This window comes from Methylobacterium sp. BTF04, assembly GCF_010692745.1.
Classification (GTDB): Bacteria; Pseudomonadota; Alphaproteobacteria; order Rhizobiales; family Beijerinckiaceae; genus Methylobacterium.
This window is the reverse complement of record NZ_JAAHTB010000022.1, coordinates 1-54,449: the sequence shown is the minus strand read 5'-3', so window position 1 is coordinate 54,449 and position 54,449 is coordinate 1. Positions and strand designations below refer to the sequence as shown.

Here is a 54,449-nt window from a genome sequence, read left to right as displayed (position 1 = left end):
CGACGAGAAGCCCGAGATGTGGGCAGCCGGTCCGGTCGGCCCCGAGCGCGATGAGGCGCCCGAGCGACGCGTAGGGCACGCCCGTTGCGCTGCCGTCGAAGAGCCGGGGATCGAGTCCGACCTCGGCAATGAGGTCGTCCGGATTGGCGCCGAGTTCGACGAGGGTGATGTAGACCGCCTGCGCGACGCCCGGACGGGTCAACCCGATGGGGGAGAGGATCTCAGGGCCGCTGAAGGGTTCGGCCGGATTCTGCCAGCTCGAGGGTATGCCCCTACGCGATACAGCAGAAGAGGACATGGAAACCCTTACCCCCCTTGTTGACTTGGAGCATACGCTCCATCACTCAAGCTGTGCAATCACGGCTATCAGATTTGAATAGAAATCGCGAGAGATTAATCCTGACCGTAGCGAAGAACGGTTATAAAATGTCAATAATCATTCGCAGTCGTATGCGAAATGCCAGCTTGACATCTTCGTCGTCGATTGAGAATCAGGCACGAAAAATAGCACTTCTGGTCGACGGCTGGAGGTTTATCGGTCGTTGACCATGGGTCGTGCGTCATGCCATCGGCACAACCTCTGAGGCGTTCTTCCACCATCAAGACAAGAGCGATGGGCTGAAGCGTCATCATCCGCCTCACCGAATGTCCCGTCCGATCAAGCGGCGCGCCTGGATTGTCTTAGCATCGGCAGCGCCAGCGTCTTCAATCGAAGCCAAGCGTCGGTGGGATCAACCCGTTTCCGTTTGATCGTTTCGGTCTCTCGCAAGCTCGGGTCCCCTCTCCTGGAAGGAGAGGGACAGGGTGAGGTGTGCGACCTGTCCGGATGGTCCACGCCCCTCACCCCAACCCTCTCCCAAACAGGAGAGGGAGCCTGTCGCGTCCGTGCCTGATCAGGTCATCAGCCGGAAACCGTATCAGGCGGCTATGACCGCTTATCGGGATGCCCTGTGCGGTCAGCGGGTTCATGCACCTGAGTCGGAGAGGGGTGCGTCCAGGCTCTCGGGAAGCGCCGCGGACACGCCGCGCGTCTGCTACGGGACTGATGCGATGCGCCTGTCGAGCATCGTCCAGACTCGTGAGCCGCGATCCGAAACGCGCTTTATCGTCCGGGCAAGAGGCAGGCGAGAACGCGGAGGCCGCCGTTCTCGCCTGCTCAACCGGGGACCTGGAGCGTCTGGTCGGCCTTCACTCGGCCGGCACGGTCTCAACGACCTTCGTGTCTTCCGCTGCCCGTTTCTGGGCCTCGTAGGCATCCCGGTAGCCGCGCGCGACGGCACGGACGCCCCGGCCGATATCGTCGTAGACGTCGTCGGGCAGGTTGGCGAGGGAGACCCGCAGCGACCAGTTCGGCGCTTCGAAGCCGCCGCCGTTGAGCAGCACGATCCCATGGACCTCGGCCAGCCGGAAGGCGAGGTCGAGGGGATGGACGTTCTGTTTCAGGTACTCGACCGCCTCGTCGCCGATGTTCTTTCGCGCCCAGAATTCGAAATCGATCAGGCCGTAATAGGCATCGAAATTGACGTTCGGGGTGAGGGTGAGACCCAGGCCCTCGATCATCGACCGGGCGCGCCGATGGACGATCTCCCGGCAGGCGGCCTGGTAGGTCTTCTTGTGATCCATCAACTCGGCCAGCGAGAACAGGCTCATCATCACCTGCTGCGGCAGCGAGAGGCCGGCGGTGTGGTTGAGCGCGACGTCGCGGCTGTCGGCCACGATCCGGTCGATGAACTTGAGCTGTCTCGGCTCGAGCGTGAGCGGACCGTAGCGCCGGTCGAGGGCCGCGATTTCGGCGGCCGGCAATTCGGCGATCTTCTTATCGAAGAGATTGTCCTCGTGAAGGGCGATGACGCCGAGGCGCCACCCCGTGCAGCCGAAGTATTTCGAGTAGGAATACACCCCGATCGTGTTCTGCGGCAGCTCGCCCATCAACGACTGGAAGTCGTCGACGAAGGTCCCGTATACGTCGTCGGTGAGGATCATCAAATCGGGGCGTTTGGTCTTCACGAGTTTGGTGATCTTGGCGGTGGTCTCCTTGCTCAGAGCCATGCCGGTGGGGTTTCCCGGATTGACCACGAAGAAGGCCTTGATCTTCGGGTCGAGCAGCTTGTCGATCTCGTCGTCGGTGAACTGAAACTTGTTCTCCTGCGGCGCCTTGATGTGGACGACCTTCAGGTCGTAATCCTCGAGATGCGTCATCTCCAGATAAGGCGTGAAGATCGGCGTACCGAGGGCGATCGTGTCGCCTGCGTGCAGCAGGCGATTGGCCTTGAGCGACTTGAACAGGTAGCACATCGCCGCGGTTCCGCCCTCCACCGCGTAGAGATCGAACTTGCCGGCGGGCTTCTTCTTCCCGCACATCGCCCACATCAGGTATTCGTGCACGATCTGCTCGTTATGGACCAGCATGCGGTCCGGGACCGGGTAATTGTCGCCGATGATCGAATCGACGAGTTCATGCACGAACGCGTCCGGCTCGAATGTGAAGGTCTTCACCGCGAACGGGACCATGGCGGACAGGAAGTCGGCGCCCGGCATCTCGGCGTGGTCCGCGAGCCAGGTGGTGAAGCGGTCGGCGATCCCGGCGGCCTGGGGCATTCCGCCGAGGCCGGCCGGGTGGCTCATCGTGCGCCGGCTCTCGCTGACACCGAATTGACCGAGCAGGAAGAAGCCCTCGCGGGCAGTCGTGGCGATCCAGTTGGGATTGCCGCGCCCGGCATTGAGGAATGCCGACTGGCCGCGCTTCGACGTCGATTTCGCAAGCTTGATGAGCTCGTCCTTGATCTCGAACGGGCTGAGCGATTCAAAGGTTTTGAGGTGGAGAAATTCGGTCATGACGATGCTCCTGAGGGGTAGAGATCATGAATTGAGAAGCACGATGACCATTCCATAAATGGTCAGGACTGTATTTCCGATCGCGTAGGGCATGCCGTAACCGAGCGCGGGGATTTTACTCTTCGCCGCTTCCTGGATCATGCCGAGGGCTGCGGTGGTCGTCCGCGCACCCGCACAGGCTCCGAACAGGATCGCGGGGTGAAACTTGAAGACGTAGAAACCGATATAGACCGACAGGATCATCGGTACCGCGGTCGCGATCGCACCCCAGAGGAACAGGCTCAGGCCGACGGCTTTCAGCCCCGCGACGAATCCGGGCCCTGCCGTGATGCCGACGACCGCGATGAACACGTTCAACCCGAGGGTGTTCATCAGCCACAAGGCGGGCCCCGGGATGCGGCCGAAAACCGGGCGGATCGTTCGGAGCCAGCCGAGCACCAGGCCCGCCAGCAGCGCACCGCCCGACGTCGACAGGCTGATCGGAATGCCACCGATTGTGTAGCTCAAGGCGCCGACAAAGCCGCCGAGCACGATGCCGGCGCCGAGGAACGCGATATCGGTGGCCTCCACCGGCCGGTCGGCGTAGCCGAGATGCTGGATCGCCAGTTCCATGTGGCGCCGGCCGCCAACGAGGGTCAGGATGTCGCCGCGCAGAATCTGCGTTCCCGGCAGGGCAGGGATCTCGACCATGTTGCGGGTGATCTTGCGTAAGTAGACGCCGCGCGCCCAATCGGTTTCCGAAAGCTCCAAGAGGGTGAGGCCCCCGACCTTCCGGTTAGTCACGAAGATATCGATGGCTTCTGCGGGGACGTCGAGCAGTTCCCGGTCCTGCACCTCTTCGAGCATCGGCGTGATCGTCTCGACGATGTGTTCGCGGCGGCCCGATATCGCGACGATGTCGCCGGGCGCCAACACGGTGCTCGCGTCCGCGTCGATGATCGCCCCGCCCCGGCGCAGGCGCTCGACGAACACGCGCAGGCCGGGCCAGATCTGCTTGACCGGCTGCCCGACGATGCTGGGATCGTTGCCGACCCGGTAGGCGCGCAGCTCGATCTGGCGATAGGCGGAGGTGAGGCCCGCTTCCAGACCGTCGCCGCCGCCCATCTGCGCCTCGTAATCCTTGCAGGCCTTGGCGAGATCGACACCGATCAGCTTCGGGCCGAGCTGCGCCAGGATGATCGCCGAGCCGATCGTCCCGAAGATGTAGGTGACCGCATAGCCGATCGGGATCTGATCGTTGTAAGTCTTGACCTGCTCCGGAGACAGTCCGAGACGCGAGATCTGATCGGAAGCGACGCCGATCGATGCCGATATTGTCTGAGACCCCGCATAGAGCCCGGCCGTATAGCCGAGATCGAGCCCCGCGATGCGGGCGCACAAGATCGGCACGATCAGGCACAGGGCGAGCACGACGAGGGAGAAGCCGATCTGCTTCGGACCCTCCTTGGTCAGTCCGCTCATGAATTGCGGGCCGACGCCGTACCCGATGGCGAAGATGAACAGGATGAAGAACGCCGACTTGACGTTGGGTGAAATCGTGATGCCGAGCTGCCCGATGACGACGGCGGCCAGCAACGTCGCGGTCACGTTTCCGAGGCTGAAACCCGCGATCTTTCGAGATCCGATGGAGAAGCCAATGGCCAGCGATAGAAAAATCGCCAATTCCGGGTAGTTCCGCAACGTCCCGACGAACCATTCGCTCATGGGTAATCTCCCGCACGACGTCACGGTGACTTCAGGGATCGCGGCTGTTCTGTTCGTAGAACCGGATCGAAAGCGCGAGTGTGTTTCTGAAGGGAGGCGTCAATACGCGTGATACGCGCGACGGTAGGGGCTCGGCGGATCTCGTCCGTATCCCGCTGGCGCAGGCGCCGTGACGACGATTTCGGGCTCGCTCGGGTCGAACGGCAGCATTGCCGCGCCAGTGGCCATGAACGCCGCCAACGCCCGCAGGTCATCCGGCTGATCGGGGTCGCGGGCGATGCGGGCGGCCTCCCATTGGAGCCGAAGGTTGCAGCCGCGCGATGGCAGGCGGCCACTCGGGACGCAGGAATCGTGTCGGGCACAGGCGGCATCGAGCGCATCGATGGGCGGGAGCGGCGCGTTGTTACCCATCCCGCAATAATTGCCATGGATGAGCGCCGTCGGCGGGCGCACCGGGCCATCCGTCTGGGCGAGCGCCAACGCCGGCAGACACACGGTAAAGAGAAGCGGAGAGACCACCCTGAAGATCATGGCGTACGAACCTCGCCGTGAGGGGATGCCAGCCGCGTTGGCAGGCGCCCGCATGAGCCCTCAACGGCTCATGCGCGTCTGTCGGACACGCCGGGTCCGGCGGTCATCGGTGCAGCGGGAGTCCTGTCAGCGGACTCTCTGTCAGCGGACTCTCGGTCAGTAGGGACGGCAGACGCCCGCATAGGAATCGTATTGCGCGTAGGGTCCGCAACCGCCGTAGGTCGAGCCGTAATAGCCCACCGCCGCTGCGGCGCCGACGGCGCCGACACCGGCCGCGGCCAGGCCATATCCACGGCCGCGATATCCGTAGCGGCCATAGCCGGCGCGCCCGACCCGGCCGTAGCCACCGCGATAGACGCCCACCCGGCCACCATGGAAGCCGCCGCCGCGGATACCCGCGCCGTGAAAGCCGCCGCCGCCACCGCGGAACCCACCGCCACCGCCGCGGAAGCCGCGCGCATCGGCTGTAAAGCTCGTCACGATCAAGGCGGTGAAGGCCACGGATGCGATCAGCAGAGTTTTCATGACTGTGTCTCCTTGATGGAGGACTCTGGACACAGGCGAACTAGACACGATCGGTGCGCCCGCTCAGCTGAAATAACCAGCCATCCCGACTCATAATCACAGCCTTCGATCCCGGCTTGATCGGATGGGACAAATAACCATTGGCTAGAAGATTTTCGGTTCTCCGCGCGTTACAGAAAATACGCGTTCGAATTCTGCTGAAATCGGTACGTCAGAGATCATAAATCTTGACCACATGGCGGATGTCGATCTACGGATGAGCCGTCGACGAATCTCGTCAGGCGCGGGCATCGGCGAACGGGCGACGATGGGTTCGACAATCCGGTCGCCGCGCCGGAGCGGATGACCCCTTCGAAAAGGCCGACCTTCCGCGTTCGCGGCTTTCCGCGCATCGACCGCCCTGCATTGCGCCGAATCTTTGGAAGCACATCTCCGACGCGATCGTCTACGTTTCAGTCCTTGTACAAGCGGGCCGGCACGGCCGACCGAGCCTCGAGAGAACTGCAAGAAGACTGCGAGAAGACTGCATGACCTTCGTACACCGCATCCCCGAACGGACCATCGGATCGCCTCTCGTCTGTCGTCACCGCGACGGCAGGACGAGGACACAGGATCTGGCAGCGGAGGACTTGGGCAATGGGATTTCACGACACGACCTTTGACGCGGCGATCGCGGATCGCACGCTCCACGCCCTCGAAGGCGCGCGGTCCCGCCGCCGGACCTACGGACAGGCCGCCTTCAGCACGGCCACCGACGATGGCCTGATGCCCGACGAGATCCGACAGATCCTGGCCGGCCGCCGCATCGTCGATGCCTTCCCGGTCCAATCGGGCGAAAGCCCGCTGGCCTATGCCGCGCGGGCGGTCGCCGAGATGATGGTCGCGTATCTCCGGGACGAACTTTCGGACCCGTCCGATCACCGCCGAAACATTCGGCCGAGCCTCGGTGCCGCGGCGATCGCCTGACCTGGGCTCCCTGCAACAAACCATCGGAAACGTTGCAGTCTTGCGTCAAGCTCTGCACCGTCGTGGGACCGACGCCATCGTGCCCGGCCAGCACCCTTCACGCGACTGGATCACGCGACGGACCGCCTCCGTCGTGGTGCTTCCGTGAAAGACTTGAACCACAGCGCATCCCTCAAAGCACGGCACGCGATCGTATCGCCACACCGCCGGATCAAACCCATGGTCCACACTGGGCCGATTATTGTTGGCGGTCGCCCAGCGCCCGTCTTTCCGTCTCGAGGAAGCGGAAGAGTGGTGCCGCGTTGGTGTGAGCGACGTTGAAGCGGAGCCAGGGCGTCGGTTCCTGATGAGCGCGGAACAGGTGGCCGGGTGCCAGCATGATGCCCTCTGCCGCGGCCCGCTGGGCGAGGGCGCCGAGATCGAGATCGCCGCCAAATCCCGCCCAGAGAAACAATCCGTTCGTCGGGCGATAGAACAGAGACAAGCCGGCCGACAGGAGGGCGTCCGCAACCGTCTTCTGTTCCGTCGCCAGCTTTTCCCGAAGGCGTGCGATGTGGAGGCGATACTGGCCTTCGGTCAGGATCGAGTGAACCAGGCTCTCTGACAGTTCTGAACTGGTCAGGCTCGCGGCCATCTTCATGTGGAGCAGGCGTCGCGCGGTGTCGGGATTGCAGGCGAGGTAACCGACGCGGAGCGATGGCGAGATAGTCTTCGAGAAGCTGCCGATATGAATGACGCGTCCGAGCTGATCGAGGCTTGCGATGCTCGGCGCCGTCTCCTCGACGAAGCTCGAATAGATATCATCTTCGACAATCTGGAAGTCGTGCTTCTCCGCGATCCGCAGGATCTGGTAGGCGGTGGCCGGCGAGCACGCGGTGCCGGTCGGGTTGTGGAAATTGGTATTGGTGAAAAACAGCTTCGGCTTGTGGCGTTCGGCTAAAGTCTGAAGCGCGGCGATGGATGGACCCTGGAGCGTGCGCTCGACCCCGACGATCGTCACGCCCATGGCGTGGAGGGACGGATAGAGGTTGCAATAGCCGGGGTCGTCGACGAGGGCGACGTCGCCCGGTTGCAGGAAGCTCCGCATGGTCAGGTCGAGCGCTTGGCTGGCGCCGTGGGTGAGGATGATCTGATCCGGCTCGCAATCGATGTTGCGCTGAGCGAGGAGCAACTGGATGGCGCGGCGGAGCGGGGCGTAGCCCAGCGGATGGCCGTAGCGCGACACCAGTCGGTCGGGCCGTCGGGCCAGCGCCGATAAAGCCTGTTTGATGCCCTCCGCGAACAGGTGGCTGTCGGGAAGCCAGCCACATCCCGCCTTGATGGTGAGCGTGTCCTCCTCGTAGACCCGCCGCAGCAGCCAGCCGGAATCCACCGAGATCGCCATCGGCCGCACCGGCGTGGTTGTCGATGTCCGGTCGGGCAGTCTGGCCGACACGAAGTATCCGCTCGCCCGGCGCGCTTCGAGCAGACCGTCGGCGACCAGGCGGTTGTAGGCGTTCGAGACCGTCAGCGTGCTGACACCGCATTGCGCCGCGAGTTTCCGCACCGAAGGCAGGCGTGTGCCGCGCGTGACGCTGCCGCTGCGGATCTTGTCCGAGACCGCATCGACAAGTTGCGTCACGAGAGGCGCGGTGCTGTTCGGGTCCAGACTGATCATAGACAATCCATGATTGCGAAGTGGGCGTCACGCCTGTGTGTCGTCCCGAAGAGTGGACTCTGCTTTTTTCTGAGGAGCTGCGGCGAGAACAAGGGATCGGAGCATCGGCGCTTCTTCGAGAAGAGCCTCGGCAGCCTCTCCCGATCAATCCGATGGACGCCACCGCCGCCGCCACGGAACGGGCCATCGTGCGATCACAAGGCGCTGCCTCGCAAACTGTCTATATCGAATGACCGATACAGCTGCGCGTGCCGATCCCGCAACTGTCCATAGGCAGATCCGCGCCACGCGACGATAGTCTCCCCACAGCGGCGCGGATCTGCGGAGAGACACATGGATCATACGGTCGGCGACCACGACAGCGCCCGGCAGCTCAATGTCGATCCGTACTGGATGCCCTTCACGCCGAACCGGCACGTGAAGGCCGATCCGACGCCGCGCATCATCGTCTCGGCCAAGGGCGCCTATTACCGCACCGCCGAGGGGCGCGACCTGTTCGACAGCCTGTCCGGCCTGTGGTGCTGCCCGCTGGGCCACGCCCAGCCGCGGATCGTCGAGGCCCTGCGCCATCAGGCCGAGACACTCGACTATTGCACCGCGTTCCAGATGAGCAACCCGGTGACGCTGCGGCTGGCCGAGCGCATCGCCGATATGGCCCCGGAGGGGCTCGACCGGGTCTTCTTCACCAATTCCGGCTCCGAATCCGTCGACACCGCCCTCAAGATCGCGCTCGGCTACCACCGCCTGCGCGGCGAGGCCGGCCGCTTCCGGATGATCGGCCGCGAAAAGGGCTATCACGGTGTCGGCTTCGGCGGCATGTCGGTGGGCGGCATGGTCGCCAACCGCAAGATGTTCGCCACGGCGATGATCCAGGGCGTCGACCACCTGCGCCACACCCATGATTATGCCGAGATGGCGTTCTCGAAGGGGCAGCCGTCCTGGGGCGCGCACCTTGCCGACGACCTCGATCGCCTCGTCGCGCTCCATGACGCCTCGACCATCGCCGCGGTCATCGTCGAGCCGTTGCAGGGCTCGGCCGGTGTCATCGTACCACCGCTCGGCTACCTCCAGCGCCTGCGTGAAACCTGCACACGCCACGGCATCCTGTTGATCTTCGACGAGGTCATCACCGGCTTCGGCCGGATGGGGGCGGCCTTCGGCGCTCAGCGCTTCGGCGTGACACCGGACATGATCACCTTCGCCAAGGGCATCACCAACGGCATCGTGCCGATGGGTGGCGTGATCGTCCGCAAGGATATCTACGAGACGTTCATGACCGGCCCTGCGGCGGCGGTGGAATTGTTTCACGGCTACACCTATTCGGGCCATCCGCTGGCGGCGGCGGTAGCCCACGCGACCCTCGACCTGATGGAAGAGGGCGACCTGTTCGGCCGGGTGCGCGACCTGGCGCCCGTCCTCGAAGAGGCCGTCCACAGCCTGCGCGACGAGCCGGGCATCAAGGACATCCGCAACTTCGGTCTCACCGCGGCGGTCGATCTCGAGCCGACACCGGGCCAGCCCGGCGCGCGGGCCCTCCGCATCTTCGAACGCGGCCTGCGCGAGGGCATCCTGCTGCGCTTTACCGGTGACACCATCGCGATGGGGCCGCCCTTCATCTCTACCCCTGACGAGATCAGGGGCATGATCGAGATGCTGCGCGGCCTGATCCGCGCCGAAGCCTGATCAGCGGGGCACGTTCTTTCGAGAGGCGGTCGCACCCGCGGCCGCGTGACGATTTCGATTTTACCAGAGGGTTCAAACACCATGCCGTTGATGCGCTTCGACATCCTGGAAGGCCGGACGGATTCCGAATTGAAGAGCCTGCTCGACGCCGCCCACGAAGCGATGCTGGAGGCGTTCAATGTTCCGGCGGGCGACCGCTACCAGATCGTCACCGAGCATAAGCCGTCGCGGATGATCGTCGAGGATACCGGCCTCGACATCCCGCGTACCAAGGACGTCGTCGTGGTGCAGATGATCACCCGACCGCGCGGCAAGGAAAAGAAAGCGCTGTTCTACCGGCTGCTCACCGAGAAGCTGCAGGCGGCCTGCGGGATCGCGCCCGCCGACGTGATGGTCTCGACGGTGGAGAACACCGACGAGGATTGGTCGTTCGGCCACGGCCGGGCCCAGTTCCTCACCGGCGAGTTGTAGGACCGCCACGGAGTCCCTCTGCCATGCATGTTCTCGTTCTCGGCGGCGGTGTCGTCGGTGTCACCTCGGCCTACTACCTCGCCAAGTCAGGACATCGGGTCACCGTCCTGGAACGCCAGCCGGGCGCCGGGCTCGAGACGAGTTTTGCCAATGCGGGGCAGGTTTCGCCGGGATATTCGGCGCCCTGGGCCGCGCCCGGCATCCCGATCAAGGCGATGAAGTGGCTGATGATGCGCCACCGTCCGCTGGTGGTCTGGCCGAGCTTCGAGCCGCGCCTCTACGGCTGGTTGGCACGCATGCTGGCGAACTGCACCGAGGAGGCCTACCAGCGCAACAAGGGTCGCATGGTGCGCCTCGCCGAATACAGCCGCGACACCTTGCGTGACCTGCGCATCGAAACCGGCATCGCCTACGATCACCGCGCGCAGGGCACGCTCCAGATTTTCCGAACGCCCAAGCAGCTCGATCGCGTCGGCGACGACACCCGCGTCCTCGACCTCTACGGCGTGCCCTATTCCGTGCTCGATCCGGCCGGCTGCATCGCCGCGGAGCCGGCACTGGCGCGAGTCGCCGGCACCTTCGTCGGCGGACTCCGGCTGCCGGGCGACGAAACCGGCGATGCACATCTGTTCACGCGGCGGCTCGCCACGCTCTGTGAAGGTCTTGGCGTCGTCTTCCGCTACGGCACGGCCATCGCCGGGTTGCGGCAGGAGGGTGACCGGATCGTCGACGTCGCAGCGGCGCAGGGCGAACATATCGTGGCGGATGCCTATGTCGCCGCGATGGGCAGCTTTACCCCTGCTCTCCTGCGTCCCCTCGGCATCGACCTGCCGGTCTATCCGGTGAAGGGCTATTCGCTGACGCTGCCCATGACGGACCCCGAGGCCGCGCCGGTCTCGACGGTGATGGACGAGACCTACAAAGTCGCGATCACTCGGCTGGGCGATCGAATCCGAGTCGGCGGCACCGCCGAACTCGCCGGCTTCAGCCAGATCCTGCGGGCCCCGCGCCGCGAGACGCTGGCCCGCTCGGTCGGCGATCTCTTTCCGGAGGGCGGCGACCTGACCCAGGCCAAGTTCTGGACGGGCCTGCGCCCGATGACGCCGGACGGGACACCCATCGTCGGGGCGACCCACCTGTCCAACCTCTTCACCAATACCGGTCACGGCACGCTGGGCTGGACGATGGCCTGCGGCTCAGGCCGCGTACTGGCCGATCTCGTCTCCGGCCGTACCCCGGATATCGCGAGTGAAGACTTCGCGCTGAGCCGATACGGCAGCGGGGCGGTCGCGAGAGGTCGGCATCGCGTCGAATCACGAGTCTCATGAGCAAATCGCATCGCCCCGTGATCCCGTCGCCGACCGATCGCTTCGGATTCCGGGAGTGTGATATGCTGCTCGTTGGACGTCTGATCCCGAGACGATCAAACGCCATCGTATCGGAGGGAGAGCGGCCTTATCGGCGCGGCTTGACCAATTTCACGACGGTGTTTTTCGGACGGCCGAACGGCTTGAGCGGCGCTTTGGCGTCCAACGCAGCGCGGGCCAGATCCTGAGGCCGCGGCGCACCACTCGCGATCCGCTTCAAAGCGTCGACCATCTCTTCGATCATCTGGGCGGATTCCCCCTCCAGCGTCTCTTCGGCTCTGATGCCGTTGAGTTCCGGGGCAATCTCTTCCGCCGCTTCACGCAACTCCTCGATGAGTTCGGCTGCGGAATAACGCGGGGGTACAGAATGTGCCATGAAACAACCATGGCAGGCACACGCGTGCTCGACAACCGGCGCGAAGTGGCCCCCCTGCGCTACGCTTCGGCTCGCCGAACCGCCGGTCGAAAAGATCGACGCGAGCTTGCATTCCAAATGCGATTGAGGAGGTGAGATTCAACAAATCCGATCAGAAATACCGTTTCAAGCCGGTATTCTCTGCATCGATCAATTCGTTAAAGTATTTGGTGGGTGCACAAGGGTTCGAACCTTGGACCCGCTGATTAAGAGTCAGCTGCTCTACCAACTGAGCTATGCACCCATCGCCTTGTGGCGGTCGCTGCGGCCCACCAAGTCCGCTGCGACGAGGGGGCTGATAGCAAAGGCCCCCGGAGGTGTCCACCCCCGGGGCGTTATTTTCTCGGCTAAACCCCGGAGGGATGCTGGGCGTGCAGGCGCACGGCCGTGGCCGAGAGCTTGTTAAGGGCGGAGAGATAAGCGCGGGCCGAGGCCACCAGGGTGTCCGGGTCGGCGCCGCGGGCCGTCACGCTGCGCTCGCCGCTCTTGAGGCGTACGGAGACTTCGGCCTGCGCATCGGTGCCTTCGGTGACCGCGTCGACCTTGTAGAGTTCGAGTTCGGCTTCATGCGGTACCAGCGCCTTGATCGCGTTGAAGACCGCATCGACCGGGCCATTGCCATCAGCTTCCTCGGTGATCAGGCGGTCGTCGATGGCGAGCTTCATCGTAGCGCGCTGCGGGCCGCGCGTACCGGCGATCACCGACAGGGAGACCAGGCGAATGCGGTCATGCGCTGTCGCCAGGTTCTCATCGACGAGCGCCTCGATATCCTCGTCGTAGACGTGCTTCTTGCGGTCCGCGAGCGCTTTGAAGCGTTCGAAGGCGTCCTGGATCTGGTTGTCGCTCAAGATGAGGCCCATCTCCTCCAGCTTCGAGCGGAAGGCGGCCCGGCCCGAATGCTTGCCCATCACCAGAGAGGTCTTCGCGACGCCTACGGAGGCCGGAGTCATGATCTCGTAGGTCTCGGTGTGTTTGAGCATCCCGTCCTGGTGGATGCCGCTCTCGTGGGCGAAGGCGTTCCGGCCGACGATGGCTTTGTTGTACTGCACCGGGAAGTTTGTCGCGTGGCTGACGAGCTTCGAGGCGCGCGTCAGCATCGTGGTCTCGATGCCGGTCTCGTAGGGCATGACGTCGCCGCGCGTGCGGATCGCCATGACGATCTCCTCCAGGGCGGCATTGCCGGCGCGCTCACCGATCCCGTTGATCGTGCACTCGACCTGCCGGGCGCCGCCCTCGATGCCGGCCAGCGAGTTGGCAAGGGCGAGGCCGAGATCGTCGTGGCAATGCACCGAGAAGATCGCCTTGTCGGAATTCGGCACCCGCTCGCGAACGGAGCGGAACATGGCGCGGTACTCGTCGGGCGTGGCGTAGCCCACCGTGTCGGGCAGGTTGATGGTGGTGGCGCCCATACGGATTGCCGCCTCTACGCAGCGGCACAGGTAGTCGATCGGGGTGCGGGTCGCGTCCATGGCAGACCACTCCACATCCTCGACGAGGTCGCGGGCCTGGGCCACGGTCTTCAGGATGATCTCGACCACCTCGTCTTCGGTCTTGCGCATCTGGTGCGCGAGATGGATCGGCGAGGTCGAAACGAAGGTGTGGATGCGCCCGCGTCTGGCCTGTCGCACCGCCTCGCCGGCGCGCGCGATATCGGCCGGGATCGCGCGGGCGAGACCCGCGATGGTGGCGCGCTTGGCTCGCCGCGCGATCTCGGACACCGCCTCGAAATCGCCGTTGGAGGCGATCGGAAAGCCGGCCTCGATGATGTCGACGCCCATCGTGTCGAGGAATTCGGCCACCGCCAGCTTCTCGTCGAGAGTCATCGTCGCGCCGGGGCATTGCTCGCCGTCACGCAGGGTGGTGTCGAAGATCAGGACGCGGTCCTTGGTCGTGGGCATGCTCGGGGTGGTCATGGGGTTTGTCCTGTCGCGGCGTGCTGTCCCCGTCGATACGGGGACGCGGCGCCTGGAATCGGCTCCGGCCGACGGGCGGAGCGTGGCTGTTCTGGAAAAACCATCCCCTGAGAGCCCAGGCGCAGGCGCCCGGACGGCCCTCAGGGGCTGCTAAGGAGGAGCAGACCGGGAACGAGCGCGCACAGCCGCACAGCCGCGAAAGCGGCGTCGGCGGTGCTGCACGTGGAGCCGGCGCTGGCCAAGGCTCGTCTCTCCCGAAGAGCAACGGCGCGCCGAGACGGGCGTCGGCCAATTGCGAATGCTGGTTTTCTAGCCCTCGACGTCGGCGTTGACAAGCATTGGAAGGAGCGTGGCACTGCGCACAGGCTCCAGGGGCGGGCCCGACGGGAAACGCGCAAGCGCATGCGGGTCATTGTCTTACGCGGTTCCCGGCCTAGCTTGCATTATGGACCCTCAGGGCCGGCACCGGTTTAATCCGTTGCACGCAAGAAATATTCGGAAGGAAATCCCATGTCGCGTCACGTTCTGCGCACGCTCGCGCTGCCCGCTCTCGCCCTCCTCGCCGGCACCGTGCCGAGCTTCGCCATCGATGTCATGAAGTCCGTCGACGTCGCCGCGCCGCCGGCCAAGGTCTGGGCCACGATCGGCGATTTCTGTGGCATCGGCCAGTGGCACCCCGCCATCGAGAAGTGCGTGCTGTCCATGGATGGCGGCAAGAGTCTGCGGACGCTGAGCCTCAAGGGCGGCGGTACCATCGTCGAGTCGCAGACTGCCCGTGACGACAAGAAGATGGATTACACCTACGCTATCGTCTCCGGCCCGCTTCCCGTGACCGACTACAGCTCCACCATTGCGGTGATGCCGAAGGGCGCTGGCTCGACGGTCACCTGGAAGGGAAGCTTCAAGGCGAAGGGTGCGCCGGACGCTGTCGCCACCGACGCCATCACCGGGATCTACGATTCGGGCCTGAAGGCGATCGCCGACAAGTCCAAGTAAGGGCGCCACCGCGCCTCCAGGGTAAGGGCGCCTTCGCGTCCGAGAGGCGCCAAACCAAGCCACCGCGTCGTCGCGGGATAAACGCCCGCGACGACGATTGACCGGCCTTCCTGCGAAAGGCAAAACCCCTCGACCTTTAAGTTGCGCCGTTCGAACGACAGCGCCATGAGTCCAGGGGAAACCGTCGTGATATCGACTCGCGTGGGCCTCGCGCTCGCAGCCATCCTCACCGCCGTCCTGGTTACCGCCTGCAAACCGACTGCGTCGGCGCCGCCCGCGATTGCCGTGGCGCCCGTCGTCGCCGCGCCGCTGCCGCAGGGTTCGGGCTGCGGCCCGGCCATTGCCCGGACCCAGGCGGTGGTCGACAGCGACGTCTCCACCGAAAATCTCAACAGGGCGGTGGGCGACCGCTTCAGTGCGGACCTGCGCCGCGCCGGCGATGCCTGTCGCTCCGGGAACGACCGCGAGGCTCTCGGGCTGCTGGCCTCGGCCAAGGCGCGCTACGGTTACCCGTAAATCGGCGCGAAGGCGTTGGCGAGGTAAGTTCGGACCCAGCCCGGCATCCGGGCCGAATCGATATCCGCCGCTCCGCGCACGATGACGAAGCCGTCGAGCTCCGCGTCCGCCTCCGCGCGGCGGTGTCGCTCCATCCGGGCCAGTAGGGCATCGCCATCCTCGGGAAAGTGGACCGGGCGCAGGAAAGCCCGCTGTCCATCTCCCGAGAGAAGCAGCCACTCGTCCGGTGCATCCGGCGGCAGGGCGATGCCGGTCTCCTCCAACAGCTCGCGTTCGGCGCTGCCGACAAGGTCGACGCGGTCGCCTTCCCGGAGGTCGGCAAGGTCAGGGGTGCCGCACGGAAAGTAGATCTGACCCGCATTGGCGGTGTGGCCGCCCATCACGCCGAGCAGAGCGGCCCCGTCGCGCGCACGCGGCACGATCGCCGCGAAGACGTTGGCGACGTCGGGATCGGGCGAGCCGGCATCGCGGAAGGCCAGGAACTGCGAAAACGCGACCTCGAACAGATCGACCGTGCCGGCATCGTCCGCGATCCGGCACGCGCAGGCGAGCAGCACCCGCCCGTCGAACAAAGCCGGACGCTCGGCAATGCGGCGGGCCCAGTTCTCGGATACGAAGCCGGCATTGTCGCGGGCCCAGGCCCAGTCGTAGGGCACGCGACGCGCAGTGAGGGCCGTAATGCGCGTCACCGTGAAAGTGTCAGACACGCAAGGTCCCCTCGCTGACGACGATCGCCGCGCCGCCGACCTCCACCGAGCGCAGTGCACCGGAGGCGACGCAGACCTGCAGGAGGATCTCGCTCGGACGCCCCATGGCGATGCCCTGGCGGATGACGATATCGTGCTCGCCGTCCCCCATCGGCTCGAACTGCATCATCACGCCGGCGAAGGCGGCTGCCGCTGAGCCGGTGGCCGGGTCCTCCGGCACACCGAGATGCGGTGCGAACATCCGCGCCTGATAGCGGCGCCCGAGCCCTGTTGGTTCGTGCGCGTAGAGGTAGAGCGGGGCCGGCTCGCCCAAGGCACCGAAGGCGGCGGGGTCGAGCTTGGCCTGGTCGAGGGCGTCCAGATTTGCCACCGGCACGAAGACGAAGCCCTGACCCAAGGCGTGCCGGCTCGGGACGTGGCGGCCGAAGCCGATCTGGCCAGGCTCCAGGCTGAGAGCGGCGGAGAGAGCCGCCGGTGCGGAGCCGGCCCCGAGAAATTCCGGCAGAACCGGCATCTTGAAGCGGGCGCACCCGCGTGCCTCAGCCGTCTCGACCACGCAGGCCAGGGTGCCGATTCCCTCCTCAAGCCCGAAAGCCACCGCATCGGTACCCCCGGCGTGGGTATCCTGCAGCGCGAGGATCACGGCGGTGCCGATCGTCGGGTGCCCGGCAAAGGGCAGTTCCCGCGTCGGGGTGAAGATGCGCAAGGCGGCCCGGTGGCGGGGTGCCGCGGGGGGCAGCACGAACACCGTTTCGGAGAGGTTGAACTCGGCGGCGATCCGCTGCATCGCGGCGCCGTCGAGCCCGTCGCAATCCAGAACCACGGCGAGCGGATTGCCGGTGAGCACCGTGTCGGTGAACACGTCGAGGGTCACGAAGCGACGAGGCATGCACGCATTTCCCTGCAGCGGGTGGCGCAACCCTATACCGGCTCCACCGGAAAGGTCTCGCTCGGTGCGACGAACTCGTCTTGCGCCGCCACCGTGAGAATCTCGCGTGAGCCGGCCTCCGCCGTGCGCCGCAACAGCCCGTAGATCGAGGCTCCGGCCATGCCGAGCGCCTGCGCCGCCGATCCGGTGCGGGCGTAATGGACGAGGAACAGGGCCGCGATGGCATCGCCCGCCCCGTTGACGTCGAGGGTGAGCCGCGGCGTGCGCATGAGCCAGAACTGGCCGCCTTCCCCCGCCATCAGGTCGATCGAATCGGCCGGTGTCGCGTCGGTGATGAGCGAGGTGACGAGCACCACCCGTGGCCCGAGTGCCTGCACGGCGGCCACCGCCGCCTTGGTCTCCGACAGCGTTCCCGTGGGCAATCCGGAGAGATGGTTCAACTCGAACTGGTTCGGCGTGACGATGTCGGCCGCCGGCACCGCTTCGGTCCGCATGAATTCGGGGATACCGGGACGCACGTAGATGCCACGGCCGGTGTCGCCCATCACCGGGTCGCAGGCATAGAGCGCATTGGGGTTGGCGGCGCGCACTGCGGCCACCGCCCGGACGATGGCGGTGCCGATATCGGCCGAGCCCATGTAGCCCGACAACACGCCGTCACACCGAGCGAGGACACCGCGCTCGCCGATGCCCGCCACCAGGTCCTCGATGGCCGGCCCGTCGAATACCCGACCGCGCCAGGCGCCGTAGCCGGTATGGTTTGAGAACTGCACCGTGTGGATCGCCCAGACCTCGACGCCGAGGCGCTGCATCGGGAACACTGCGGACGCATTGCCGACATGGCCGTAGGCGACGTGCGACTGGATCGAGAGGATGTTCAAGCGGAGCTTCCCTGACGAATCGTGCCGCGCGCAGCGAACGGATCGACGCGCATCCCCATTATCCGGTTTGCTTCATGCTCGCACCCCGATCGGGGAGGCGCTTGCTCCCACCGCCCGCCTCCGCCAAAGCGGACTCACACTCACGACAGGCGACCCATGGACTTTGAAGCCCTCCGCACCTCCACGCTCGGATTCGTCGAGGCCAACCAGGGGTGGACGCCGCTGATCGCCGGGGTGCTGGCCTTCTGCGAATCCCTGGCCTTCTTGTCTCTGCTGGTTCCGGCCACGGTGCTGCTGCTCGGCATCGGCGCCTTGATGGGGACGGTGGGCATTCCGTTCGTGCCCGTGATGCTGGCCGCGGCTCTCGGCGCGGCGCTCGGGGACTGGATTTCCTACGAGTTCGGCCATCACTACAAGGAGGGCGCCAAGGCGATGTGGCCGATGAAACGCTATCCGGCCATGGTGGCGCGCGGCGAGGCGTTCTGCCGGAAATGGGGTGCGGGCGGCGTCGCCATCGGCCGGTTCTTTGGGCCGGCGCGAGCCGTGGTCCCGCTGATCGCCGGCATCTTCGGGGTCAAGCGTCTGCCGTTCCAGGTCGCCAACGTGCTTTCCGCGCTGGTCTGGGCTTTTGCCATGCTGGCGCCGGGTGCGGGGCTGCTCGCCTACTTCAAGACCTGACGGCGATGCGCGTCTTTCCCCCCGAGCGCGTCGTCTGCCTCACCGAAGAAACGGTGGAAACGCTGTATCTGCTCGGTGAGGAGGCCCGCATCGTCGGTGTGTCGGGCTATGCGGTCCGCCCGCCCCGCGTGCGGCGGGAGAAGCCGCGCGTGTCGGCCTTCACCAGCGCCGACCTGCCCAAGATCCTGGCGCTCACCCCCGATCTCGTCCTCGCCTTCTCGGATCTACAGGCCGACATCGCCGCCGACTTGGCGCGGGCCGGCATCGCGGTCCACCTCTTCAACCAGCGCGACGTAGCCGGCTGCCTCGCTATGATCCGCACCGTGGGTGCCCTCGTCGGCGTTTCCGCGCGAGCCGACGCCCTGGCGCGCGGCTTTTCCGAGAGGCTCGACGCGGCGGACCGGGACAATGCCGGGCGCCCACGGCCAAAGGTGTATTTCGAGGAATGGGACGCGCCGCTGATCTCGGGGATCGGCTGGGTCTCGGAACTGATCGGCCTCGCCGGGGGCGACGACATCTTTCCGCATTTAGGTCGGCAGGCAGCGGCCCGGGACCGGATCGTGACCTCCGAGGCGGTGATCGCGGCGCAGCCCGACATCATCCTGGCCTCCTGGTGCGGCAAGAGGGTAAACATCGCCCGTATCCGCGACCGGCCGGGCTGGGACGCGATTCCGGCGGTCGCTGCGGGCCAGATCTACGAGATCAAGTCGCCGCTGATCCTCCAGCCGGGACCGGCGGCTTTGGGCGATGGCTTCGACGCGATCCGGGCGGCGCTGCGGTCGGCGTGATCCGGTCGCAGGTGACAAGCGCCGTCGCGGCTGATTCTTATGGGGCGTTCCCGATTCGGGACGGCCACCACCGAGACGCATGTCAGCAGCCCTCGCCCACGCGATCCTGCCCCCCGACCGGCGCCAGTCGCCAACCGCGCTCCACGTCCAGCGCGGCGTCCGGCGGCTGTTTTCCGACCTCGGCCACGTGACGATCCCGGAATTCTCGCTCGCCAACGGCCGGCGGGCCGACGTCATCGCCCTGTGTCCGGCCGGGCGGCTGACCATCGTCGAGATCAAGTCGAGCGTGGCGGATTTTCGCGCCGACCGGAAATGGCCGGATTATCGCGATTTCTGCGATCGCTTCTATTTCGCGATCCCCGAGACGCTCTCGACCACGCTGACGCCGGAGGATGCTGGTCTCATCGTCGCCGATGCCTTCGGGGCCGCGATCCTGCGCGACCCCGCCGACCATTCCTTGAGCGGAGCGCGCCGCAAGGCCGTAACCCTGCGTTTTGCCCACAGCGCAGCCCGGCTGCTGCATGCGCTGGCCGATCCCGGCGCGATCCGCGAGGGTGTGCTGTGAGGGGCTCGCGTTCGTCGCTTTGCGAGCCAGAGCCCGTCGTGCTCGAAGCCGACTCCTAAACCTGCCCGCTCCTCCGGCGCGAAACCGTGGCGAGCGCCGCCAGGTCCTTGTCGCCGTCGCCATGGCTGATCGCCTCGATGAGGCCGTCGCGCAATACGCTGGCGAACGGCATCGGCACCCCGACCTGTCCGGCCGCCGCGAGGGCGAGGCCGATATCCTTGGCGCCGAGCCGGAGGCCGAAGCCCGGCGGCTCGTAGCGCTCGGCCGCAATGGAGGCACCGTAGCCTTTGTAGACCGGAGAGGCGAACAGGGTGTTGGTCAGGAGATCGAGAAGGTCGGCGCCCGCCACTCCATGCCCGTGCGCCAGGGCGACGGCTTCACCCATGGCCTCGATGGCGGAGACCAGCAAGAAGTTGCCGGCGAGTTTCACCGCGTTGGCTCGGTGCGGTGCCTCGCCGAAGCACCAGGTCTTGGTGCCCATCGCGTCGAGCAGCGGCTGCGCCCGAGCGATGGCGGCAGGATCACCCGCCGCGACGATGTTGAGTGCGCCCTTCTCGGCCATTTCGGGCCGGCCGAAGACCGGAGCGGCGACGTAAGGGATGCCAGCATCGGCATGCAGGGTGACGAGCTCCTGCGCGAGCGCCACCGAGATCGTGCTCATCGACAGGTGCAGCCCGGGCGGGCTGGCATGAGCGAGTAATCCACCTTCGAGGAGGACGGCGCGCAGGGCCGCATCGTCGGCCAGCATGGTGATCACCGCGTCACCGCTGAAGGCCTCGGCCGCGGTTGCCACCGGACGCACGCCCTCCAGGCCCTCGGCCGCCGCGGGAGTGCGGTTCCAGACCCGGACATGGTGCTCGGCCCGCACGAGGCTCGCCGCCATGCCACGGCCCATCCGGCCCAGTCCGATCACGCCGACATCCATGCTGGTCACTCCGTTGCTGCTCGCTCGCTCAGGCAAATACCGTCACTCAATGTCCGTTCAGGAACTCGAGCATCGTCGCGTTGAAGCGATCCGTCGCCTCCATGTGGACGAGGTGGCCGACGCCCGGAATCACCTCGGCCCGGCCATTCGGCATCCGGGCTGCAAGAGCCCGTGCATGGGCCGCGTTCTGGCCCATGCCGGCGCGGAGCTCCTGCGGTGCGAAGGGCTTGCCGGGCGCATTGTGATCGTTCTCGCCCATCACGAACAAGGTCGGTATTGGCAGCAACGGGATTTCGTGGACCACCGGCTGCCCCCAGATGATCTGGTAGGAGTTGATGAAGGACTGGAGCCAGCGCGGATACTCGCCTGAGCCCTTCACCCGCTCGCGGAGGGACACGAACGGCTCGATGGCGGAGGCTGGCAGCGACAGGGCATAGTTCGTCATCAGCTGGTTGCGGTAGGAATCCGCCGTGGCGTCGCCCTCCAGACGCAGCAGGGTCTCGTCGGACACCGGCGGCACCGAAAAGCGGTAATCCTCGAGACCGATCGGGGCCTCGAGCACGAGGCTGTTGACGCGGGCGGGCGCATTGCGGGCGATCCGGACCGCGAGCATTCCACCCATGGAGTGGGCCACCACATCGACGCGGGGCAGCCCCAGCGCGTCGAGGAGCGCCACGGTCTCTGCGGCCATCACGTCGAAGCTGAACGGCCGCACCGGCTTCGAGGACTTGCCGAAGCCGAGTTGGTCCGGGACGACGACGCGGTAGCCGGCCTTCGTCAGCGCCTGGATCACCGGCTGCCAATAGCTCGACGGAAAGTTGCGTCCATGCAGCAGCAGCGCCGTGCGACCGTTGGGCGTGCCCGCCGCCGGCACGTCCATGTAGGCGAGACGCTGGCGCTCACCATCGCGGGTCAGGCCGAGGAAGTACACCGGATACGGATAGGCGAAGCCCTCCAGACCGATCCCGATCGGGGTCGCCTCGTCGGCCCGCGCGACAGCCGGCGCGACGGCGAGACAGGTGGCGAACAACAGGGCCGCGATACGCATGAAGGCTTTCTCCGAAGATCGCATACCGCAAAGACAGCGCGCACGCGTCACCGACAGGTGACATAGGGCACTTGCGAAAGGCGGTGGAGACCGTCAACGGGTCGAGGCGATGACGAACGCGGCAGGAACGCCCGACCAAGCCACCTCCGACCAACCGACGGACGGCCTGCCGATCCGCGAACGGATGCTGGCACTCCTGGCAATCGGGCTCGCCATGACCATGGCGGTGCTCGACGGGGCCATCGTCAACGTCGCCCTGCCGGTGATGGCCAAGGACCTGGCCGTCGATCCGGCCGCAGCGATCTTCGTCACCAACAGCTTCCAGATCGCGGTGACTGCGGCTCTGCTGCCGCTGGCGTCCCTCGGCGACATCCTGGGATACCGCAAGGTTTACCTGGCGGGCCTCGCGCTGTTCACCGCGGCCTCGCTCGCCTGCGCCCTGTCGCCCTCGTTGAGCTGGCTCGTCGCCGCGCGTATCGCGCAGGGGCTGGGGGCGGCGGGAATCATGAGCGTGAACATCGCGCTCGTGCGCTTCATCTATCCCCACCGGCTGATCGGGCGGGGCGTCGGCAACGTCGCGCTCATCGTGGCGATGGCCTCGGCGGCCGGCCCCACGGTAGCGGCGGGCATCCTGTCGGTGGCGACGTGGCCGTGGCTGTTCCTCGTCAATCTGCCGGTGGGAATCCTGGCGCTCACCGTCGCCGCCCGGACTTTGCCGGTGACGCCGACGAGCGGGGCCCGCTTCGACGGTGTGAGCGCGCTCCTCAACGCGTTGACCTTCGGGCTGCTCATCATCGGCGTCGATGGCCTCGGCGAACCGGGCCAACGCGGCATCGCCCTGGCCGAGATCGCGGCGGCGCTCGCCATCGGCACCGTGTTCGTGCGCCGGCAATTGCGGATGACTGCGCCGCTCCTGCCGGTGGACCTCCTGCGGATCCCCGCCTTCGCCCTGTCGATGGCGACGTCTATCGCCTCGTTCGGGGCGCAGATGATGGCCTACGTGGCGCTGCCGTTCTACTTTCAGGACGTGCTGCATTTCTCCGAGACGCGCACCGGCTTCCTAATGACGCCGTGGCCCATCGCCATCGCGCTGGCGGCCCCCCTCTCGGGCCGGCTGTCGGACCGCTACGCGCCGGGATTGCTCAGCGGCTTCGGGCTCGCGGTGCTGTCGGCGGGTCTCGTGGCGATCGCACTACTGCCGGCCGGCGCCTCCACCGTCGACATCGGCTGGCGCCTCACCCTGTGCGGCCTCGGCTTCGGAATGTTTCAGTCACCCAACAACCGCATCATCGTGACGAGCGCGCCGCGCGCGCGCAGCGGCGGGGCGAGCGGTATGCAATCCACTGCCCGTCTCACCGGCCAGTCCCTTGGGGCGGCCCTGGTGGCGGTGATCTTCGGTTTTCATCACGGCAGCGATCCGGCTGGGCCGGTGGCCACGGCCCTGTGGTGCGCGGCCGGGCTCGCGGCCTTCGGCGCGGTGGCGAGCGTGATGCGGCGCGTGCCGGAGGGCTGAGCCCCTCGGTCGAACGCGCGGCGTGGCCTGCGTCGGATCGCGCCTTCGGGCGTTGGTTCGGCACAGGCACAACCACGGAGGTTCCCATGGATATCGACCTCACGGGCCGGCGCGCCCTCGTCACCGGCTCCACCGGCGGCATCGGCTACGCGATCGCCAAGGCCTTGGCCGCACTCGGCGCAACGGTGGCGATCAACGGGCGGACGCAGGAGCGTGTCCGCGATGCGATCACCAAACTGAAGGGCGAGACCAGCACCGGCGCCTTCATCGCGGCGCCCGGCGACGTGGCCCATGCGGCCGGCGCCGAGCGGGTCCGCACCGGGCTGCCGGACGTGGATATCCTCGTCAACAATGCCGGAATCTTCGAGCCGAAACCCTTCTTCGAAATTCCGGACGAGGATTGGCAGCGCTTCTTCGAGACCAACGTCATGAGCGGCGTGCGCCTGTCGCGGATCTATACCCCCGGCATGGTGGAGCGGGGCTGGGGCCGCGTGGTTTTCATCTCCAGTGAGTCCGGCCTCAACATTCCAGTGGAGATGGTCCATTACGGCATGACCAAGACGGCGCAGCTCGCGGTCTCGCGCGGACTCGCCGAGACCGTCTCGGGGACCGGTGTCACGGTCAACAGCGTGCTGCCCGGCCCGACCCTCTCGGAGGGCGTTGCCGAGTTCATGACCAAGATGGCCGCACAATCCGGCGAGACCGATCTCGACGCGATGGGCCGGGCGTTCGTCGCCGAACACCGCCCGACGTCGCTGATCGGGCGGCTCGCCACCGTGTCGGAGGTCGCCAACATGGTGGCCTATATCTGCAGCCCGGCGGCGAGCGCCACGAGTGGCGCGGCCCTGCGGGTGGATGGCGGCGTGGTCCGGAGCATCGCCTGATCCCGCCACGTCGGGTCGGCGTCTTGAAACCGTCTCCCGAGGGCGGTATCGCCGACCCGATGACGACGGCTGCGAGGGGACGGATGCCATGACCGAGATTCGTCCGCGCCGCAGCCTGCTCTCCATGCCCGGATCGAATCCGCGAGTGCTGGAGAAGGCGCAGGGTCTATCCGCCGACGCCGTGATGATCGACCTCGAGGATGCGGCGGCGCCGGAGGTGAAGGCGATGGCGCGGGACGCGGTGGCCCATGCTGTCGCCGCCCGCGCCTTCGGCCGGCGCGAGGTCGTTGTGCGGATCAACGCCCTCGACACGCCTTGGGGCGAGGCCGATCTCGCGGCCATCGCCCCGGCGGGACCGGACGCGATCCTGGTGCCCAAGGTCACCGGGCCGGACGCGCTAGTGGCCGTCGGCTCGCGCCTGCGCCGCCTCGGCGCGCCGGACCGCACCCGCGTCTGGGCGATGATCGAGAGCCCGATGGCGCTCCTGCACATCGCCGACATCGCCAGTTCGGCCCGCGACGTCGACACTCGGCTCGCCTGCCTCGTGCTCGGCCCCAACGATCTCGCTAAGGCGAGCCGGGTCCGCCTCGGAGTTCCGGGGCGCCCGGCTCTGATGCCCTGGCTGATGAGCGCGGTCGCGGCGGCGCGTGCCTACGAGATCGACGTGATCGATGGGATCTACAACGCATTTCGCGATGCCGACGGCTTTAGGGCGGAGTGCGAGCAGGGCCGCGATTGCGGCTTCGACGGCAAGATGCTGATCCATCCCGACCAGATCGCCACCGCCAATGCGGTGTTCGGCCCCACGCCGGAGGCCATCGCCGAGGCTCACGCGATCATCGCGGCGTTTCAGGCTCCGGAGAATGCCGGGCGCGGCGCCATCGCGTTCGAGGGCCGGATGATCGAGCGGCTGCATGCTGCAGAGGCCGCCCGCATCCTCGCCATGGCCGACGCCATCGCGGCGCGCAGCGCGTGAGCGCGAAACTCGCGGTCGCATTCCGGCTTCTCGATCCGCGCCTGCCCGGTTGGGGGTTCCCGCGCTGGGGCTCGGCCTCGGCCGCCGGGCTCGACCTGCATGCCTGCCTCGACGCGCCGCTCAGCCTGGAGCCGCAAGCGCCGGCCGTACTGATCCCAGCGGGTTTTTCCGTCGCGATCCACGATCCCGACTGGTGCGCGCTGATCTATCCGCGCTCCGGCCTCGGCCATCGCGACGGCCTCGTGATGGGCAATGGCGTCGGCGTGATCGATGCCGATTACGAGGGGCCGTTGATGATCTCGGCCTGGAACCGCAATCCGCCGCCGAGTCCCGGTGCGCCGCAGGCCGCGATCACGATCCTGCCCGGCGACCGCATCGCGCAGCTCGTCTTCACCCACGTGACCCGGCCGGACTTCACGGTGACGGATGCCGTGGCGGATTCTTCTTCTAATTCTTCGCCTACCGGCCGGGGGCAGGGCGGGTTCGGCTCCACGGGCGTGCGGTAAGGGCGCCGCTTCCAGGGCGCGGCGCTGCTCGAGTGCCTCTCTGATGTTGCCTGTTCACTGCGTTCCCCAGCGGCTTGATGGCTGGCGATCCGCACCCTCTTAAGCCCCCGGCAACCCATCGCGCTTAACCCGGCGCTTCCGTCGAGTCCGGCGTCGAGACAGGAGCCTGAGGGTTGCGCGATCCGTTCGTTCCCGATGTTCTCGCCGAACGCTTGCGGGCCAAGCGCCGCAAGGGCGTGGCTCTGGATGCGCTGGCCTACGAACCGGCCAAGCCGCTGTTTGCCGAACTCCTCGACACCCGCGGCCACGGGACCGGCCAGTTCGTCCGGCTGTCGCAGGGCATGGTCGAGCGTATCACGCGCTCGCTGAAGCAGGCGTGAGGATCAGCGGTCGCAGCCGATGCAGATATCGCGCACCACGCGCTCGTGTTTGGGGCCGGTATGCTGGTTGGGCAGTTCGCCGTCGAGAACCCGGGCCGTGGGGCGCGGAGGTGGCAGCGGCAGCGGCCCTGCCGGAGGGACGACTACCCGTGGCGCCTCCGCGGGTGCCGCGTGGTTCGTGAGGGCCATGTACTGGGCCAATCCGGGGCTCGACCACGCGAGGCCGAGGATGACAGCGCCCATGGCGAGACGTCGCGTGGCCATTCGGTAGCCTCCGGTCTTCGATGCCTGCGCCGGAGCGGCGACGCGACCGACACCTTGGCTGGAACGGGGCAGGGGGACGGATCGTTCCCCGAGCCTTTTGCCGCCAAGCCATGTGGGACCGTTTGACTCCAATGCGCCACGGGCCCGCGTCGGCTCATTGGGCGCGGCAGAGAGGCCTATCGCAGGCCGCGTTCGCCGGCGATCCGGTCGTAGGCGGCGTTGATGACGGCCAGCCGCCGCGTGGCGATGGTCACGGCCTCGGGCGGCAGACCACGGGCGATGGCCCGGTCGGGATGATTCTCGATCACCAGCGCCCGGTGACCGGCTTTCAACTCGGCATCGGTGACGTCGTGGTCGAGTCCGAGCACCAGATAGGGGTCGTCCGAGAGGCTGACATGGCGGGCGGCGATGCGGCGGAAGGCGGCCTCGTCGAAGCCGAAGGCTTCGGCCACCGCGCGCAGGTAGCGCTCCTCAGCCTCGTGGATCGCGCCATCGGCCTTGGCGATATGGAACAGACCGTCGAGCACGTCCTCGAGCAGGGCCGGCTCGTCGTGGAAGGTATTGGCCATCTGGCGCGCATAGGCTTCGAAGCCGTTGGCGGTGCCCTTGGCGAGGTCGAACAGGCGCTGGACGCCGGCGCGCTCGCGTTCGCCCACCTGCACGACTTGCGCGAACGCCTCGATTTCGGCCGGCGTCACTACCCCGTCGGACTTGGCCATCTTGGCCGCCAGCGCCACGAGTCCGGTGGTGAACACCACGTCGCGCGGGGTCGTGCCGAACAGCGCCCCTTCTCGATCGACCAGGAAGTGACCCGCGACCCCGCCGACGAGACCGCCGAGCGGGCCGCCCACCGCGAGGCCGATACCGGCCCCCCCGAGCTTGCCCCAGATGCCCGTGCTCATCGCAAGGCCCCGGCGGATGACGGACAAACCCTTGCGAGCGGCAGGCAGGCGGCAAGGGGGCCGGCAAAGGGGGGGGGGAGTGGGCGAAAGGTCATGGAGAGCCGGAATCGAAAGTCGTATCGCGCGTCCTTACACCCGGCACCACGGCTTGCGCGATGCCCTTCGCGCGTTCGATCACGGCCTCCGGTCGCGCGTTCGTCCTCGGTTCGTCTAAAATGGGCCGTTTTCGGCCTCAGGGCCGGCCGCAGATGCCGACCAGCCCCTGGCTCTCGGCGGGGCACGACACGCTCACCGCGGTGCCGGCCCCCGGCGTGATGAGGGCGGAGCCGCCCTTCAGGCAATAGGCCGAAATCAGAACCTCGGTGGTCTCGCATGACAGCGTGCAGCCGCCGGCCGGGCAGGTGTCGACACGGACGGTCCGGAACGGGGACGACGTCGCCGTGGCGGCAACGCCCACAGCGCCGGCTTCGCCCTTGGTGCCCGCCTGTCCGCGCTCGCCGGATTGTCCTGGCGTACCGATCTCGCCCTTCTGTCCCGTCTCACCCTTCGGACCGGTTTCGCCCTTGGGGCCGGCGGCGCCCTGAGGGCCGGGGAGACCCGCTACGCCCTGTGGTCCGGCAGGGCCGGTCTCGCCCTTCTGGCCGGCTTCGCCCTTGGCGCCGTCCTCGCCCTTGGGGCCGGGCTGACCGGCAGGGCCGCAATTGGCGATGACTGCCTCGCGCTCGTCGTCGCCCGCCTTCAGCGTGGCGATGCAGTTCGTCGGCACGTAGGGCAGGCGGAAGACGAAGCGGCCGCGGCTGTCGGCGATGATCGAGATATCCTCGTCGAGCACCACGACGGTGCCGGCCTTGCGCACGCTGCCGGAGATTCGCAGATCGCCGTTCTCGAAGCGTGCATCGTAGACCTGGATCGGCTGGGACGCGGCCTGTGGCTGGCGCGGCTGCGCGGTTTTGACCGCCGCACGAGGCTGTGCCGTCTGTGCGACGGCCTGACCGATTCCGGTGAGGGCGGCTAGGCCCGACAGGACCACGACGGCGCGATCGAGGCGCATGGACTTCTCCCGGCTGATCCGCGTCTGGTGCGCGGCAGGGTGAGAGTGCTGCCCTGCCGCCGCCGCAGGGTCAAGCCTGGCCGGACGTGCCGAGCACCAGCGCCGCGACGGCGTTGTCCACACTCATCCACAGTCCTCCACAGGCCAAGGCACTGGCCCGGCGAGAAAATTTCACCGGCCTCAAAAGTCGGTTGAGAATGTTCTTGTTTTGTTCCTATCGTGGTTGGAGCGGAACGGAGCCGATGACACAGGACCCGACAGATACACGGAATGACCCCGAGAGGCCGCCGTTTGCCTCTGCAACGATCGCCGCCTTGCGCGGGCTCGTGGCTGGCGGAGCCGCGGGTCCCGGCACGCGTGGTGTCATGCCGATGGGCATTCACGCCATCGATATGCGGCTCGCCCCTGGCGGTCTCGGGCTCGGGCAGTTGCACGAGATCGCGCCCGAGAATGCGGGCGACGAGCCGGCGGCACTGGGCTTTGCCCTTGCCCTCGTCGCGCGTCGGCTCGCACGGATCGAGGGCGAGGCGCTCCTCGTCACCGCGCGCGGGCATCCGAGGCCCTACGGCCAAGGACTTGCCGGCCTCGGCCTTGATCCGGGCCGGGTGTTGCTGTTCGAGGTCGACGGTGATCGGGACGCCTTTCGGGCGGTGGAGGAGGCCCTGCGCGCGACGGGGCTCGCGGCGGTGGCCGGCTTCCTCGATGCCGGCCTGCCGCTGGCGCAGAGCCGCCGGCTTCATCTGGCCGCCGAGCGCACCGACCTGCTGCTCCTCATGCTGCGGTCATCGGCTGTCGAAAGTCCCAACGTGGCGGCGACACGGTGGCGGATCGCCGCCGGCAAGGCCCTGCGGGACCGCTTCGGCTGCATCGAGCGCCCGTGCTGGCAGGTGCGGCTCGAGCGGAGCCGCAACGGGCGGATAGGAGACTGGCTCTTGGAGTGGGATCATGCCGCGCATCGTTTCGGTCTGGCTGGAGCATTGGCCGGTCACGCGGCTGAGGCGGATGCAGACCGCCGGCGTGCAGGGCGTTCCTGACACGGGTCCGATGGTCGTCGCGGCGATGGAGGCCAACGGCCTGCGCCTGACCTCTGTGGATGCCACCGCCAGTGCTTTGGGCCTGAGCCCCGGCGAGCCCCTGGCGCGTGCCCGCGCCCGGATCGGTACGCCCATCGCCGTCCATCCGTCGGACCCGGAGGCCGATGCGGCGGCGCTGGTGCGGCTCTGCCTGTGGGCCAAGCGCTACACGCCGACGATCGCCGCCTTCGGGCCGGCTGAGGGACGCGACGGGGTCTTCCTCGATGTCCAGGGCGCGAGCCATCTGTTCGGCACCGAGGCGGACCTCGTCGCCGACCTTTCGCTGCGCTTGGCGGTGGGCGGATTGCCGGCCCGCATCGCGCTTGCGGATACGCCGGGCTGCGCCTTCGCGCTCGCCCGCCACGGCGGGGGTGGAATCGTGACGCCAGGGTGCAACGCTGAGGCCCTGCGTTGCATAAGCGTCGCGGCCCTGCGCCTCGATCCGGCCCTGGCGCAATCCTTAGCCCGACTCGGGCTGCGCCGGATCGGCCACTTGATGGACGCGTCGCGCGCGGCCCTCGCCCGACGCTTCGGTGAGAGTCTGGTGCTGCGTCTCGATCAGGCGCTCGGTCTCCGGCCCGAACCGCTGGTTCCGCTGGACGAGCCCCACGACATCTGCGCCACGCGCGGTTTTCTCGAACCGATCGGCCGGCAGGAGACCATCGTCGCCACCGCGACCCGCCTGATGGAGGAGCTGACCCCCCAGCTCGAAGCCACCGGCCTCGGGGCGCGTGCGCTGCGATTGACCCTGACCCGCGTCGATGGCTGCGTGCGCACCCTCGATCTCGCCGTCAGCGTACCGACCCGTTGCGCGCGGCAGGTCGGACGCCTGCTCGACCTGCGCCTCGATCGGCTCGGCAGCGCGCTCGATGCCGGCTTCGGCTTCGAGACCGTCAGCCTTGCGGTGGTGTCGACGGGCCCGATGAGTGAGCGCCAGATCACCCTGGTGGAGGGACCGGCGGAGGTGGAAGGGCCGGGCTGCCTCGTCGATGCCCTGCGCCAGCGCATCGGGCCGCACCCGCTGCGCTCGCACGCCTTGGCGAGCCATCTCCCCGAACGGGCGGAGGCCGTCCTGCCCTGGAAGCCCGTGATCGGGCGTCACATCGGTGTTTCCACGCCCGAAGCAGGGCCCAGCGCGAAGTCCCTGTCTTCCGGGACAGGGAGCCCGCTCGATCCGATCCGTGTGACCGCAAGCCGGCTGCCGCCACGTCCCCTCGTGCTGCTGCGCCGGGGCGAAGCAGTGGAGGACGTGATCGCCCTCGTTCCCGACGGGCCGCCCCAGCGCTTCCGCTGGCGCCGCCGGCTCCACCGGATCATCCATGCGGACGGCCCCGAGCGCATCGCCGACGAGTGGTGGCGCGGATCGGCACCGGTCCGCGACTATTACGTGGTCGAAGACGAGGCTGGCCGCCGCCTCTGGGTCTATCGCGAGGGGCCTTTCACCCTGCAGAAGCCGGTGCAGTGGTTCGTGCATGGGTTGTTCGCGTGAGCAGGCATAATCCGCAAGGATCGGCGCGTCGTCATCCCATTTTCAACTCATGGTGGTATAAGGCGTCCTCGGTCCAAGAACGCAGGAGCCCAGAATGATCACCGCGCTGGCGCAGGCCCCGACCCGGCCGCTCGGGTCTGCGATACTCGCGGTCATCCTCGGTTCGGTACCCGGCGTCGCTTTGGCCGATCCCGCTCGGGACGGGTTCATCGCGACCCATCGCTGCGCCATCGTCGAGCGCTTGCGCAGTATTCACCTGCGCGGCCCACGCTCGACCTCCAAGGACCGTTTCATCGCCGTGAGCATCGCCAGTTCCGAGGAGAGCTACGTGCAGTGCATGTACTTCGATGAGGATACCAAGATGCACTGCGAGGCGTCGTCCGGCGCTTACGGCCCCAAAACGAAGGACGCTCGTTTCGTGCTGTCGCCGCTTTCGGTTTCGGCCCTCCATCGACTGGGCTTCCTCCAGGACGATCCCGACGGAAACTACGAGCGCACGCTCGAGATCGGCACCCCACCCGGTTTCGGTGTCGCGGCCGATCTGATGCTCGGCGCACTCCATGATGCCTATGGTGCACGGGTCGAGACCAGTCTCGAAGTCTATGCACCGATGGCGGTTCTTCCCCCCGATGCCTGCCCCCCGCCGGTCAGCTGAGACCGGCCGGGGGCGTCGCTGACGCCTACTCGGCCGCATCCACGTAGAGCTTGCCGCCCTCGGCCTGGAACTCGGCGGATTTCGCCGCCATCCCGGCTTCGCGCTCGGCCTGGCTCATCGGCATCGCCTCGCCCAGAACCTGACCGGCGGCCTCCATCGCCAGCACCTCGGCGCGCAGATCCTGCGTGATCTTCATCGAGCAGAATTTCGGCCCGCACATCGAGCAGAAATGCGCGACCTTGTGGGCGTCCTTGGGCATGGTCTCGTCGTGATAGGCGCGCGCCGTATCCGGATCGAGGGACAGGTTGAACTGGTCCTCCCAGCGGAAGTCGAACCGGGCGCGGCTGAGGGCGTCGTCGCGCAACTGCGCGGCGGGGTGGCCCTTGGCCAGATCCGCGGCGTGGGCGGCGATCTTGTAGGTGATGACGCCGGTCTTCACGTCGTCGCGGTTGGGCAGGCCGAGATGCTCCTTCGGCGTGACGTAGCAGAGCATCGCGCAACCGAACCAGCCGATCATCGCCGCACCGATGCCGGAGGTGATGTGGTCGTAGCCCGGTGCGATATCGGTGGTCAGCGGGCCGAGGGTGTAGAACGGCGCCTCGCCGCACTCCTCGAGCTGCTTTTCCATGTTCACCTTGATCTTGTGCATCGGCACGTGGCCGGGGCCCTCGATCATGGTCTGGCACCCCTTGTCCCAGGCGATCTTCGTCAACTCGCCGAGCGTCTCCAACTCGGCGAACTGCGCCGCATCGTTGGCATCCGCGATCGAACCCGGGCGCAGGCCGTCTCCGAGCGAGAACGACACGTCGTAGGCCCGCATGATGTCGCAGATCTCGTCGAAGCGCTCGTAGAGGAACGATTCGCGGTGCCCGGCGAGACACCAGCGCGCCATGATCGAGCCGCCGCGCGAGACGATGCCGGTGACGCGGCGCGCGGTGAGCGGCACGTGGGCGAGGCGCACGCCCGCATGGATGGTGAAGTAATCGATCCCCTGCTCGGCCTGTTCGATGAGCGTGTCCTTGAACACCTCCCAGTCGAGCTTGAGCGGATCGCCGCCGACCTTCTCCAGGGCCTGGTAGATCGGCACGGTACCGATCGGCACGGGCGAGTTGCGCACGATCCACGAGCGGATGTTGTGGATGTTGCGGCCCGTCGACAGGTCCATGACCGTATCGGCACCCCAGCGCGTCGCCCAGACCAGCTTCTCGACCTCTTCGGCCGCCGACGAGGTCACGGCCGAGTTGCCGATATTGGCGTTGATCTTGACGAGGAAGTTGCGCCCGATCGCCATCGGCTCGACTTCGGGGTGATTGATGTTGGCCGGGATGATGGCGCGGCCGCGCGCCACCTCCTCGCGCACGAATTCCGGGGAGATGAAGGACGGCAGCGCGGCGCCGAAGCTGTTGCCGTCGGCCAGGGCGGCCTCGGCCCCCTCCAGCATTTTTTCGCGGGCTAGGTTTTCACGGTGCGCGACGTAGATCATCTCCTCGGTGATGATCCCGGCTTTGGCGAACTCGTATTGCGTCACCATCTGGCCCGGCCCGGCCTTGCGGATCAGGCGCGTCGCCGGGCAGGGGGCCACGAGCTTGTCTTCCGGCACGAAGCCGTTGTCCTCGGGCTTGACCGCACGCGGCGTCACGGTGGCGTAGCCGCGCTTGGCGATCCACGGGTCGCGGATGCCGGGCAGGCCGGCATTCAGGTCGATCGCCGCATCGGTCTCGGTGTAGGGCCCCGACGGATCGTAGACCCGCACCGGGGCCTCCTTCGGATCGCTCAGGGTCACTTCGCGGAACGGCACCCGGATGTCGGCATGGCCCGCCACCGTGGCGTAGACCTTCCGCGAGCCGATGATCGGGCCGGTGGTCACCGCTTGGGGTGAACTCTTGCCGAGTTCCTTCTGGGGGAGGTCTTTCGGGAGGACGGGCTTGTTCATCGGGCGGGCTCCTGGCGTTGGAGGCGACCCGGACTCGTGACGACGACATCAGGTTGGGGCGAAGCGCAAAGCGCACCGCACGAATTCCCGTCCCTCCGCCGGTACGAACCGGATCAGGTTCAAGGGTCAGGGCGGCGCGCCCAATCTCAGCCCCCGGACTCGGAGCTCCCCTCGGAATGGTTCCAGGGTCGGGTCTCGAACCCGGTTTGTCAATTGCGCCGCGTCCGCCTGATCCGACGTCCGGTAACGAAATACGAACTTTATCGCCGGGTTGCGCGTTCACCCCAGTACAGCCTTTCCTCGAACCGGCAGGCATTTCCCATGAAGCGCATTCTTCTCGCATCGGCGGCCCTGATCGGTGCCGTTGCCCTCATCCCGGCCTCGGCCGATGCCCGGCCCGGCGGCGGGTTCCGCGGCGGTGGATTCCACGGTGGCGGCGGACATGTCGGCGGCGGCTTCCGACCCGGAACCCTGGGCGGCATGCGCGGCAACCTGCTCGGCGGCGGCTTGGGCGTCGGTGGCGGCAGGGGTGGCGCCGTCGGGTTCAATCGTGGCGGCTATCAGGGCGGCTTTGCCGGAAACCGCGGCGGCTTCGGCGGACGCGGCTACGGCTACGGCTACCGCCGCAACTATGGCGGGTTGGGCCTCGGCCTCGGGCTCGGCTTGGCCGGAGCGGGCATCGGCTACGGTCTCGGCAGCAGCTATTACGGCGACGATTATTACGGCGGTGGCTATGCGCCGGCCTATTACGGTGGCGGTTATGCGCCCTACGGTGGTGGATACGCCCCGGCCTATTACGGCGGCGAGACCCAGGTCGCCCCTCAGGGCGAGGACGTGGCCTACTGCGTCCAGCGTTTCCGGTCCTACGATCGCCGGTCCGGCACCTATCTCGGCAATGACGGACAGCGGCATTCCTGCCCGTAACGTCCCTGCGCTGATCGCCTACATGTGAACGAAGGCCCCGACGCTCCTGGCGTTCGGGGCCTTTCTCGTTCGAACGACACTGCGATCAGGAAGACCCTGGCATACCGTTTCCGTCTGATCGCTTCGGTCTCTTGTGAGCTCGGGTCTCCTCTCCCGAACGGGACAGGGAGCCCGTCGCGCCCGGGTCCACCGAGGTCATCGGCCGGAAACCGTATCAGGAGCCCTGCAGGCTGTCGGCGAAGTCGTCCGGCACCTCGCCGAAGGCGCCGAGAATCGTCGCGCTTTCGAGCTCCCCGGTCTCGTCGTCGGCCACGACCTTCAGCGCCGCCGTACCGGGAAAGCGCGCCGACATCGCCTCGGCCTTCTTCAGAGCGCCGCTCTCGGTCACCGCCACCTCCCGGTCGCCGGGCGAGAGCCGCTTGCGCTTGAGTACGAAGGTCTGCACCACAAACGTCGTCTTGAGCGCCATCGCGGTCTCCACCGGGCCGCGCGCCACCTTCGGCCGGGTCCGGACTTCGCGCGGCCTGTATCATGGAATTCGCGTGGCGCAGCAGCGCGACCGTTCAGCGTTCATATGCTCCAGGAGTGGTCCGCACTCCAGGGTGGATCGAGGCGCGCGAGAAGACGCGACCCTTCCCAGACCGTGATGGACCGTCCATCCAGGAGTTTTCGCGCATGCTCCAGGGCTTCGGCGTCGTCATCGGCCAGGATCGTCTTGGTTCGCAGAACATTGCCTTCCGGTCCGAGGTAATGTGCCCGATACGACGTCTGGCCCTGGGCTACGCCGCCAGTGGGATCAGGATGGGAATGGCCGGCAATCATCACGCAACCGATCTCTGCGAGCCCACGCGCATGACACTATCGGGCGATCACCCCGCTCGATAAGTGACCGCGATGCAGCATGACACGAGCGTGCACTATCGTACAAATTTCGAGCGCGGAAAATTCAAAACAGTATTGAAGAACCGTCACCAGAGTCTGATGAGCTGATATCCGGCAACGACGTCGTCGGGCGCGAAACCTAGCAGCGCCGTCATCGGCAAGCTGATACGAAGCAGGGGGCGGCCGACGACTTCGCATAGCAGGAACGAGGCCGTCAGGATAAGCCCCGCATGGCGAGCGATCCGGTCTCCGACACTGCGCCAAGCGTCGGGAAACCATGGGCTTATCATGCCGTAGCCGTCCAATCCCGGGATCGGTACGAGGTTGACGATGAGGGCGGTGCACTGGAACAGGGCCGAGACCGCCAGCACGGCGCTCAACGGCTTCGCGCCGGTGCCGGTCAGGCCGTAGAGCCCCGCAAGGACGGCGAGGATCGCCACGCTCATGGCGGGGCCGGCCGCCGCGACGATCGCCTGCCGCGCCTTGCCGGACACCCTGTCCCGATCGACCGGCGCGCTGCCACCGGGAAGACCGATGCCGCCCAGGATCGTGTACAGCACCGGCAGCACCAGCGTCGCGACCGGATCGGTGAAGTGCCGCGGGTCGATGGTGAGGTATCCGGTGGTGGGCATGCCGGTATCGCCCAGTCTCCGCGCGACGAAGGCGTGCCCGAACTCGTGCAGGCACAGTCCGAGTACGAAGCCCGTCACCACGAAGACGAAGCCGGCGCCGGTCCCTTCGAGCGCGCCGACACCGATGGCAAAGCCGATGCTCGCGAAGATCAGCGCAATGAGCAGGAAATTGGCGCTGGGCGTGACCGGGCCGGTGCGCGCCTGCGAGGTCACTGGCGGCATGCGTGGTCCGGTCGCTCGATCCTGGTCACTGCGCTCGCCTCGCCCCCATGATCCGGCACGGTCGGCTGACGCCGTGGCGCACCATGGCCGGTATTTGCCTCCACTCCAATCCCGAGGTGGCCGGGGCCTCGATGATCAGGGTGCGCGTGTCTCGATGGCGACGACATCCGCCTCCGGTGCCGTGGATCGCCCGATGGCGGCGACCCGGATGCGCAAGCGTGCGGCGATCCGCATGACCGCAAGCACGCCGGTGGCGATGCGGATGTGGCGCGGCAAATGTGCGGGTCCGAGCGGAGCGTAGCCGAGACGGGGGCTGACGCGCTCGGCCTCCGCCACCGCGAGACCCGGCAGGGGCAGGGCCGCGATCCGGGCTGCGTCCACCGGGCCGATCGACAGCAGTCGCGCCCAGGTCTTCGTGGTGCCGAGCCGGCCCTCGCCATGCAGGCGGCGCAGGCGGCGGCGCCACGCATAGCGGAACAACGCGTGCGGCACCGCTTCGAGCCGGGCATCGCACAGGCTGTCGGGTTTCTCGCAGCGGGCCCGTATGGTGTCGGCGACTCCGCCGGGCGCCCGCCCCGTCAACCGGCCCGAGACGGTAACGACCACGTCGGGGGCGTGCCGGACGTGAAATCCCTGGGCCAAGAGAGCCGCCACGAACGCGCCGTCCTCGCCGAGGGCGATCGCCGGCATGCCGCCGACCTGCCGGTAGGCGGACAGGCGCACGGATAGGGTGGCACCGATGGTGGTGCGATGGCACGGCCACGGATCATACGGATCGGGGTCGATGCGCGCCTCCGCCTCCGTCAACAAGGCTCCGTAGGCGTCCTCCAACCGGCCCCTGGCGTGCAGGGACGGGGGCAGAAGGGCGGCCTCGTCCGGATCGAGCTCGATCCGCCCGGCGACGGCATCGGCGCCGGCCTCGAGCGCGGCGAGGTTGCGCGCCACCCAATCGGGGGGAACCCGGCTGTCGGCATCCGTGGAGAGGATCGTGCCCGCGCCCGATTCGGCACCGATCCAGTCGACGGCGGCATCCATCGCCGCGCGGCGGGCCCACCCCGCATTGGCGCCGGCGAAGGTGACGACGCTGACCTGAAGCGGGACCGACAGGCTCGGCCTGAGGTCTTCGACGATCCGGTCGGTGCCGTCGGTACAATTGTTGAGGAACAGAACCACCCCGAGGCTTCCAGGCACGAGCCCCGCCTGGGCGTCGATGGCCCGGAGACAGGCGGTGATGCGCTCGGCCTCGTTGCGGACCGGGATGGCGATCACGGTGTCGGGGCGACGGGACGGGGCGTCGGTGGCGAGGGAAGGGTGGGCGGACGGCACGGGCGACTCCGGTGGGCCGGCCCTCAAAGGCCGAGCGACGCCCTACACCGTTAGCGTGGCCAAGCTGAACGGGGCCCGACGCTTGTCGGACCCGATCGGATCAGGCCCGCTCCGCCGCCCGTTGATCACGCGCTTTGCCGGACGCCCGATTAGCGGTCGTTCTCGGTGTTGAGGGCTCCGAGCCGGGTTCCCTCGTCGCCGATCCGCCCACCGAGGCGCACGCCCGCCGAATCACCGTTGGTGAAGACCACGCCGGCCGCCATCAAGGCGCTGCGCAGAGCCTCGACCTGGCCCGATGCCGGATCGCTGCCGCCCGATTCGAAATCGCGCACGAAGCCTTCCCCGAGGCCGACCTTGCCGGCGAGATCGGCCTCGGACCAATTCAGCAGGGCGCGCGCGGCCCGCGATTGCGCCGGGCTCATGGTGTTGGGTCCCTGGCCGCCCAGGCCGCTTTCGTCCGATCCCACCACTATCGCGTCTCCCAATCTCGGTCGTCTTGCGCAGGACAACCGCCTGTCCGGTGCGATCGTTCAATCCCGATCGAGTCGACCGAAAAATTCCCTCGGGGACGGAACCAAATCCGGGCTGCAATGGCCTTGACCATATTTGTGCTGGAATCTTATCCGATTGGCCCACGTCGCGTCTTCCGAAATGCTTCGCGCCAAGATCGCGCGGAACGGCGGAAGACCGCGACAGAGGACGTTCGACGCGATGCGAAGCGCGCGAAAAGGGGGCCAGACGATGAGAGCGATCCTGATCGCCGCAATGGCCGGTGCCATCGCGGCCACGGCAGTGACCACGGCGACATCGGTGCGGGCACAAGGCATGGGCGGCAACGTCACCGGCTTCGGCAAGGATGCCCGCGAGAAGCCCGAGAAGAAGCAGTACATCCCGGGCACCAAGGCGCAGGAAAAGGTCTTCCCGCTGGACTCGACCTGGACCGCGGTGAGCCTCAACGGCAAGGTGTTCAGCGGCAACGACCGCCCGAGCTTCATCATCGACAAGCAGTACCGCGCCCGCGGCTACGGCGGCTGCAACACCTTCGCGGCCACCGCCTTCCCGCTGCGCGAGCAGCACCTCGCGGTGGGCCCCCTCGCGCTCACCAAGAAGCCCTGCGACAAGGGCCTCGGCGCCACCGAGCAGGATTTCTTCATCGCCCTGCGCACGGCCGGCCAGTGGGATCTCGTCGGCTCGCAGCTCGTGATCAAGAGCCAGAAGGGCGAACTCAAGTTCGACCGGGCGCTCTGAACCACCGATCGCGTTAAGTCTCCATTGACTCCGATCCGCGGTGGTGACCGCGGATTCACCCCTCCTTCAACGCCTCCTGTGCCTTCTGCTCGCCATGGCGAGCACGAGGCACCCGATGATCGAGCGGTTGGTCGGAACCCGGTTGGACTGGACCACCGGCAGCACCGGTCTGCGCCGTGGCGCGTGGAGCGAGAGCCGCTACACCCTCCCCACGCACCTCCATCCCGGTGCCGCGCTGATCGCCACCGCGAGCGCGTTCGTGGCGACCCTGTTCGTCCTGGGCCTGGGCTTCCTGCACGCGTGAGGGACGCGCTGCGGCGGCGTCGCTCCGTCATCCGGATCGACGCGTATCCGGCGCGATGCGCAGGCGCTTGCGTCGGCCGCTGACGCGACGCTCTCCAACGCCGCGTCCGCCTGGCGACGATCTCCACACCCTTTCGAATTGGGCAACGCCGACAGCGGCGTTTCCCGTTCGACGGTCGTCTTGAAAGTAACTTCTATAGTTTCCGGTATTCGCAGCAAGAAACTTCTCTGTTGTTCGCCCGAGATCGAACGGAGAGAAGATCTGCCCTCAACCCAACGTCATTGATGATTGCCTCGGTGGGATCGACGCGATATTCCGGCGCGTCACCGACCAGGGCCGGTACGCAGCGCGGACACCGCGCGCATGGCCGGCCCTGAGACCACGCCGTTCCAGGAGACCGCCATGGCCGAGACCGCTCACACCGCTTCGACTCGCACGCCCGGCCATGGCCACATCTTCGGATCGATCACGGAGACCATCGGCAACACGCCGCTGGTGCGCCTGAACCGCATCACCAAGGAGCACGGCGTCGAGGCCGAGATCCTGCTGAAGCTCGAATTCTTCAACCCGATCGCGAGCGTCAAGGACCGCATCGGCGTCAACATGATCGACGCGCTCGAGGCGTCGGGCCAGCTGAAGCCGGGCGGCACCCTGGTGGAACCGACCTCGGGCAATACCGGCATCGCGCTCGCCTTCGTGGCCGCCGCCCGTGGCTACCGCCTCATCCTGGTCATGCCAGAGACCATGTCGCTGGAGCGCCGCAAGATGCTGGCCTTCCTCGGCGCCGAACTGGCCCTCACCCCCGGCCCGCAGGGCATGAAGGGCGCGATCGCCAAAGCCGAGGAACTCATCGCCGAGATTCCCGGCGCGATCATGCCCCAGCAATTCTCCAACCCCGCCAACCCCGAAATCCACCGGAAGACCACGGCCGAGGAGATCTGGAACGACACCCAGCACCACCTCGACGCCTTCGTGGCGGGCGTGGGCACCGGCGGCACCCTCACCGGCGTCGGCTCGGTGCTCAAGCCGCGGCTACCGAACCTCAAGGTCTTCGCCGTGGAGCCCACCGATTCGCCGGTGATCTCCGGCGGCCAGCCCGGCCCGCACAAGATCCAGGGCATCGGCGCCGGCTTCATCCCGGACAACCTCGATCGCTCGCTCATCGACGAGGTCATCACCGTCTCGAACCAGGAGGCGTTCGACACCGCGCGCCAGCTCTCGCGGCTGGAAGGCATCCCCGGCGGCATCTCCACCGGTGGCAACGTGGCCGCCGCCCTGAAGCTCGCCGCCCGGCCCGAGTTCCACGGCAAGCGCATCGTCACGATCGCCTGCTCGTTTGCCGAGCGCTACATCTCGTCGGCCTTGTTCGACGGCATCTGAAGGCGATCTCGTCTCGCGGGCGGATGGGCGGTCGACCTCCCGTCCGCGTCGGCCGGGGTGACACGCGACATCGTCGGCCACCCCGGCCGACGCAACTTTGGACTGGAAGAGGCGGTTGTTCTCCCAAGTTGCAGGAGGAACAGCCATGACCGACGCGCCGCGCCAGCGCCCCTCGCTGAAGGATTTCGACGCCTACGCCGACCGGAACGGCCAAAATCTCGGCCAGGACGACGCCCGCGACATCGGCATCGCGTCGCGCACGCAAGCCGATCTCGGGGGCGATCCGTCCGGCGAGGCCGAGACCGCCCGCATCGCCTCGGGCCTGACCGGCGACGATGCCACCGCCGAGACCGAGGCCGAGACCCCGCCCGAGAACCTGCGCCACATCGCCGATGCCGCGCAGAAGATGCCGGCACCGACGGGTGCGGCCGCGGAAGCGATCGCGCGGGCGACCGCCCCCGTGGGCGAGGACGAGGGGAAGTAGATGGCCAACGACACCGATTCCGTGGGCGGAACCCGCAAGCCCGACGATGCCGTGGGCACCCGAGGAGACCCCGCCGTGTCCGGCGGTCACCAATCGCCCGAACAGGCTGCGATCACCGGGCTCGAACCCGATGGCCGGACCGATGCCGACCGCAAGAAAGCGTGGAGCGAGGCGGGCGGCGTGCCCGGACGCAACCCGGCTCCCGTGGGCGGTTCGTCGGACGGACAATCCGATCGCAAGCGCTGAGGCGACCTGACGAAGCGAGGATTGAGCTCATGGATGACGACGACACGACGCCCCCGGCCAAGCCGGAGGGCAAGCCGGCCAATTCCGCGCCCGACGCGGTGATGGACCCCAACGAGAAGACCGAGGGTAAGCCGGGCGAGGGGCCGCAGGGCGGACAGTCACCCGGTGGTGAGACCGATCCGGGCGGCGGCTGAGAAAAATACTTCAGACACCATCGCCGCGCGATTGCTTCGGTCATGTGCGAGCGCGGGTCCAATCTGCTGGAAAGAGAAGGCAAGGGTGAGGTGTGTGACCTTTTCGGACGGTCCACTCCCCTCACCCCAATCCTCTCCCAAACGGGAGAAGGGGCTGGCCGCGTTTGGGGTCACCGAGGTCATCAACCGGAAGCCATGTGACGCGATCGACGCGGTGTCAGATCGGATCCCCACACGCCCTCAAACGAATGCGCTGTCTGGTCCACCCTTCGCGCTAGGGTCTGACCTCAATCAGCTTGACCGCGTGAAGGGTAGCTTTGGGTGGTAACTCGACCTTTGTTTTTCGTTCCTAAACGGACGTACCGTTTACGACTCAATGCTCACGATGCGGAGCGCGGACCAGCGCTGCGATGATATGCAAGAACCATCGAGTTGGTATCACGACCCGAGACACTTCGATAAGTTTGCTGAAATCAAAAACAATATTGGCAAGACGCCGAAAAAGTACAACTTGCGATGCCGCTGGAGCCAGTCCGCGGAACGTTTGATGACCTCTGGGTATCTGAGCGTGATCATTATCAGAGACCCCACGGCCGTGAAAGTTCCAAGCCCGCTGATCAACCCCAACGCTTTTCTGTAAGGACTGCCGATGCCCAACGTGTGTTCGACGATTACCATCGCCGCAAGTGCACCAGGCGTGATCGCAAACCCGACGAACACTACAGCCATCTTAACCGGTGTGAACCTCATTTCTTTTCTCGTGGTTTTGAGCTGGAGTATTGCGAGATGTATCGAGACTAGAATGATATTTCGTAGGTCATTTCGGCGCTGTATGTCCGTCGATGGGTTTCCGCATAATCTCGGGACCTACTAGCACTTGGTAGGCTGAATTTCCGTTATCAATCCGACCCAATCGTACTCTTGGTTTCACAACCAGCCCGAAAGCGGACCTTCTCAGGGCCGGCTTACCGTCGGAAGCTGTCACTCAATCAGCTTGACCGTGTGAAGGGCCGCTCTGGGTGGTTAGCGGAACTCGGCGTTAGGGTCTCCGGTAGACGATGGATCTATGAGCTACACGGTCAAGTTGGCGATCTTTCCACCCTGGAAAGCGCCTGTCCCTTACGAAACCCTCACCGGAGTGTTCACCACCGCCTCGGGAGCCGCCGAGGCAGGTGCCAGGGCACTTGAGCCCATCACTGAACGCGAACTGGCCGATCTAGCCTCCGGCCTAACACCGAGATCGCAGCGCGTGGGCGAGGGGTGGTCCACGGCCATCGAGGTGCCCGAAGGGTCGATCCACGGATACCTGATCTACGATGAGACGGGCGTCGAATTGTCCAACTGGACTACGCTGGATGACGCCGTGGAGCGCGCTGCCAAGGGATGATTAGGGTGTGAACCAGACCCTCACGGGACCGTCTGTACGTCCGCGAAAGTCTCACGGACGCGATCCAGAATGCCCACGTCGTCCGTCTCAACCTCACACCACGAACTGTCGATAGCTCGGAGGATCACCCAAGGCGTGCCGTCTCCATCGTAGGCAGAGAATTCGCCCCAGATGACCTGTCTCACCCGACCGAAAATCTGGCTCAACACGACGCCTGAGACACGCTTCAGAGATTGGCAGAGCGCCTCAAGATGGGTTGCCCCTTCGCCCGTAGCGAAGAAGGGTTCGTCGAAGCGGGCGACCCCGGCAACCTGCCATGAAGCCCGGATCGCACGCTCGCCGAGCATCGGCAGCACGAGACGAGGATCAACTACAGCGGCGTGCTGCGGCTCTAGGTCATGGATTTGTAAGGTCCGCATCGTCTAGCCCCCGCATGGGGCCATCCTGACATGGTGCCGAGCGTCTGCAATGGGATGGAAGCTGCCGCTCGAACGGTCGACCTGATTGGGCTCAGATTCTAGGCTAAACTCATCAGCCTCGTTCGTATCCGGCGGTGCGACGCACGAAACCAAAAGCAGATGAGAGGGAAGCGCCTGCGGTCCCCGCCATGGTCTGAACCGCGTCGGTCGCAGATTGGACCACCCCGGTGGCTGTGATCGTTGTCGGCGTCTCATCACCCGAGAGAGGTGTAATCGCCTCGCCGATCCGTTGCGAGGCGCGCGCAAACCCCCGTCGGAGAACCTCGCGGTCGTTCGCAATCAGCGCCGGCAATCGCAGATCCGCCAAGCCGATGAGCAGGGCGCCGTCTTGGAACGTCAATTCCAGCAGCGTCTGTGGGTGCGGGTCGTCGGACGACACCGTAGCGAGTGCGGTCGCGGCGAGCATGGCGGTGCCGCTCAGATCGATATTGGACGCGAGCGCGAGACTCCCCTTCAGTCCATTCAGGACTTGGCCGCCCCAGTTGCGGGCTCCCGCGACGTCGCCATGTGCTTCCACGGTCACGAGGGTTTCGATCGAGCGCTCCACGCCATCGGGCGTGGTCAGGACGCCGGCGTCGTAGAGGCCTCTGCCCTTCCCGCAATTGCCCGCGACGATCTTGATCTCAGCCATGCGCCATCTCCCCACACGACCTTATGATGGTGCATCCGACGCTGTCATGTGGAAAAGCAACCAGCGATCGTATCGCTACGGGATGCATCCCAAGTCGGAGCCTCGCAATAAAGCAGATTGTGAGAGGTCGTCCCGATTTCACAGCGTGCCGCGGCCTTCGCCGAAGGCGGTCACGCCGGCGGCAGCAGCCGGTCGCGCGCCCTGAGAGCCGGAAACAGCCGGCCCCATAATCCGGCCACGAGAATCGTCGCGACGCCGCCGAAGACCACCGCCGGGACAGCGCCGATCAAGGCCGCCAGGGTGCCGGATTCGAACTCGCCGAGTTCGTTCGAGGCGCCGATGAAGACGGTGTTCACCGCCGAGACGCGGCCGCGCATGGCGTCCGGTGTCTCGCCCTGCACGAAGGTCTGGCGCACGTAGACGCTGATCATGTCGGCCGCCCCGGTGACGAACAGGCAGGCCATGGAGAGCGGCAGCGATGTCGACAGGCCGAAGACCAGGATGGCGAGGCCGAACACCGCCACCGCCTGGAGCATGCGCAGGCCGGCCTGGCGCTGGAGCGGCCAATAGGCGAGGGCGACCGCCATCAGCACGGCGCCCGCCGCCGGCATGCTGCGGAGGGTTCCGAGCCCGAGCGGGCCGACATGCAGCACTTCGGCGGCGAAGATCGGCAGTAAGGCGGTGGCGCCCCCGAGCAGCACGGCGACGAGATCGAGGCTGATCGCGCCGAGGACCACCGGATGGTCGCGGATGTAGGTGAGGCCGGCCGACAGGGTCGCCCAGGTCACGGGCGGACGCTCGGTGATCGCCGCCGGACGGAAGCGGATGGCCGCGATGAGGAGGCTCGCCAGCAGGAAGCTCGCGGCCGCCGTCCCGAACACCATCGCGGGTCCGAGCGCGTAGAGGAAGCCGCCGAGTGCCGGCCCGAGGATCGACGCGCTCTGCCAGAGCGAGGCGTTCCAGGCGATGGCCGAGCCGAACAGGGTGCGGGGCACCAGCGTCGGCAGCAGGGCCTGCAGGGAGGGATTGGCGAAGGCGCGGCCGGTGCCGATGACGACCACGAGGGCGTAGATCGGCCACAACGTGGTGGTGCCGTAATGCGCCGCTGCGAGCAGGCCGAGATCGGCGGCGGCCAACGTCGCGTAGGCGACAGAGGCCACCAGGCGCCGGTCGTAGGTATCGGCCACATGCCCGGTGATCAGGGCGGCCAGCATGGCGGGCAGGAAACTCGCGAGGCCGACGAGGCCCAGCGCCAGGGCCGAACGCGTCAGGTCGTAGACGAACCACCCCACCGCCACCGCCTGCATCTGGAAGGCGAGGCCGGTGAGGAAGCGGGCGCTGCCGTAGAGCCGGAAATCGCCGTTGGCGAAGACCGCCCGGCGCGGCGCGGCCGTCTCGGCGAGTGAGTTCGGGGGGATGGTGCCTGTCACGCGCCGCGTTCGCCTGCGATCGGCGTCATGTCAATTCCGGCACTCCGACCCGATCCTCCGGGGACGCTATCAGGACGAATACTTCACGGTGCAGCCATAGGGGCGGGAGGTCTTCACCGTGACCGGCTTGCCCGCGGCGATCTCGGTGAGCGCGGCATCGACGTAGTTCTTGGCGGTTTTCAGATCGGCGACGTCCGCGGACGGTTTGTCGTCGATGCCGCCCTGATACAGCAGGGTGCCGTCGCCCGAGACGATGAACATGTGCGGCGTCGTCTTGGCGTCGTAGGCGCGGCCCACCGTGCCGGCGGGATCGAGCAGCACCGCCGTGGGAGCGGCGCCCCGTTCGCTGGTCAGCCGGTCGGCCTCGGCGCCGTCGATGGCACCCTGCTCGCCGGGCGCCGACGAGATCACCGTGAGCCAGACCACCCCCCGGCCGGTCCAGGTCTTCTGCAGCGCCTGCATGGCGTGAGCGCCGTAATGCTTCCGCACGAAGGGACAATCGTGGTTGGTCCATTCGAGCACGACGGTCTTGCCGGCATAGTCGGAGAGCGTGACCGGCTTGCCGGCGGTATCGACGGCGCTGAAGCCCGGCGCCGGCTTGCCGACCTGGGGCCCGGAGGCCCATGCGGCCGGAGCGGTTGCGAGCGTGGCGACGAGGGTCAGCGCGAAGGCACGGCGGTTCAGACGCATCGACTTTACCTCTCCGGTGGGGGCGCCAGTGCGGCATGGCGGTCTGCGGTGATGACCGGGATAGCGGCCAGCGCGTCGAGCACCGTGCCGGGCGTCAGGATCTGCGGAAGCACCACCGGCTCCCCGGCGCCCGCATAGAGCAGATAGAGCGGCACGCCGCTGCGGCCATGGCGTTCGAGCAGCGTGGTGATCTCCGGGTTCTGGTTGGTCCAGTCGCCCTTCATGTAGGTGATGCCGCGGACCTTGAAGGCGGCCTGGACCGCGTCGGTGCGCAGGGCGGCGCGTTCGTTGACCTGGCAGGTGATGCACCACGCCGCCGTCATGTTGACGAAGACCGGCCGCCCCTGGGCCAGGAGCGAGGCGAGTCCGGCCTGGCTGAACGGCGCGACGCCGTCGGCCCGCGCCGTGGCGCCGCCGGCCGTGACGCGGTCGCGGTCGAGGCCCAGGGTCAGCGCGGCCACGGCGGCCAGTGCCGCCAGCGCGACGCCGCGGACCAGCGGCTTGCCGATGCGGCCGGCGCCGCGCGCCCGGTCCCAGGTCCAGGCGGAAAACCCGACGAGGACGAGGCCGATGAGGGCGCCGAGCAGCCCGGCCGGCCCGACCTGCTGGGACAGCACCCAGATCAGCCACGCCGCGGTGGCGTAGATCGGGAAGGCGAGGGCGCCCTTGAGCGTCTCCATCCAGGCGCCCGGGCGCGGCAACGCGCGCAAGGCCGCCGGCCACGTGGTGAGCACGAGGAACGGCAGGGCGAGGCCGAGGCCGAGGCTGGCGAAGACGGCCAGACTCACCAGAGGGGCCTGCGTCAGGGCGAACCCCACCGCCGAGCCCATGAACGGGGCGGTGCAGGGGGTGGCGACCACGGTGGCGAGCACGCCGGTGAAGAATGAGCCTTGCAGCCCGGCCCGCCGGGTCAGGCCGTCGCCGAGCCCGGCGACACCGGCACCGACATGGACCACACCCGACAGGCTCAGGCCCATGGCGAAGAGCAGATAGGCGAGGCCCGCCACCACCAGGGGCGATTGCAGCTGAAAGCCCCAGCCGATCCCGGCGCCCGCGCCCTTGAGCGCGATCAGGAGCCCGGCGAGCGACAGGAACGCGGCGAGCACGCCGGCGGTGTAGGCGAGGCCGTGCAGGCGCACCCGCGCCGCCGGCTCGCCGGAATGCCGGACGAGGCTCAGAACCTTGATCGACAGCACCGGGAACACGCAGGGCATCAGGTTGAGCATCAAGCCGCCGAGGAAGGCGAGTCCGGCCGCCGACCACAGGGTGAGGCTCTCTTCGGGCGATTGCACGCGAACCGGTGCCGGCACCTCCGCTGCAGGCACGTCCCCTGCCGGATTCGCGGCCGGCGCTGCGGACGGGGCATCACCGACGGCGTAGGCGCGCTTGACGACACCGTCCGGCGTCGTCTCCTCGAAGGTCAGCACCCCGGGCAGCGCGGTCGGCACCGGCTCGCTCAGGTCCCCGCGGGCCAGGGAGAGGTGCAGGCCCTGGCCATCCACCGTCGCGTCCTGCTTGGCGGCATTCTCGATGGCGGTCTCGGCATAGGGAAAGAACGCCACCGTGCGGATCGCGTCGGCGCCCAGACCGGGCGCCTCGAAATGCAGCGCGAGCCGGTCGCCCTCGGGCGCGAACCGGACCGGCCATGGGCTCGGCACCGGCAACGCGGCGCGGGCCTCGGCAAATAGGAGCCGGTTCTGCGGGTTCGCGCCGGTGCTGGTGCCGGCCGCAGCCACCGGCAGGGTCAGGCGCAGGTCGGCCGAGCCGGGCACGCATTCGCGCTCGCAGACCAGATAGGTGAGCTTGGCGGCCAGCGTCACCGCCTTGCCCGGCGCGAGGGTCGCGGGGGCCGTCACCGGCACCAGCAGCACCGCCTCGTCCTCATAGCCGTAATTGACGAGGTGCGAGATCGGGATGCGGTTCGGCGTCGGCCACGCGATCGGGCCGGTCGCGAAACCCGCCGGCAGCGCCCAGGCGACCTCGGGCGCGAGGCCGGAATCGCCGGGATTGCGCCAGTAGACGTGCCAGTGCGGCTTCATCACCATCCGGATGCCGACGGTGAACGTCTCCCCCGGCTGCACCGCGCTCGGTTCGCCGACCAGGCTCGCCTTGACGAGGTCGCTCGGCGTTTTGAAGCCCTGGGCCCGGGCGTCGTGCGCCGGCGTGGCGGCAAGGCTCGACAGGGCGAGGAGCAGGAGGGCGAGAAGCCGGGTCATCGAGTCCTTGGATGGGTGATCACGACGCCGAGACTAAGCCCGTTCCGACGGCTCGCAAACCCGCGATGCCGTGACAGGCCGCGGCCAAATCAACCCTGCTTGCCCACTCGCGAGCCGGGCGTGTGCTCACGCACCCTGTCGCAGCGGCTGCGTCGCCGCTTCGAGCCAGCGGCGCGTCTCGGAGTCGAGATGCGGGCTCAGGGCCTCGCACACACCGGCATGGTAGGCGTCGATCCACGCGGTCTCGGTGGCGTCGAGGAGGGTCGGCAGGATCAGGCTGCGGTCGAAGGGCGCCAGCGTCAGCGTCTCGAAGCCCAGCATTGTGCGATCGCCGCCGGGGATGGTGCGCGGCTCCACGAGGATCAGGTTCTCGATGCGGATGCCGTAGGCGCCCATGCGATAATAGCCGGGCTCGTTCGACAGGATCATCCCCGCTTCCAGTGCTACGGGTCCGACCTTGGCGATGCGCTGAGGCCCCTCATGGACCGACAGGAAGGCGCCGACGCCGTGACCGGTCCCGTGATCGAAGTCGAGGCCGGCCTGCCACAGGGCCGTGCGGGCGACAGCGTCGATCTGTCCGCCCGTCGTGCCCACCGGGAACACCGCGCGCGCGATGCCGATATGGCCCTTGAGCACGCGGGTGAAGCGGTCGCGCATCTCCTCCGAGGGCGACCCGATCGCCACCGTGCGGGTGATGTCGGTGGTGCCGTCCTCGTATTGCGCGCCGGAATCCACGAGGAAGAGTTCGCCGGCCGCGACCCTGCGGTCGGTCTCGCGCGTCACGCGGTAATGCACGATCGCACCGTTGGCGCCGCTGCCGGAGATGGTCGGGAACGAGACGTCGCGCAGGCGCCCGGTCTCGGCCCGAAAATCCTCCAGGGCCTCCACGGCCGCGATCTCGGTGAGGGTGTCGCCCTGTCCGGCGAGCCAGGCGAGGAAGCGCGTCACCGCGATACCGTCACGGTGGTGGGCCGCCCGCGCCCCGGCGATCTCGGCCGGGTTCTTCACCGCCTTCATGGCGGTGATCGGGTCGGGGCCGGTCTCGGCGATGCCGCCCGCCGCCTCGATCCGGACCTTGAGGGCGAGTGCCGCCGTGCCCACGTCGAGCCGGATGCGGGTGCCGCCGGTGCACAGGGCGTCGAGCGCCGCCGGGAAATCGGATCGCGTCCCGAGTTCGGCCAGAGGCTCCAGCGCGGTCCGCAAGGCAGGCGATACTGCGTCGGAGGTCAGGTAGAGCGCGGCACGGCCCGCCACGGGGACGAGGGCGTAGCCGAGCGCCAGCGGCGTATGGGCGACGTCGGCGCCCCGCAGGTTGAAGGTCCAGGCGAGATTGTGCGGATCGGAGATCACCAGCGCGGCGCACGAGACCTTCGTTAGCGCCGCGCGGATGCGCGCGAGCTTGGCCTCGCTGGATTCGCCCGCAAGCTCGGCGGGATGCGCCGTCACCGCACCGGCCGGCGCTTCCGGTCGGTCCGTCCAAACCGCGTCGATGAGGTTCGCCGTCACCGCTCGTAAGGTGGCCCCGGCCTTGGCGGCGGCCCGCTCCAGGCGCGCGACGCCGTCGGGCGTGTGCAGCCACGGATCGTAGGCCAGCACCGCGCCGGATGTCAGGGTCGCGGCGATCCAGGACTCGACGCTGGTCTCGGCGATCTGCACCGGCGTGATCACGCCGGGATCGACCTGGGCCGGTGCCTGCAAGGTGTAGCGCCCATCGACGAAGAGGGCGGCGGCATCGGTGAGGACCACCGCGGTCCCGGCCGAGCCGGTGAAGCCGGTGAGCCAGGCGAGGCGCTCGGACTGCGCGGCGACGTATTCCGATTGATGCTCGTCGGCGCGCGGCACCACGAACCCGTCGAGGCCCTGCTCGCGGAGGACCTCCCGCAATCGTGCGATGCGGGCGGCGCCCGCGCGATGGCTCGGGTCTTCGAAGGTCTGGAAACGGAGGCGCGTCATGGCTTGAGCGTTACGCCGCACCGCCCCGCCTCGCAACGGGCTTTGGCCGGAGGCCGCTCACCGTGGACGGGGGGCCGCCCCGCCGCGCTTCAGCACCAGCGTCGCCCAGCCTTCGATCAGGCCGTGGCTGGCCATGTGGAAGCCGCGATGGCGGTAGGTCGAGAGTACGCCGGCGACATCGCGCTCGATCAGGCCCGAGAGAATCAGGGCGCCGCGATCGGCCACCACCGCCGTGAGCGTGGGGGCGAGGCGCTTCAGCGGCCGGGCGAGGATGTTGGCGAAGACCACGTCGAAGCGCCGGGGCCGGTCGGCGAGGGCATGACGCACGCCGGGGCCCTGATAGAGCCGCAGCACCGGGCCGAGCCCGTTGAGCCGGGCATTGCCGATCGCGGTGGTCACCGCCTCGGGGTCGAGGTCGCCGGCGATCACGCGATGATGCAGGGCCTTGGCCGCCGCGAAGGCGAGGATGCCGGTGCCGGTGCCGACATCGAGGACGTGGGCCGGGCGGCCGCGCTTGAGGATGTCGGCGAGAGCCCGCAGGCACCCCAGAGTCGTGCCGTGGTGGCCGGTGCCGAAGGCGAGCGCCGCTTCGATCTCGATGGCGAGATCATTGGGTCGGACGTTCTCGCGGTCGTGGCTGCCATGGACGAGGAAGCGTCCGGCGCGCACCGGGTTCAGCCCTTCGAGGGAGGCGCGGACCCAATCCTGCTGGTCGATGGTCTCGAAGCTCGCCACGTCGGCCTGATCGCCGACGAGGGGACGGATCAGGTCGCGGATCATCGCCTCGTCGGGCGCGTCGGCGAAATAGGCTTCGAGCCGCCAGGTCTTGCCGTCCTCCGCCTCGAAGGCGGCCACCGCCGTCTGCGTCGGGTCGAACATCTCGCCCAAGAGGTCGGTCATGGCGCGCGCCGAGCCTTCATCCGTGAGCAGACGCAGCACGTGGGTCGGGCGATGGGGGGGCAGGCCTTCGAGCATGATGCGGGCTCTAACATTCACGACGTCGCACCGCCACCATCGCCGGAACACGCCGCCGGTTTTCGCGTTTCTCGTGGCTTCTCCGAGCTCGTCGTGACGGTGGAGGGTGCGTTGTGCGTATGAGAATCAAGAGAACCGGCGGTCGAACCCCGGTAGTGATCGCCAAGGCGCCGAAGGGACGCCGTCGCCTGCTGCGTCCGCGCGGCGGCTTGGCCGAGGCCGAAGCGCTGACCGGACCGCTGCCCGGATCGATGCTGGTTCTGCTCAGTCGGCTGCATCGCTCGGAACGTCCGCCGATCGAGGACGAGGAGCAATCCGCCTGAGCAGCGGCGCGCCCGCCGGAAAATCGTGATAGGGCGATCCCGGATCGAGAGCGTCGGCGCGGAGCGAGTGTGATGGAGCGGCCCCGGCGGATGGATCTCGCGGACCGCTCGGATGTGCGGGGCCGGCACCCGTGATCCGGACTTCCATCATCCGGACCTGATCGCACCCTTTTGGACGCCCTCGGCCTCACCCCCGACGAATGGACCGCCATCGTCCTGAGCCTCCGGGTCGCCGCAGTGGCGACTCTCGCGAGCCTCGTTCCCGGTCTGGCCGTGGCCTGGGTGCTGGCCCGCAAGCGCTTTCCCGGCCGCGCCCTTCTCGACGGGCTGGTGCATCTTCCCCTGATTTTGCCGCCGGTGGTCACCGGCTACGTACTGCTTCTGGCGCTCGGCCGGCGCGGCCTGTTCGGACCGACTCTGGCCCAGTTCGGCATCGTCTTCTCGTTTCGCTGGACCGGGGCGGCGCTCGCCTGCGCGGTGATGGGCTTTCCGCTGATGGTGCGGGCGATGCGCCTCTCCATCGAGGCGGTGGACCGGCGCGTGGAGCAGGCCGCCGCGACGCTCGGTGCCGCGCCGCTGGCCGTCTTCCTCACCGTGACCCTGCCGCTGGCGTTGCCGGGCGTGCTCGTCGGCGCGGTGCTCGCCTTCGCCAAGGCGATGGGCGAATTCGGCGCCACCATCACGTTCGTCTCCAACATCCCCGGCGAGACCCAGACGCTACCCTCGGCGATCTACACCCTGACGCAGGTGCCGGGCGGGGAGGGGGCCGCGTTGCGTCTCACCCTGATCTCGGTGGCGCTCTCGATGACGGCGCTCCTGATCTCCGAGCTGTTGGCGCGCCGCCTCGGCCGTCGCCTGGGGGCCGAGGCGCCATGACCATCGCGGTCGATGTGTCCCTCGTACGGGGGGCTTTCGCGCTCGACGTCGCCTTCACCGCCCCTGCCGGGCTCACCGCCCTGTTCGGGCGCTCGGGCTCCGGTAAGACCACGGTGATCGATCTGATCGCCGGATTGGCCCGGCCGGATCGCGGCCGGATCGCGCTCGATGGCGAACTCCTTCTCGATACCGCATCGGGCCGCGACCTGCCGACTCACCGCCGGCGCATCGGCACGGTGTTCCAGCAGGCACGGCTGCTGCCCCACCTGACCGTGCGGCAGAATCTCGGCTACGGGCGCTGGTTCGCGCGGCACCGGCCCGATGCGGCGGGACTCGGCTTCGACGACGTGGTCGGGCTGCTCGGCATCGACCACCTCCTCGACCGGCGCCCCGCCGGGCTATCGGGTGGCGAAGGCCAGCGCGTCGCCATCGGGCGGGCCTTGCTGTCGCGGCCGCGGCTTCTCCTGATGGACGAGCCGCTCGCCGCCCTCGACGCGGCGCGCAAGGCGGAAATCCTGCCGCTGATCGAGCGGCTGCGCGATGGCGCCGGCATCCCCATCGTCTATGTCAGCCACGCGGTCTCGGAGGTGGCGCGGCTCGCCGGCACCATCGTGGTGCTGGAGGCCGGGCGCGTCACCGCCGCCGGCCCCGCCGAGGCGATCCTGCGCCGGGGCGACCTCGGCGCCTATCATGCGGCGGAGGCCGGCGCCCTCCTCGAGATGGTGGTGGAGGCCGACGAGCCGGTCTCCGGGTTGACCCGACTCGCGGGCGTGGCCGGCCGGCTCGTGGTCCCGAACCTCGCACGCGCCGTCGGCACGGCGGTGCGGATCAGGGTGCCCGCCCGCGACGTCATCGTCTCCCTCGGGCACCCCGTCGGGCTCAGCGCGCGCAACGTCCTGTCGGGCCGGGTGCTCTCGATCAGCCCGACGGGTGAATCCGCCGCGCTGGTGGAGATCGATTGCAACGGCGCCGTCCTGTCGGCGCGGCTCACCCGGGCCTCCGTCACGACCCTCGCGCTGGCTCCCGGACATCCGGTCTTCGCCATCGTGAAGAGCGTCGCCTTCGATCCTGAGGGCGTCGGAACCGGCTGGGCGAGCGGCGTCATGGAGATCTGATCAAGGTTTGGCCGGGCGTATTCGTTAAAAAACGACTCACGCGAGTCATGATTGCTTCAGGATGATCCTGGGCAACGGTGGGTTGCCGATGAATATTAAGATCCGATTCATCCCGCACTGCGTTTCTGGTTGCATGCCATAGCCGGCCAAGAAGGGGCACGCGATGTCCATCTCCAGTATTAGCGCCGTCACACCCATTCGACCGCCGACGCCGTCGCCGGCCCCGGCGCAGCCCGCGGACAGCCCGGCAGCGCTCGCCCCCGCCGTGCGCATCGACATCCGCAAGCCCGAAACCGCCCGCGATGCCAATCCGGAGAAAACCAAGGCGGGTCTGCCGTCGGACGAGGCCGTGGATCGGCGCAACAGCATCGACCCCGACACCAAGACCATCGTCTACCAGGTGGTCGATCAGGCTTCGGGGGATGTGGTGGTCCAGATCCCCGACGCCGTCGTCCTGAAGACGCGTGCCTATGTGGAAGCCCAGGCGGCCCGCACCCAGAAGGCCGAACGGCCGCTCGACCGGACAGCCTGACGCGACCCTCTGTCAGACGCCTCGTGCGGTGATCCGGGCGCGTCTCGCGCCGCCTCGTGGAGCCCACGGCCCCGCCACGCCCGTCGATTCGTCCGGGACGTGGTCTTCCTACGCCCGCGCCGCGAGTGTTCGGGTGGTGTTTCGCGTGCCGATAACCGGGAGAGACTTTTAGTCTGCACCCGGCCCCGCTGCCTGCGCCGGCACTTCGGGCGCCTCCGCCATAGCCGAGGCCTCGTATTCGATCAGGCGTTTCCCGCTTTTGATCGCCCGGTGGTAGTTCTTGGCCGCGACCTCGTCGTGGATTTCGAGCAGGT

Annotated in this window: 59 protein-coding genes, 1 tRNA gene and 1 riboswitch (1 of these 61 running past the window's edge); of the genes, 30 read left to right on the top strand and 30 right to left on the bottom strand. The window is 67.6% G+C overall.

Features of this window, described 5'->3' with window-relative positions; genetic code table 11:
- The 5 genes from G3T14_RS14530 to G3T14_RS14510 form a co-directional block, all read right to left on the bottom strand.
- Positions 1-298 carry the beginning of an AraC family transcriptional regulator gene (locus tag G3T14_RS14530; RefSeq protein ID WP_163643251.1) on the bottom strand. The gene continues 857 nt to the left of window position 1, outside the view, so 298 of the gene's 1,155 nt are visible here — the first part of the coding sequence; it begins with the start codon at positions 296-298; its stop codon lies beyond the left edge, outside the window.
- Between the two features lie 890 nt (positions 299-1,188).
- On the bottom strand, positions 1,189-2,835 hold the full coding sequence (locus tag G3T14_RS14525; RefSeq protein WP_163643250.1) for a bifunctional aspartate transaminase/aspartate 4-decarboxylase: 1,647 nt from the start codon (positions 2,833-2,835) through the stop codon (positions 1,189-1,191).
- Between the two features lie 24 nt (positions 2,836-2,859).
- On the bottom strand, positions 2,860-4,539 hold the full coding sequence (gene aspT / locus G3T14_RS14520) for an aspartate-alanine antiporter (RefSeq protein ID WP_163643249.1): 1,680 nt from the start codon (positions 4,537-4,539) through the stop codon (positions 2,860-2,862).
- A gap of 99 nt (positions 4,540-4,638) precedes the next feature.
- Positions 4,639-5,070, bottom strand: a complete 432-nt coding sequence (locus G3T14_RS14515) for a hypothetical protein (RefSeq protein ID WP_204262868.1) — start codon at positions 5,068-5,070, stop codon at positions 4,639-4,641.
- Between the two features lie 156 nt (positions 5,071-5,226).
- Positions 5,227-5,595 carry a hypothetical protein gene (locus G3T14_RS14510; protein ID WP_163643248.1) on the bottom strand — a complete coding sequence of 123 codons (369 nt, stop codon included), beginning with the start codon at positions 5,593-5,595 and terminating at the stop codon, positions 5,227-5,229.
- 636 nt (positions 5,596-6,231) lie between these two features.
- Here G3T14_RS14510 and G3T14_RS14505 point away from each other — a divergent pair.
- Entirely contained in the window at positions 6,232-6,561 is a 330-nt protein-coding gene (locus tag G3T14_RS14505; RefSeq protein WP_204262867.1) for a hypothetical protein, read from the top strand.
- A gap of 238 nt (positions 6,562-6,799) precedes the next feature.
- Here the strand turns inward: G3T14_RS14505 and G3T14_RS14500 are convergent, their stop codons facing one another.
- Positions 6,800-8,218 carry a PLP-dependent aminotransferase family protein gene (locus G3T14_RS14500; protein WP_163643247.1) on the bottom strand — a complete coding sequence of 473 codons (1,419 nt, stop codon included), beginning with the start codon at positions 8,216-8,218 and terminating at the stop codon, positions 6,800-6,802.
- A gap of 333 nt (positions 8,219-8,551) precedes the next feature.
- Between G3T14_RS14500 and G3T14_RS14495 the strand changes: the two genes are divergently transcribed.
- The 3 genes from G3T14_RS14495 to G3T14_RS14485 all read left to right on the top strand — a co-directional run bounded on the left by G3T14_RS14495 (position 8,552) and on the right by G3T14_RS14485 (position 11,700).
- Positions 8,552-9,901 carry an aspartate aminotransferase family protein gene (locus G3T14_RS14495; protein WP_163643246.1) on the top strand — a complete coding sequence of 450 codons (1,350 nt, stop codon included), beginning with the start codon at positions 8,552-8,554 and terminating at the stop codon, positions 9,899-9,901.
- Positions 9,902-9,982: 81 nt separating this feature from the next.
- Positions 9,983-10,372: a tautomerase family protein gene (locus G3T14_RS14490; protein WP_163643245.1), complete on the top strand. Its 390-nt coding sequence runs from the start codon at positions 9,983-9,985 to the stop codon at positions 10,370-10,372.
- 23 nt (positions 10,373-10,395) lie between these two features.
- On the top strand, positions 10,396-11,700 hold the full coding sequence (locus G3T14_RS14485; protein WP_163643244.1) for a D-amino acid dehydrogenase: 1,305 nt from the start codon (positions 10,396-10,398) through the stop codon (positions 11,698-11,700).
- 127 nt (positions 11,701-11,827) lie between these two features.
- Here the strand turns inward: G3T14_RS14485 and G3T14_RS14480 are convergent, their stop codons facing one another.
- The 3 genes from G3T14_RS14480 to G3T14_RS14470 all read right to left on the bottom strand — a co-directional run bounded on the left by G3T14_RS14480 (position 11,828) and on the right by G3T14_RS14470 (position 14,067).
- On the bottom strand, positions 11,828-12,232 hold the full coding sequence (locus tag G3T14_RS14480) for a hypothetical protein (RefSeq protein WP_246733347.1): 405 nt from the start codon (positions 12,230-12,232) through the stop codon (positions 11,828-11,830).
- 90 nt (positions 12,233-12,322) lie between these two features.
- Positions 12,323-12,398, bottom strand: a tRNA-Lys gene (locus G3T14_RS14475).
- A gap of 103 nt (positions 12,399-12,501) precedes the next feature.
- Positions 12,502-14,067, bottom strand: coding sequence for a 2-isopropylmalate synthase (locus G3T14_RS14470; RefSeq protein WP_163643243.1), 1,566 nt, complete (start codon positions 14,065-14,067; stop codon positions 12,502-12,504).
- 510 nt (positions 14,068-14,577) lie between these two features.
- Here G3T14_RS14470 and G3T14_RS14465 point away from each other — a divergent pair.
- On the top strand, positions 14,578-15,063 hold the full coding sequence (locus tag G3T14_RS14465) for an SRPBCC family protein (protein ID WP_163643242.1): 486 nt from the start codon (positions 14,578-14,580) through the stop codon (positions 15,061-15,063).
- Positions 15,064-15,252: 189 nt separating this feature from the next.
- Positions 15,253-15,579: a hypothetical protein gene (locus tag G3T14_RS14460; RefSeq protein WP_163643264.1), complete on the top strand. Its 327-nt coding sequence runs from the start codon at positions 15,253-15,255 to the stop codon at positions 15,577-15,579.
- Here the strand turns inward: G3T14_RS14460 and G3T14_RS14455 are convergent.
- The 3 genes from G3T14_RS14455 to pdxY are packed head-to-tail and all read right to left on the bottom strand — an operon-like array spanning position 15,570 to position 18,056.
- On the bottom strand, positions 15,570-16,286 hold the full coding sequence (locus G3T14_RS14455; protein WP_163643241.1) for an NUDIX hydrolase: 717 nt from the start codon (positions 16,284-16,286) through the stop codon (positions 15,570-15,572). The two genes, G3T14_RS14460 and G3T14_RS14455, sit on opposite strands and share 10 nt — an antisense overlap.
- The gene (locus G3T14_RS14450) at positions 16,279-17,175 is read right to left on the bottom strand and encodes a PhzF family phenazine biosynthesis protein (protein ID WP_163643240.1); all 897 of its coding nucleotides are present in this window, start codon (positions 17,173-17,175) and stop codon (positions 16,279-16,281) included. Before G3T14_RS14450 ends, G3T14_RS14455 begins: the two co-directional genes overlap by 8 nt.
- Positions 17,176-17,207: 32 nt before the next feature.
- Positions 17,208-18,056 carry a pyridoxal kinase PdxY gene (pdxY, locus tag G3T14_RS14445; RefSeq protein ID WP_163643239.1) on the bottom strand — a complete coding sequence of 283 codons (849 nt, stop codon included), beginning with the start codon at positions 18,054-18,056 and terminating at the stop codon, positions 17,208-17,210.
- 156 nt (positions 18,057-18,212) lie between these two features.
- Between pdxY and G3T14_RS14440 the strand changes: the two genes are divergently transcribed.
- The 3 genes from G3T14_RS14440 to G3T14_RS14430 all read left to right on the top strand — a co-directional run bounded on the left by G3T14_RS14440 (position 18,213) and on the right by G3T14_RS14430 (position 20,087).
- A complete protein-coding gene (locus G3T14_RS14440; RefSeq protein WP_163643238.1) occupies positions 18,213-18,734 on the top strand; it encodes a VTT domain-containing protein in 522 nt (173 codons plus the stop codon).
- Between the two features lie 5 nt (positions 18,735-18,739).
- Positions 18,740-19,522 carry a cobalamin-binding protein gene (locus G3T14_RS14435; RefSeq protein ID WP_163643237.1) on the top strand — a complete coding sequence of 261 codons (783 nt, stop codon included), beginning with the start codon at positions 18,740-18,742 and terminating at the stop codon, positions 19,520-19,522.
- Positions 19,523-19,601: 79 nt separating this feature from the next.
- Positions 19,602-20,087 (top strand): MmcB family DNA repair protein, encoded by a 486-nt coding sequence (locus G3T14_RS14430; protein WP_163643236.1) that lies wholly within the window; start codon positions 19,602-19,604, stop codon positions 20,085-20,087.
- A gap of 55 nt (positions 20,088-20,142) precedes the next feature.
- Here G3T14_RS14430 and G3T14_RS14425 read toward each other — a convergent pair whose 3' ends face one another.
- Together G3T14_RS14425 and G3T14_RS14420 are read right to left on the bottom strand one after the other, a co-directional pair.
- Complete coding sequence (locus G3T14_RS14425; protein ID WP_163643235.1) at positions 20,143-21,012, bottom strand: NAD(P)-dependent oxidoreductase; 870 nt, start codon at positions 21,010-21,012, stop codon at positions 20,143-20,145.
- A 46-nt stretch (positions 21,013-21,058) separates the two neighbouring features.
- Positions 21,059-22,060, bottom strand: a complete 1,002-nt coding sequence (locus G3T14_RS14420) for an alpha/beta hydrolase (RefSeq protein WP_163643234.1) — start codon at positions 22,058-22,060, stop codon at positions 21,059-21,061.
- Positions 22,061-22,169: 109 nt separating this feature from the next.
- Between G3T14_RS14420 and G3T14_RS14415 the strand changes: the two genes are divergently transcribed.
- The 5 genes from G3T14_RS14415 (at position 22,170) to G3T14_RS14395 (ending at position 26,319) form a co-directional block, all read left to right on the top strand.
- Positions 22,170-23,573 carry an MFS transporter gene (locus G3T14_RS14415; protein WP_163643233.1) on the top strand — a complete coding sequence of 468 codons (1,404 nt, stop codon included), beginning with the start codon at positions 22,170-22,172 and terminating at the stop codon, positions 23,571-23,573.
- Between the two features lie 86 nt (positions 23,574-23,659).
- Positions 23,660-24,457 (top strand): SDR family NAD(P)-dependent oxidoreductase, encoded by a 798-nt coding sequence (locus G3T14_RS14410; protein ID WP_163643232.1) that lies wholly within the window; start codon positions 23,660-23,662, stop codon positions 24,455-24,457.
- An 88-nt stretch (positions 24,458-24,545) separates the two neighbouring features.
- Positions 24,546-25,433, top strand: a complete 888-nt coding sequence (locus G3T14_RS14405) for a CoA ester lyase (protein WP_163643231.1) — start codon at positions 24,546-24,548, stop codon at positions 25,431-25,433.
- The gene (gene dut, locus G3T14_RS14400) at positions 25,430-25,939 is read left to right on the top strand and encodes a dUTP diphosphatase (RefSeq protein ID WP_163643230.1); all 510 of its coding nucleotides are present in this window, start codon (positions 25,430-25,432) and stop codon (positions 25,937-25,939) included. Before G3T14_RS14405 ends, dut begins: the two co-directional genes overlap by 4 nt.
- Positions 25,940-26,112: 173 nt before the next feature.
- Positions 26,113-26,319, top strand: a complete 207-nt coding sequence (locus G3T14_RS14395) for a hypothetical protein (RefSeq protein WP_163643229.1) — start codon at positions 26,113-26,115, stop codon at positions 26,317-26,319.
- 3 nt (positions 26,320-26,322) lie between these two features.
- Here the strand turns inward: G3T14_RS14395 and G3T14_RS14390 are convergent, their stop codons facing one another.
- From G3T14_RS14390 to G3T14_RS14380, 3 genes are all read right to left on the bottom strand, one after another.
- Positions 26,323-26,583 carry a hypothetical protein gene (locus G3T14_RS14390; protein ID WP_163643203.1) on the bottom strand — a complete coding sequence of 87 codons (261 nt, stop codon included), beginning with the start codon at positions 26,581-26,583 and terminating at the stop codon, positions 26,323-26,325.
- Positions 26,584-26,759: 176 nt separating this feature from the next.
- Positions 26,760-27,485 carry a TerB family tellurite resistance protein gene (locus G3T14_RS14385; RefSeq protein ID WP_163643228.1) on the bottom strand — a complete coding sequence of 242 codons (726 nt, stop codon included), beginning with the start codon at positions 27,483-27,485 and terminating at the stop codon, positions 26,760-26,762.
- Between the two features lie 232 nt (positions 27,486-27,717).
- Positions 27,718-28,536 (bottom strand): collagen-like protein, encoded by an 819-nt coding sequence (locus G3T14_RS14380; protein ID WP_163643227.1) that lies wholly within the window; start codon positions 28,534-28,536, stop codon positions 27,718-27,720.
- A gap of 371 nt (positions 28,537-28,907) precedes the next feature.
- Here G3T14_RS14380 and G3T14_RS14375 point away from each other — a divergent pair, with 371 nt between their 5' ends.
- The 3 genes from G3T14_RS14375 to G3T14_RS14365 all read left to right on the top strand — a co-directional run bounded on the left by G3T14_RS14375 (position 28,908) and on the right by G3T14_RS14365 (position 31,753).
- Positions 28,908-29,570 (top strand): ImuA protein, encoded by a 663-nt coding sequence (locus G3T14_RS14375; RefSeq protein WP_246733346.1) that lies wholly within the window; start codon positions 28,908-28,910, stop codon positions 29,568-29,570.
- The gene (locus tag G3T14_RS14370; RefSeq protein WP_163643225.1) at positions 29,482-31,098 is read left to right on the top strand and encodes a DNA polymerase Y family protein; all 1,617 of its coding nucleotides are present in this window, start codon (positions 29,482-29,484) and stop codon (positions 31,096-31,098) included. Before G3T14_RS14375 ends, G3T14_RS14370 begins: the two co-directional genes overlap by 89 nt.
- A 94-nt stretch (positions 31,099-31,192) precedes the next feature.
- Positions 31,193-31,753 (top strand): hypothetical protein, encoded by a 561-nt coding sequence (locus tag G3T14_RS14365; RefSeq protein WP_163643224.1) that lies wholly within the window; start codon positions 31,193-31,195, stop codon positions 31,751-31,753.
- A gap of 25 nt (positions 31,754-31,778) precedes the next feature.
- Here G3T14_RS14365 and thiC read toward each other — a convergent pair whose 3' ends face one another.
- Positions 31,779-33,686, bottom strand: a complete 1,908-nt coding sequence (gene thiC / locus G3T14_RS14360) for a phosphomethylpyrimidine synthase ThiC (protein WP_163643223.1) — start codon at positions 33,684-33,686, stop codon at positions 31,779-31,781.
- Between the two features lie 73 nt (positions 33,687-33,759).
- Positions 33,760-33,868: riboswitch (TPP riboswitch) on the bottom strand.
- Between the two features lie 139 nt (positions 33,869-34,007).
- Here thiC and G3T14_RS14355 point away from each other — a divergent pair.
- Positions 34,008-34,610, top strand: coding sequence for a BA14K family protein (locus tag G3T14_RS14355; RefSeq protein ID WP_163643222.1), 603 nt, complete (start codon positions 34,008-34,010; stop codon positions 34,608-34,610).
- A gap of 214 nt (positions 34,611-34,824) precedes the next feature.
- Here G3T14_RS14355 and G3T14_RS14350 read toward each other — a convergent pair whose 3' ends face one another.
- Positions 34,825-35,079 carry a hypothetical protein gene (locus tag G3T14_RS14350; protein ID WP_163643263.1) on the bottom strand — a complete coding sequence of 85 codons (255 nt, stop codon included), beginning with the start codon at positions 35,077-35,079 and terminating at the stop codon, positions 34,825-34,827.
- A gap of 206 nt (positions 35,080-35,285) precedes the next feature.
- Between G3T14_RS14350 and G3T14_RS14345 the strand changes: the two genes are divergently transcribed.
- Entirely contained in the window at positions 35,286-35,495 is a 210-nt protein-coding gene (locus G3T14_RS14345; protein ID WP_163643221.1) for a hypothetical protein, read from the top strand.
- Positions 35,496-35,578: 83 nt separating this feature from the next.
- Here G3T14_RS14345 and G3T14_RS14340 read toward each other — a convergent pair whose 3' ends face one another.
- The 3 genes from G3T14_RS14340 to G3T14_RS14330 form a co-directional block, all read right to left on the bottom strand.
- Entirely contained in the window at positions 35,579-36,346 is a 768-nt protein-coding gene (locus G3T14_RS14340; RefSeq protein ID WP_163643220.1) for a site-2 protease family protein, read from the bottom strand.
- A 135-nt stretch (positions 36,347-36,481) separates the two neighbouring features.
- The gene (locus G3T14_RS14335) at positions 36,482-37,672 is read right to left on the bottom strand and encodes a glycosyltransferase (protein WP_348645276.1); all 1,191 of its coding nucleotides are present in this window, start codon (positions 37,670-37,672) and stop codon (positions 36,482-36,484) included.
- 149 nt (positions 37,673-37,821) lie between these two features.
- Positions 37,822-38,094, bottom strand: a complete 273-nt coding sequence (locus tag G3T14_RS14330) for a helix-turn-helix transcriptional regulator (protein ID WP_163643219.1) — start codon at positions 38,092-38,094, stop codon at positions 37,822-37,824.
- Between the two features lie 319 nt (positions 38,095-38,413).
- Between G3T14_RS14330 and G3T14_RS14325 the strand changes: the two genes are divergently transcribed.
- From G3T14_RS14325 to G3T14_RS24730, 6 genes are all read left to right on the top strand, one after another.
- Positions 38,414-38,920, top strand: coding sequence for an META domain-containing protein (locus G3T14_RS14325; protein WP_163643218.1), 507 nt, complete (start codon positions 38,414-38,416; stop codon positions 38,918-38,920).
- Positions 38,921-39,035: 115 nt separating this feature from the next.
- A complete protein-coding gene (locus G3T14_RS14320; RefSeq protein WP_163643217.1) occupies positions 39,036-39,224 on the top strand; it encodes a hypothetical protein in 189 nt (62 codons plus the stop codon).
- Positions 39,225-39,626: 402 nt separating this feature from the next.
- Positions 39,627-40,604: a cysteine synthase A gene (cysK, locus tag G3T14_RS14315; protein ID WP_163643261.1), complete on the top strand. Its 978-nt coding sequence runs from the start codon at positions 39,627-39,629 to the stop codon at positions 40,602-40,604.
- Between the two features lie 145 nt (positions 40,605-40,749).
- Entirely contained in the window at positions 40,750-41,088 is a 339-nt protein-coding gene (locus G3T14_RS14310) for a hypothetical protein (RefSeq protein ID WP_163643216.1), read from the top strand.
- A complete protein-coding gene (locus G3T14_RS14305) occupies positions 41,089-41,334 on the top strand; it encodes a hypothetical protein (RefSeq protein ID WP_163643215.1) in 246 nt (81 codons plus the stop codon). It abuts the gene before it with no gap.
- Between the two features lie 29 nt (positions 41,335-41,363).
- Positions 41,364-41,528, top strand: coding sequence for a hypothetical protein (locus G3T14_RS24730; protein ID WP_204262865.1), 165 nt, complete (start codon positions 41,364-41,366; stop codon positions 41,526-41,528).
- A 438-nt stretch (positions 41,529-41,966) separates the two neighbouring features.
- Here the strand turns inward: G3T14_RS24730 and G3T14_RS14300 are convergent, their stop codons facing one another.
- Positions 41,967-42,278, bottom strand: a complete 312-nt coding sequence (locus G3T14_RS14300; RefSeq protein WP_163643214.1) for a hypothetical protein — start codon at positions 42,276-42,278, stop codon at positions 41,967-41,969.
- 316 nt (positions 42,279-42,594) lie between these two features.
- Between G3T14_RS14300 and G3T14_RS14295 the strand changes: the two genes are divergently transcribed.
- Positions 42,595-42,915, top strand: a complete 321-nt coding sequence (locus tag G3T14_RS14295; RefSeq protein ID WP_163643213.1) for a hypothetical protein — start codon at positions 42,595-42,597, stop codon at positions 42,913-42,915.
- Positions 42,916-42,935: 20 nt separating this feature from the next.
- On the opposite strand, the gene G3T14_RS14290 is transcribed toward G3T14_RS14295, so the two are convergent.
- The 7 genes from G3T14_RS14290 to G3T14_RS14260 all read right to left on the bottom strand — a co-directional run bounded on the left by G3T14_RS14290 (position 42,936) and on the right by G3T14_RS14260 (position 51,289).
- Complete coding sequence (locus G3T14_RS14290) at positions 42,936-43,334, bottom strand: hypothetical protein (protein ID WP_163643212.1); 399 nt, start codon at positions 43,332-43,334, stop codon at positions 42,936-42,938.
- Between the two features lie 112 nt (positions 43,335-43,446).
- Positions 43,447-44,025, bottom strand: coding sequence for a hypothetical protein (locus G3T14_RS14285; protein WP_163643211.1), 579 nt, complete (start codon positions 44,023-44,025; stop codon positions 43,447-43,449).
- Positions 44,026-44,195: 170 nt separating this feature from the next.
- Positions 44,196-45,443, bottom strand: coding sequence for an MFS transporter (locus tag G3T14_RS14280; protein ID WP_163643260.1), 1,248 nt, complete (start codon positions 45,441-45,443; stop codon positions 44,196-44,198).
- Between the two features lie 81 nt (positions 45,444-45,524).
- Entirely contained in the window at positions 45,525-46,145 is a 621-nt protein-coding gene (locus G3T14_RS14275; RefSeq protein ID WP_163643210.1) for a thioredoxin family protein, read from the bottom strand.
- A 5-nt stretch (positions 46,146-46,150) separates the two neighbouring features.
- Positions 46,151-48,361, bottom strand: coding sequence for a protein-disulfide reductase DsbD domain-containing protein (locus G3T14_RS14270; protein ID WP_163643209.1), 2,211 nt, complete (start codon positions 48,359-48,361; stop codon positions 46,151-46,153).
- Positions 48,362-48,487: 126 nt separating this feature from the next.
- Complete coding sequence (locus tag G3T14_RS14265) at positions 48,488-50,314, bottom strand: aminopeptidase P family protein (protein ID WP_163643208.1); 1,827 nt, start codon at positions 50,312-50,314, stop codon at positions 48,488-48,490.
- Positions 50,315-50,371: 57 nt separating this feature from the next.
- Complete coding sequence (locus tag G3T14_RS14260) at positions 50,372-51,289, bottom strand: 50S ribosomal protein L11 methyltransferase (RefSeq protein WP_163643259.1); 918 nt, start codon at positions 51,287-51,289, stop codon at positions 50,372-50,374.
- A 119-nt stretch (positions 51,290-51,408) separates the two neighbouring features.
- On the opposite strand from G3T14_RS14260, the gene G3T14_RS14255 reads away from it, so the two are divergent.
- The 4 genes from G3T14_RS14255 to G3T14_RS14240 all read left to right on the top strand — a co-directional run bounded on the left by G3T14_RS14255 (position 51,409) and on the right by G3T14_RS14240 (position 54,135).
- Entirely contained in the window at positions 51,409-51,612 is a 204-nt protein-coding gene (locus tag G3T14_RS14255) for a hypothetical protein (RefSeq protein WP_163643207.1), read from the top strand.
- Positions 51,613-51,783: 171 nt separating this feature from the next.
- Entirely contained in the window at positions 51,784-52,488 is a 705-nt protein-coding gene (gene modB, locus G3T14_RS14250) for a molybdate ABC transporter permease subunit (RefSeq protein ID WP_163643206.1), read from the top strand.
- Complete coding sequence (gene modC / locus G3T14_RS14245) at positions 52,485-53,603, top strand: molybdenum ABC transporter ATP-binding protein (protein ID WP_163643205.1); 1,119 nt, start codon at positions 52,485-52,487, stop codon at positions 53,601-53,603. Before modB ends, modC begins: the two co-directional genes overlap by 4 nt.
- Positions 53,604-53,766: 163 nt before the next feature.
- Positions 53,767-54,135 carry a flagellar protein FlaG gene (locus G3T14_RS14240; RefSeq protein ID WP_163643204.1) on the top strand — a complete coding sequence of 123 codons (369 nt, stop codon included), beginning with the start codon at positions 53,767-53,769 and terminating at the stop codon, positions 54,133-54,135.
- Positions 54,136-54,449: the final 314 nt, after the last annotated feature.

Excerpts from the sequence above, each read along its gene's own strand:
- G3T14_RS14525 (WP_163643250.1), bottom strand. The coding sequence starts at position 2,835 with ATGACCGAATTTCTCCACCTCAAAACCTTTGAATCGCTCAGCCCGTTC.
- aspT (WP_163643249.1), bottom strand. The coding sequence starts at position 4,539 with ATGAGCGAATGGTTCGTCGGGACGTTGCGGAACTACCCGGAATTGGCG.
- G3T14_RS14515 (WP_204262868.1), bottom strand. The coding sequence starts at position 5,070 with ATGATCTTCAGGGTGGTCTCTCCGCTTCTCTTTACCGTGTGTCTGCCG.
- G3T14_RS14510 (WP_163643248.1), bottom strand. The coding sequence starts at position 5,595 with ATGAAAACTCTGCTGATCGCATCCGTGGCCTTCACCGCCTTGATCGTG.
- G3T14_RS14505 (WP_204262867.1), top strand. The coding sequence starts at position 6,232 with ATGGGATTTCACGACACGACCTTTGACGCGGCGATCGCGGATCGCACG.
- G3T14_RS14500 (WP_163643247.1), bottom strand. The coding sequence starts at position 8,218 with ATGATCAGTCTGGACCCGAACAGCACCGCGCCTCTCGTGACGCAACTT.
- G3T14_RS14495 (WP_163643246.1), top strand. The coding sequence starts at position 8,552 with ATGGATCATACGGTCGGCGACCACGACAGCGCCCGGCAGCTCAATGTC.
- G3T14_RS14490 (WP_163643245.1), top strand. The coding sequence starts at position 9,983 with ATGCCGTTGATGCGCTTCGACATCCTGGAAGGCCGGACGGATTCCGAA.
- G3T14_RS14485 (WP_163643244.1), top strand. The coding sequence starts at position 10,396 with ATGCATGTTCTCGTTCTCGGCGGCGGTGTCGTCGGTGTCACCTCGGCC.
- G3T14_RS14470 (WP_163643243.1), bottom strand. The coding sequence starts at position 14,067 with ATGACCACCCCGAGCATGCCCACGACCAAGGACCGCGTCCTGATCTTC.
- G3T14_RS14465 (WP_163643242.1), top strand. The coding sequence starts at position 14,578 with ATGTCGCGTCACGTTCTGCGCACGCTCGCGCTGCCCGCTCTCGCCCTC.
- G3T14_RS14450 (WP_163643240.1), bottom strand. The coding sequence starts at position 17,175 with ATGCCTCGTCGCTTCGTGACCCTCGACGTGTTCACCGACACGGTGCTC.
- G3T14_RS14440 (WP_163643238.1), top strand. The coding sequence starts at position 18,213 with ATGGACTTTGAAGCCCTCCGCACCTCCACGCTCGGATTCGTCGAGGCC.
- G3T14_RS14435 (WP_163643237.1), top strand. The coding sequence starts at position 18,740 with ATGCGCGTCTTTCCCCCCGAGCGCGTCGTCTGCCTCACCGAAGAAACG.
- G3T14_RS14430 (WP_163643236.1), top strand. The coding sequence starts at position 19,602 with ATGTCAGCAGCCCTCGCCCACGCGATCCTGCCCCCCGACCGGCGCCAG.
- G3T14_RS14425 (WP_163643235.1), bottom strand. The coding sequence starts at position 21,012 with ATGGATGTCGGCGTGATCGGACTGGGCCGGATGGGCCGTGGCATGGCG.
- G3T14_RS14420 (WP_163643234.1), bottom strand. The coding sequence starts at position 22,060 with ATGCGTATCGCGGCCCTGTTGTTCGCCACCTGTCTCGCCGTCGCGCCG.
- G3T14_RS14415 (WP_163643233.1), top strand. The coding sequence starts at position 22,170 with ATGACGAACGCGGCAGGAACGCCCGACCAAGCCACCTCCGACCAACCG.
- G3T14_RS14410 (WP_163643232.1), top strand. The coding sequence starts at position 23,660 with ATGGATATCGACCTCACGGGCCGGCGCGCCCTCGTCACCGGCTCCACC.
- G3T14_RS14405 (WP_163643231.1), top strand. The coding sequence starts at position 24,546 with ATGACCGAGATTCGTCCGCGCCGCAGCCTGCTCTCCATGCCCGGATCG.
- G3T14_RS14390 (WP_163643203.1), bottom strand. The coding sequence starts at position 26,583 with ATGGCCACGCGACGTCTCGCCATGGGCGCTGTCATCCTCGGCCTCGCG.
- G3T14_RS14385 (WP_163643228.1), bottom strand. The coding sequence starts at position 27,485 with ATGAGCACGGGCATCTGGGGCAAGCTCGGGGGGGCCGGTATCGGCCTC.
- G3T14_RS14380 (WP_163643227.1), bottom strand. The coding sequence starts at position 28,536 with ATGCGCCTCGATCGCGCCGTCGTGGTCCTGTCGGGCCTAGCCGCCCTC.
- G3T14_RS14375 (WP_246733346.1), top strand. The coding sequence starts at position 28,908 with ATGGGCATTCACGCCATCGATATGCGGCTCGCCCCTGGCGGTCTCGGG.
- G3T14_RS14370 (WP_163643225.1), top strand. The coding sequence starts at position 29,482 with ATGCCGCGCATCGTTTCGGTCTGGCTGGAGCATTGGCCGGTCACGCGG.
- G3T14_RS14365 (WP_163643224.1), top strand. The coding sequence starts at position 31,193 with ATGATCACCGCGCTGGCGCAGGCCCCGACCCGGCCGCTCGGGTCTGCG.
- thiC (WP_163643223.1), bottom strand. The coding sequence starts at position 33,686 with ATGAACAAGCCCGTCCTCCCGAAAGACCTCCCCCAGAAGGAACTCGGC.
- G3T14_RS14355 (WP_163643222.1), top strand. The coding sequence starts at position 34,008 with ATGAAGCGCATTCTTCTCGCATCGGCGGCCCTGATCGGTGCCGTTGCC.
- G3T14_RS14350 (WP_163643263.1), bottom strand. The coding sequence starts at position 35,079 with ATGGCGCTCAAGACGACGTTTGTGGTGCAGACCTTCGTACTCAAGCGC.
- G3T14_RS14345 (WP_163643221.1), top strand. The coding sequence starts at position 35,286 with ATGCTCCAGGGCTTCGGCGTCGTCATCGGCCAGGATCGTCTTGGTTCG.
- G3T14_RS14340 (WP_163643220.1), bottom strand. The coding sequence starts at position 36,346 with ATGCCGCCAGTGACCTCGCAGGCGCGCACCGGCCCGGTCACGCCCAGC.
- G3T14_RS14330 (WP_163643219.1), bottom strand. The coding sequence starts at position 38,094 with ATGAGCCCGGCGCAATCGCGGGCCGCGCGCGCCCTGCTGAATTGGTCC.
- G3T14_RS14325 (WP_163643218.1), top strand. The coding sequence starts at position 38,414 with ATGAGAGCGATCCTGATCGCCGCAATGGCCGGTGCCATCGCGGCCACG.
- G3T14_RS14320 (WP_163643217.1), top strand. The coding sequence starts at position 39,036 with ATGATCGAGCGGTTGGTCGGAACCCGGTTGGACTGGACCACCGGCAGC.
- cysK (WP_163643261.1), top strand. The coding sequence starts at position 39,627 with ATGGCCGAGACCGCTCACACCGCTTCGACTCGCACGCCCGGCCATGGC.
- G3T14_RS14310 (WP_163643216.1), top strand. The coding sequence starts at position 40,750 with ATGACCGACGCGCCGCGCCAGCGCCCCTCGCTGAAGGATTTCGACGCC.
- G3T14_RS14305 (WP_163643215.1), top strand. The coding sequence starts at position 41,089 with ATGGCCAACGACACCGATTCCGTGGGCGGAACCCGCAAGCCCGACGAT.
- G3T14_RS24730 (WP_204262865.1), top strand. The coding sequence starts at position 41,364 with ATGGATGACGACGACACGACGCCCCCGGCCAAGCCGGAGGGCAAGCCG.
- G3T14_RS14300 (WP_163643214.1), bottom strand. The coding sequence starts at position 42,278 with ATGAGGTTCACACCGGTTAAGATGGCTGTAGTGTTCGTCGGGTTTGCG.
- G3T14_RS14295 (WP_163643213.1), top strand. The coding sequence starts at position 42,595 with ATGAGCTACACGGTCAAGTTGGCGATCTTTCCACCCTGGAAAGCGCCT.
- G3T14_RS14290 (WP_163643212.1), bottom strand. The coding sequence starts at position 43,334 with ATGCGGACCTTACAAATCCATGACCTAGAGCCGCAGCACGCCGCTGTA.
- G3T14_RS14285 (WP_163643211.1), bottom strand. The coding sequence starts at position 44,025 with ATGGCTGAGATCAAGATCGTCGCGGGCAATTGCGGGAAGGGCAGAGGC.
- G3T14_RS14275 (WP_163643210.1), bottom strand. The coding sequence starts at position 46,145 with ATGCGTCTGAACCGCCGTGCCTTCGCGCTGACCCTCGTCGCCACGCTC.
- G3T14_RS14270 (WP_163643209.1), bottom strand. The coding sequence starts at position 48,361 with ATGACCCGGCTTCTCGCCCTCCTGCTCCTCGCCCTGTCGAGCCTTGCC.
- G3T14_RS14265 (WP_163643208.1), bottom strand. The coding sequence starts at position 50,314 with ATGACGCGCCTCCGTTTCCAGACCTTCGAAGACCCGAGCCATCGCGCG.
- G3T14_RS14260 (WP_163643259.1), bottom strand. The coding sequence starts at position 51,289 with ATGCTCGAAGGCCTGCCCCCCCATCGCCCGACCCACGTGCTGCGTCTG.
- G3T14_RS14255 (WP_163643207.1), top strand. The coding sequence starts at position 51,409 with ATGAGAATCAAGAGAACCGGCGGTCGAACCCCGGTAGTGATCGCCAAG.
- modC (WP_163643205.1), top strand. The coding sequence starts at position 52,485 with ATGACCATCGCGGTCGATGTGTCCCTCGTACGGGGGGCTTTCGCGCTC.
- G3T14_RS14240 (WP_163643204.1), top strand. The coding sequence starts at position 53,767 with ATGTCCATCTCCAGTATTAGCGCCGTCACACCCATTCGACCGCCGACG.